We start from the raw sequence: 57,671 nt of genomic DNA on the forward strand, positions 1-57,671 counted from the left end.
CTTAATTGATTTAATGACTGCTTCATCTACTATATGCAGGATTATTTGATTCATCATCGTCTGATGATTTGAACGTATCTGAAATTACAGTTGTTGGTGAAAGTTACTTCATGTATAATGTAAACTTTAAACTCACTCCTGTAGAGGACGTGGTAGTTTAAATTCCATGCTATCATCGGATTTCTATTTCTTAATAATGCTTATTGCTATAATGAGGGTTATATTTATTTTATATCTTGGATATTTTACGTGTATTATTATGATTTTTTCCTATTTCAATAATGAATTATCATATTGTTTAATTTTTATTTATTTTCTTTTAAAGTATTTTAGATTTAATATTTAAGTTTAATTATTATCTTTTACTTGTTGTATTATTTTTCACCTCTAAAAATCAAAAAAAGTAATACTTTTTTTCAAAAGTTTATTAATAACTTCGGATAAAGATATATTCACATAGTTATATTATAAAATAAAGTTAAAAGTTTGACTTGACTTTTACTTCTTGTGGTTGTATCTTCAAGATTTTTTTTATTTTATAGTATAGGTATGTAATACTTTATGAGGAATTTATAATATGTTAAGAAACAAAACAAAAATATTTTTGTTATGTTCAATATTATTGATTGCTATTATTGGAATATCAAGCGTATCTGCAACAGATACAAATGATACAAGCGTTGATACGAGTGCTGATACAAGTATTGACACTCAATCAACAGTCACGACAGATGTTCCAACAACCAGCAATAATAATGTTGATAATTACATGGCAGAAGATGTACAAAGTACATCCAATGTTGATTCGAACGTAAAAACCGAAACGAAAGAATCAACAAAGACAGTTGAAAAAGAAGATAAGAACTTGAAAGAATTACAGTATAATGATAATGGCTGGTCATTTTCATTAAATTATCCTCATGAGATTCAAAGTGGATCTGACATGACAGTTACTTATAATATAGGGCTTGACGAGATAGTACATGCCGAGTTGCAACTATATTTAATGTATACTAATAGTTCAGGTGGACAAACAACCTTGAAGACATATTGGAATGGTTGGGAAGGAGAAGCATGTCCAAATGGACTAACTGAAACTGTGAAGTTTACCAACGTAAATCCAGTATCTGGTGCAAAATCATATTATGTTTACTTAAATTACTATGATGATGAATTAGGTGGATTGGCAACAAATTATAATGAATATCAATTCACATTCAGTGATGTTCCTGAAGTACCAGTTAATGTAACTGTAGATAGTGTAACATTTGCAAAAATTGATGATAGAATATTGACTAACACCAACACTAATGTAACCGTTACTCTAAGTAATAATGGTAGGGATTGTGATAGGGCAAATGTAACCTTAACAGTCGACGGTGTAAGTCAGACGAAAACAGTTACTAGCTTGTCAAATACTCCAAAAAGTCTATCATACAATTACACTTTCGCAACCGAAGGACAAAAGGATGTCAGCGTAATTGTCGATTACTTAAACGGCACATCATTCACAGCCTATACCGGAAGCATAACAGTTACAGCACCTACTGAAGAAGACAGATGCAATCTTACTGTAAACAGTGTATCATATACGAAAAAAAGTAATAAGGTAATAACCGAAGCAAACACTAATGTAACTGTTGTTATCGGTAATGATGGTACATTAGCATGTGACGAAGCTAAGATTATCCTAACGATTGATGGTGAAAGTCAAAACAAGACAATTACAAATCTAGAACCAGCAGCTACCCAAAACTTAGTATATACTTATTACTTCAAAGCTCCTGGAACAAAGACTGTGAGTGTAGTGGTAGATTACCTGAACGGTACGACAGTTGAAGCATATACAGGAAGTGTCAAGGTAGAAGTATATTATACAACCGTAGCTTCAGAGACACTTACAACCAAAGCTACAGGTACTGTAACAGGTGGAGTATACCACAATGCCATACAAAACCCTTCATTTGACAGTAGTTTAAATAGGAAATATCAGTCAGATGTGACCTTTACGTTTGCTGATTCATATTCTAATATAACAACTGCAAGACTATATGCAGTACTCTATGATTCATACCAAGAACATCCTACATATTCATTCAATTTAACAATAGACGGAAACAATGATGGCGAATATGAAACAGTCCTTGAAAACGAACATTATATTGGACTAGAAAGTGAATCAAGCAGTAGCAAAGTATTCAAAATAAACGACAATATAACAAAAGTCTATACTGATTACGTATTATTCTATGACATAACAAATTATGTCAACTCAAACACAATCAATGTAGAACTCAACTCATCATATGGAGCTATAAAATGTATAGGATTAATCGTTCCATATAATCAGTTAAACTCTGGAAAAACAGTTGATTACTGGATTAACTTAGGAACAGTATGGACTGCTACAGAAACTTCAACGACATTTGCAACAAAGAACCATCAGGCAGACAACATCAACCTAACACAATCCATAGCATCAAGTGCAAACCCATCAACCACATTCAACAACAACCAATTAACATACACACAAAGTCCATCAGGATACTTTGGAATCGAATCATGGAACGTAACAGACATATACTCATCTTCATCAAATATGCAATTGAAAAACACCGTAACCGGTCCATCACTCAAGACAATGGCAGCAACACTGGAATTAACAACATACCTACCAACCAACATTACAGTTGACAGCGTTACTTTCACCAAGACACAAGATACAGTACTTGCCTATAATGATACGAACGTAACAGTTATCATAAGCAATAAAGGACCGGAATATCCTGAAGCTACCGTTACCTTAACAATAGGTGATGAAAGCCAGACAAAAACAGTCACTAACATTGGAAGCACGCCACAAAATGTGGTATTTGAAGAATACTTCACCGCTAAAGGCGAAAAAGATGTTAATGTTGTAATTGACTACTTGAACGGCACAACTGTAAACGCATACACAGGTACTGTCAATGTTGTTGCTAGTGGTTATATTGGTAAGTCATTCAGTAACGGTACGAATATGACTGTTCGTCCTACATATGATGGAAACAATACATTAAATGTATTTGGTCACTTCTTCAGTTATAAATCCAATAGTCCAGCAACATTTACCTTTGATGCTGGTGCTAATGGTCTAGTTGATCAGGATAAAGTGGTTGACGTTTTATATTACCAGCCATGGGGAACATGGAGTGGTCAAAATGCTCACGTGGACTTGAACTTAAACGGTAATAATGTCAGTATTCTTTCCAGTTATTCTGATCAGAAAGGATTTGGTTCATGGGATTTCCCATATGGATTAAATGTTTATAACATTACTGGTGTACTTAACTATAATGATGTAAACACTTTCACGGTAACTCCTGTACGTGACAGTGGAACAGCTTACATCTATGGTGGATACATCGTGGCAATCTATGCAAACAACACTAATCGTACAGTTATCAGCATAGCTGAAGATCAAGATGCACTTAGTGCAGGTACCAGTTCCAGTTATGGTGGTACTGCTGCTACGGCAATAACATATGCTAACCACAACGGCATTGATTTGGATGAAGTATCCAGTGCGTATGTGGTTGTTGCAGCAAACAATGCTGCGGGTAGTGATAACAACAGAGTAATAGTCAACACACAGGATTATGGTAATTTAGGTACTTATTATAATTATGATAGTCAGGTTGCCATTGGTACATATGACATTACAGACAACCTTGCAGAAAACAATGTTGTATCAGTAAATTGTATTAGTGATACATCTGTATATGTATTATCATCAATATTGGTAGTAACCTATGAAGCACCTGCACCTGAAGCAGCTGATATTACAGTTGACAGCGTTACTTTCACCATGACTCAGGACACTGTTCTAGCTTACAACGATACAAACGTAACAGTTACTATAAGCAATGATGGAGCTGAATGTGCTGAAGCTAATGTTACATTAACTGTCGGTGATGAAAGCCAGACAAAAACAGTCACCAATATCGGAAGCACACCACAAAATGTGGTATTTGAAGAATATTTCACTTCTAGTGGTGATAAAGATGTCACAGTTGTAATTGACTACTTGAATGGTACGACCGTAACCGCTTATACTGGCAGTGTCAATGTATTTGCTAGTGGTTATATGGGTAAGTCATTCAGTAACGGTACGAATATGACTGTTCGTCCTACATATGATGGAAACAATACTTTAAATGTATTTGGTCACTTCTTCAGTTATAAATCCAATAGTCCAGCAACATTTACCTTTGATGCTGGTGCTAATGGTCTAGTTGATCAGGATAAAGTGGTTGACGTTTTATACTACCAGCCATGGGGAACATGGAACGGACTAAACGCAAGTGTAACTCTTACAATTAACGACAATAATGTACCAATTCTTGCCCAATATGAAGATCAGAAAGGATTCGGTTCATACAACTACCCATACGGATTGAACGTTTATAACATTACAGGTGTACTTAATTATAATGATGTAAACACGTTTACGGTAACTCCGGTTCGTGATAGTGGAACGGCTTACATCTATGGTGGATACATTGTGGCAATATATGCTAACAATACCAACCGTACAGTTATCAGTATTGCCGAGGATGAGGATGCACTTAGTGCCGGATCCAGTTCCAGTTATGGTGGTACTGCTGCTACGGCAATAACATATGCTAACCACAATGGTATCGACTTGGATGAAGTATCCAGTGCGTATGTGGTTGTTGCAGCTAACAATGCTGCTAGTAGTGATAACAACAGAGTAATAATAAATTCACAGGATTATGGTAACTTAGGAACATACTACAACTCAAGTAGCCAAGTCGCCATTGGAACATATGACATAATAGACAACCTTGCAGAAGACAATGTTGTATCAGTAAATTGTATCCAAGACTCATCCGTGTACGTATTATCATCAATATTGGTAGTAACCTATGAAAAACCTACCAATGTCGTAGTAAATGCTGTAGATGTAACTGCATCAAAAGGAGATTTGCTAGTAGAAACAGATAACACCATTACAGTAAGTTTATCCAATGATGGAAAAGCTACTTCAGGAACATTGAATGTTGTTGTTGATGGTGAAAGCACAAACGTTCCACTCGAAGACTTTGCTGGTGAAACTACCATTGACGTGACATATAACCCAAGTTCTACAGGTGAAAAATCAGTAAAAGTAGACTTCGTAAGTGAGGATACGACCCAGACATTATATGAGGGAGTACTTAACGCTTTCTACAACGGTTACAGGGGTAAATCATTCACGAATGGTGAAAACTTCACAACCAAACGTGTATATACTGGTCAAAACACGTTAATACTCGAACAATTCGATTATTACAACTGGAATGTTACTTCAAAAGCAGTATACGATGCATCAAATCTAGAAAGTGATAAAATAGTTGATGTATTATACTACCAGGGATACAACTGGGACAAATACCTTAACTTCACGTTGATGGTAAACGGTGTTGAATCACCTATCATCGCTAACTACAGTGATGCCAAAGGATTCGGTACATACAACTATCCAAGTGGAGTTGTCGTATTCAACATCACGGCTCAATTCCTTGCAGGCCAGTCTAATGAGATTGTTCCAACTGCACTGGAAAACAATTCCAACATCCTCTATGGTGGTATATTAGTAATAATATATGCCAACAATATCGACATGACTACAATCATGATTAATGAGGGATCAGATTTATTAAACCCTGAATCAAGTGGATTAACAACAAATGACTATACTATAGCATATGCCAACTATGAAAACGTTGAATCTGGAGAAGCTGTATTATACACAATATCGGCAGCAGCTGATAAGGCAAACGGCAGCAAAATCATATTCAACGGTGAAGAATATGGATGTCTTGCAGAAAACTATGATTCAATATCAAAACTCAGCATAGTCGAATCAAAAATAACAAACCTTAACGAAGGAGATAACCTCGTAGAACTAGCAAGTGTAAATGATAACCTCTTTACAATGGGTACAATACTTCTTGTGTCAAACCCAATAGAACCAACACTTAAGATAGATACAATCGAATTTAGCTTAGGCGAAACTACAAGTATTCAAGCAGGTATCTACTATGGTGACGTATTGGCATCTAGCATCAACAAGGGTAAAGTCGTATTCAAAGTAAACGGCAAAACACTTAAAGATACAAATGGTAAGGTAATCTATGCAAAAGTAGTTAACGGTCTGGCAATCATAGAAAATTTCACAGTACCTGAATCATGGGATAACAATACTGTAATAGAAGCAACTTACTCAGGATCATCACAGCTTGAATCAATAAAAAGTGAAAAGGTTAACTTGACAATATCTAAGGGTAATGTGCAATTATCAGTAGCTGACGTTACAGCTTCAAACAATCAGACAATAACATTATCGGCAAATGTAACAGTCAATGGTCAAAATGTTGATACTGGAAAAGTTATCTTTAAAATCAATGGTAAAACAGTTAAGGATGAAAACGGTAAGGTAATATATGCAGAAGTGGTAGATGGTGTGGCTAATGTAAATTACACGTTATCCAATTTAAAAGCTAATGAGTATACCATCACTTGTGTATTTACCAGTACTACCTATGAACGTGCAGAACAAAATGCAAAATTAACAGTTGTTAAAACATAAGTATGGATGATTCAATCCATACTATTCTTTTTTTATTAGTTAATCTCTAATTCTTCTTAATATTCAATTTTATTTGTAATCCTATGTTATTTTTCTAATACTAGTATAACTTCTTTAGTTTTTAATGTTTACATATCTATTCAATTGATTTTTATAGTTCAACGATTGCTACTGGGATATCCGTCATTGCAATGATTGTAATTATGACAATATTTCTCAAGAAGCGTAAAAATAATATTGGAGTTTAGGATGTAATGTTTTTAATGGGATGATAAATGCAGATATTTTATATACTTTCCTATATTAATCCTTTTTTTGGCTGTGTTTCAAAATAATAATTAACACTACTATTTACTGTTCATATATCTTTGAGTGTACGGACAGGCATAAATGCATTTTCCACATACTGTATCAGCTTTTCCCAGGTTAATTTCTGATATCTTAAGGGCATATTCCTCGCATTTCTTATCATTATAGAATTCGTTTCTTTTCAATCTATAATTCCATTCGATACCGCTAATTGCACCAGCCTTGCATGCATTTTTGCATTGGTTACAGTTTGCACAATTGGATTCAAGTATTGGATTTCCATATTCCAGTGGAGCATCGGTCATTACGGACGTCAATCGTAGTGCAGATCCATACTCCTTTGTCGTAAGAAGTGCCGATTTTCCAATCCAGCCCAGCCCTGATTTTGTAGCAAAAGTTTTATGGGGCAGTTCAGATGAATTGAATTCACCGAAATCTTTTCCCAATCTTTTCTTGGTCTGTGCATAAGCCTTATATCCTCTTTCAATTAAATACTCCTCACAAAGCATTCCCAATTCATCCAATTTCGTGTTGAGGTTCACTAATTTCAATACATATTCTTCGGTAGGAGCATTTGCCATTCCTCTTAGAATGTCCTGTGGATATGTAATGTAGAATACAACTCCCGATTTTAATTCGGGCATTATCGTAACGTCAGAAATGTCTGCATATCCTACCTTGGTTGCACCGTGATCTGTCAGGTATTTTCTCAAATTCGATGATAAACTCATTATTCATTCAACCTTTTTAAAAAATCATTGTTCGTTCTAGAATAGGGACTTGTAGTGTTCGTATTCGTAACTTATCAGTGTGGGATTTCTAAAGCATTTGATATTTGAAATCAGTATTTTCTTGTTGTCTGGGTCCTCAAATTCCCTCAAGAGGTAATAGTTGTTTTCATTCTTTAAAAGTTCATTTTTAAAATCTGGATTATTCAATGTTTTTATAGCTATCAAATCATTTTCGTCATATTCATTTATCAGTTTAAGCCTATTTAGTAGACATATAAAATATTCTTCATTGAAAATATAGCATAGGATTTTTTCCAATTGTAGATTTCACAGCTTATCAGATATTTTTCCATAACTATTTCGTCCTGCTTTGTATCGTTGTTTAAAGATATGTCTTCTTGTATTAATAATTATATGCTTTATATTACAAATGCATGAAAAACAAATGAAAAAGTAATAATCGGATTGGAAGGACGTGTTTGTATTTTGATACTTTCTTCTATTTAAATTCATTTTATGATTTATTAAAATAGTACTTATGGGTATGTCTGTTATTATTATATGCTTGATTTTTAAGAATTTGCTTAGTTATATCCTATTGAAGTTATTTACAAAGTGTCAATATAGATGTCGTTTACAAATACTCATTTTTTTAATAATTTCCGACACTGCTTTTTACGAATCATGATTAAATTTTTAAAAACATTTAAACATCCAATCTATTTTCACATAAGATCACATATAATCGTTTACTGGATTAAAAAATAGTAATAGGTTAGATGAATTAAAAAATAGTTTCAAACTTCTTTCATAATCAATGGGAAAAGTAAATGTTGGATATTCAAAATAAGTATTGAAAATATATCCAACATCAGCTTCCTTTTTAGTCAAAATATACGGTTTGACTACCTTTACGTTTTTCAAGATAACCGGTTGCGGTTATTGTTTGTCCATCACATGTAACTGTTATAACACATTTATCCGGATATCTGGCCATTGAAGCGGTATCAGGTATATAAACATTACCTTCACCATTGACGGTATAGCTTTTTGCAGGCTCGTTGATTAATGTAACACCATCCCTATAATAATCCATGGACAATGACAACGTCTTTCCGGCATGTTGACTACCAACATTAACGGTTACCTGTTCACCGGTATTTGGATTTCCATCCGCATAGAAAGTGGCCCAATTAATCTTCTCAATTGGATTGGAATTACCACCGGATGCAGAATTCTGATTGGCATCGTTGCCGTTTTGATTTGTATGGCCTAAAATCTTATCAATAATGCCCGGATTATTATAATTGTCATTGTCTGTATTGATGATTATAAAAGTACCCGCTATCAGTAACACGCATATGAAAACTGTAAAACATATGATGATTAAATTATTTTCCCTCATTTGTCAACATTCCTAAAGTTATTATTTAATAACTATGATTTATGTATACTTAAAAGTTTTTGTTAAAAATAAGAAATAATATAATGGATATTGATTAAAAAAAGATAAAAATGAATAGGAACATTTAAATGTTTAAGAACTTCCTTTCAAATGCCCTTATTACCCGTTCTGCCACAAATATTAGCAGACCCACCAATATTATGTAAATCCAGCTGGTAGGATTTATGGCTGTCGTTTTAAATATGGTCTGTAATTGTGGAACATATATTGCACACAACTGCAGGATAAATGACAGGATAACGGATATGTACAGTGTTTTATTGGTTTTGTTGCTGTTACTTTTACAGTTAAATACATTGAACAACTGATAAACAACAAATACACTGAAGGCTATGCTGCTTGCAACCAGATAACTACTTCCATTATTTAATTCATAGATGTACACGCCCAGCGTTCCACACATCATCACAAGACCGATTAATGTTATGTGTATCAGGTTTTCATTACTAAGCAGATTATCTTTTGTAGGGCCGACATTCATGATGTTCTTGTCTGATGGCTCAACACCAAGAGACTGGGCCGGCGGACCATCCATTATAATGTTTATCCATAATAGCTGCACAGGATTAAACGGCAGAGGTATATACAGCAGGGACGAGAATAATATCGTCAATATTGCCGCAATATTTGTTGATAACTGAAACTTAATAAACCGTTTTATATTTGAATATATGGTTCTTCCTTCCTTTATTGCATAGATAATCGTTGAAAAGTCATTGTTTTCCAGTATCATATCGCTGGAGTTTTTTGCCACATCGGTACCGGACCCCATGGATATTCCAATATTCGCATTGGTAAGTGCCGGTGCATCATTGACACCATCACCGGTCATGGCAACGATTTCATCCGATTGCTTGAGTGCCTTGACTATTCTCAGTTTCTGTTCCGGAAATACCCTTGCATAGACATTGTATTTTTGAACGGCTTCAATTAACTGGCTATCCGTCATGTCACTTATCATATCTCCAGTTAAAACATCCTCCGCATTGTCAATGCCTACAAGTTGGGCTATGCTGCTTGCAGTATTTTTATGATCACCCGTAATCATCTTGACTGTTATTCCCGCATTTTTACATGTTGCTATGGATTTTGACACTTCCGGTCGTGGTGGATCCATCATGGCCATCAAACCGGTAAATATCAGCTCTGACTCCAGTAACCTAACATCATCGGGGCATTCATCATCCAACTTTTTATATGCAAAAAGTATAACCCTAAGTGCATTATCGGTATAAACTCCTAGTTTTTCCTTAATATCTTCTTTGTCCTGTTTTTTGAGTTCGGATATTTTACCCTCTTCACTTTTATAGGTGCATAAGTCAATAAGTAACTCCGGAGCCCCCTTAACCAGGATAAATTTCTCGTTATCTATGATGTTGATTGTACTCATCCGTTTTCTGATACTGTCTAATGGATATTCATGAATTCGCTCTGAATTATAATCCTGTGTTGAATTGTTTATTGTGTAATCAAGTATTGCAATGTCTGTGGGATCTCCTATGTGTTCACGAGATTTTTCATCAATCTTTGCATTGTTACACAGGTATCCTATCTTGAAGGTCATGTCACTGTCTTTGATATAGCTTTCAGTAACGGTTTGCTTGTTCATGGTTAAGGTTCCTGTCTTATCGGTACATATGACATTACATGAACCAAGGGTTTCAACTGCCAGCAATTTTCTAACGATAGCCTTGTTTTTTGCCATCTTCTGCATACCCAACGCCAAAGTCAAAGTCAGAACCGCGGGCAGACCCTCCGGTATGGCAGCTACCGCTAAGCTTACTGCTGTCATGAATGTATTTGCGGCAGGTATTCCCTGAATCAATTCAAGTACAAATATCACTACACATATTACTATTCCCAACAGACTTAAGGTTTTACCCAGTTTGTCAATCTTTATCTGCAGTGGAGTATCCTCTTTGTCATCCTGTATTAACGTGGCAATTTTACCAATTTCCGTATCCATTCCAATGGCAGTTACGACACCTTTTGCTCTGCCGCTTGTCACGGATGTATCCATGAATGCAATGTTGTTGTGTGAGTTGTCCGTACATACATCATCATACTTATGTACGGGTAGTGATTCACCGGTTAATGAGGATTCATTTATCTTCAAATCATAACTGTCGATGATTCTTAAATCCGCAGGTATATTGTCTCCTTCCTCTATAAGGATAATATCTCCAATTGTTACGTCTTCTGTATTAATTCTGATTTTCTTGTTGTCTCTTAATGCTATTGTTGTATTTGTTGTCATTGATTTAAGGTTTTCCATTGCATTTTCGGCTTTTCTTTCCTGTCTGTATCCTATTATGGCATTCAATATGACAACGAAGAATATTACCAGTGAATCTATGAGGTCATTTATCAGAAATGCAACTATTCCCGCTATTATCAGCAATATCATAAGTGGCTCAGTGAATTGGGATAGGAATTCCTTGAGTTGGGATTCTTTTTCCTGTTCTATCAGGGTGTTTGATCCATATTCCTTATTTCTGCTAATGGCTTCATTTTGTGATAGACCGTTGATACTAGTTTCTAATGATTGTAAAACCTCTTGTTTAGAAACTTCTTCCCATTTCATCTTTGTACTCCCATGTGTTGACTTTTATTATTATAAAACTAACTGTTATTAATTATTAATATTTTAGTTTGTATAACTTTAAAAATTTAACTATTCTTTTGTCAATTGGATAATATTTTTGTTATATGGTGGTGATTGTCTTTTTCATGTTCTTTTTTATCAAAAATGGCTGTTGGGATATAAACTTTTAATTTAAGAATCAGTTGTGGTTGAATATTATATTTTTGTATAATGGGGTGGTGATTTGGATGTGAATTTTTTTTTAAAAAAAATAAATTGTGGGAAATTAAAGGGGATTTATATTTCAAATCCACCGTCTACTTTGATGATTTGTCCGTCCAGGAATGCTGAGTCATCACTTGCTAAAAATAGTGCTACTGCTGCAATATCTTCAGGTTCTCCGCATCTTTTTACAGGACATTGATCTATCATTTGTTGAAGTGCTGCTGGTCCACCGATACTGTCTACCATTGCGGTGTGTATAAGTCCTGGTGCTATACCGTTACATCTGATTTCAGGTCCTAATTCCCATGCTATGGATTTTGTTAAACCGGCCATTGCATGTTTGGAATCTACATATGCTGCAAATCCGTGGTGAGCACCGAATGATGCTACAGAACATGTGTTTACTATTGTTCCTTTACCTTTTTCTTTCATTACTGGTGCTACTAATTGTGTTAATACTAAACTTGATGTGACGTTTACGTTAAATATTTTGTTCCATTCTTCAATGCTTAAATCCATTAATGGACTCATGCTTAACATACCTGCATTGTTGAATAGTACGTCTACTGTTCCGTATTCTTCCATTGTAACATCGAATATTTTTTTAACGTCATCTAAATTGGACATGTCTGCAATTACATATATTGCTTCATTTCCTTCGGCTTTAATGTCATCAACTACTGCTTTTGCTCTTTCTTCATTTCTACCTGTTACCACTACTTTTGCTCCTTCTTGTGCAAATAGTTTTGCTGATGCTCGTCCCATTCCGGATGTTGCTCCGGTTACAATTGCTACTTTTCCTTCTAATTTTGCCATAATAAATTTCTCCTAATTATCATAATTAATCATGATATTAATAATATAATTTATTGTTTTACTACTATATAAATCTTTTTGAAAATCATGAAATTATTAAAATAATATCAATGTCGCCAGGTTAAGATTTTTTAAATGAAATTCTTTTTTCTCCGTTTTATTATTATTCTCTTTCTTTAAAATGTTGGTTTGTATTGTGTTTGTACGTATCTGTTGGGTGTTATTTTCTTTCTTTCATATTGACGGGGCTTTTTAACTTTGTTTGGTGCGGGTATGCATTTTTTTATTAGGTTGTTGATGAAGTTTTTACTTTTGATGGATCCAATATTGTTTCGAATAAATCTATTTTTAATCTGCTGATAAGGTTGGATTGATTTACTTCGTAGTGATCGTTTTTTCCTTTTTTTCTCATATTTTTGTTAATTATTAGGTTTAAGTATATTTTGGAATAGCAATATATGTTATATAGTAGAAATGTGGCGTATATGTCTTGTTGTATTCCAATTTCTGTTTGTGCTGTGTAGTTTTGTATTTGTAGTCTTTGTTTGAGTGTTTTGTATGTGCATTCTATTCCCCCTCTGGCATTATATATTTCTTTTAATTGTTCTTTACTCATTGTTTCTTGTGGTAAATTTGTTATAAGTGATTCTATTTCACCAGTTTCTAGTTCTATGTTCACGATTCTTAAATTCAATGCATTAACAACTCTCATTTTATTTTTAAAATGATTACTTTTGAATTTTTTTCGTCTTATTTTATCTAAGCCTATCTGAACTATTTCATCATCAAAAGTCATACCTTCACGTTCACAGGTGTATGTGTCTTTTTTTAGTCTAATAACGAAAAAACTATGCATTTCTATTATTCTAACCATTAATTCTATGGAATTATGTCCTCTATCAAATATAAAGATGGATTCTTCAGGAATTATCAGTCTTCTACAGTTTTCAATATTTTTATGAATCAATGTATGTTCGCCTACGCCTCTTCTTCCGATTAAACCATCAATTATGAAATCATTTAGAACATCAACAACTCCTGAGAAAATAACTTGTGGTACTCTATTATAATTTTCTGGAAATCCAAATTCTTTCAAGGTTAACTTTTTATTTGGTAATTCAAAACGAGATCCATCACCAGCAAATAAACGAAATCCATAAAACGTTCTAAAGAACTCATTATTCTTTTGAAAATTTATATAACCAATATTTCTCAGATAATTAATGCTTATTCTTTTAAACACATTATGATTGATATTGATTCTCTGTTCTGAAAAACTCTGTTTACGATAACTGTCAACACCATTTTTAACATAGTTTAAATGAGTATCAATATTATTCTGAATGGTTTTACGTTGATTGAACAATATATGTTTAACATAATCACCAAAACCCCCTATATGAATGTTTTAAATAATATGAAAAATAGTAGTAATTAATTATTAAAAAAAGATAGAAGATGAAGATTAATCATTTCCTTCATCATATACATAATGATTATTTACTTGAATCCATTCTTTTGATATTGGATTGTATTGATATCCATTATACCATAAGGATAGTTCTTCATCAGTCATTTTTCTTTACTGATATTTTAGCAGGTTATTTTTAAAGCATTTAGTTCTTGAATTGTGTAACAACAAGTATCTATCTGAATTTAGCTAATGAATCCTTTTTATATAGTTTTTATCCTTGTGGATATAATTCTCTATTTAGCAGGATTTTTTTTATTTTATTTCCATTCATATTTACCCTTAAAAAGTATTTTTTTCATAGTGTAATATATGGATTTTATAAAACGAACAGTTTATATTCCTATTGTTTACGATAAAATAAGTAGCCAACTTTATTTTGTTTAACAGTATCATACTACCTTGGTTATTGAACATACTCCTTTTAACTGGAAATTAATCAAATATTATCGCTTCAAGCAAAATAAGTCAAAATTCCAGTTCATTGAGGAATTATATCGATTAAACTAAAGTAAAAGAGGGTGTAATTATGATAGGAATGTTCATCTTTAATTGGGGAGTTAAACTGAAAAATGGGAATAATCCCGATGGCAGCAAAGCAATAAAAAATGAGGGTTGGAGGTTAATTTATTATATCTATGGTATAAGTAGTATTTCTTTGACTTTTGTATGCTAGTCTGTCTTGGGTTACTATTTCTATACTGACGTATTTGTTATATTCGGGGATACTAATATCCTTAACATTCAACACACCATTATTTGAATAGCAATACATTTGCTGTGTACCATTTCTAATGCTAATGCCATTTATTTTTATTACACATTTGTTGGGTCCAATTACTACATTGCCCAGATAATCTTTAATAGTTGCCATTAAAGATAGTTTGTGCGTCTTGTTGTTTACTGTTGCATTGTTTATGTTTATGGTAATGGTTGATCTTTCAACCTGGAAGGTGGACGTGTTTCTAATGTCTTCCTGATAGTTCTTGTTATAGAAACCTGCAAGTATCGTATGATTTTTAACTGTCATGGATTTACCGTCAGTCACGCAGGATATTCCTAGGGGTATGGTGTAATTAACCGTGGCTACACCATTAACTAATTTTACCTTAAGCATATTCCCTTCGGAGTCTTTAAGTGTGATGCCGTTGACCTTGAAATACACGAATTCATCAGCATAATCGATTAGATTGTTGGTTTTTCTACCATTTGTCGTATCATACACTTGAGCTTTAAGTATAAGTATCTGTCCCTGTTTGATGGTTTTAACGTTACTTGAAATTACTATCGAAGCATTTCTTCGGAATATCATCATTTTAACTGCACTGCTTACGGAAGAGTTATATGAACCTGATGGGATGTATGATGCCGTTAATCTGTTGGCATTTTTCATCTCTAAACTTGGAGTAATAGTGGCAGTAGCCACTCCATTATCTACTTTTGCCTTTAGTGGAGTGCTGCTACCTGTAAGTTTGCCGTTATCCTTTATTGTAACGCCGTTTATTTTGAAGATTACGCTTCCATATTGTACATTTAGATCATATTCGTCTGTCACTTTTGCAGTTAGTGTTAATTTTTCTCCTATTGTCCCGATGACTGTTTGCAAGGATATGCTTGTATAAATACTCTTATCCTTCAACGTATCCTCAAATATATTGTTTGTGATGCTAACATTATCAGCCTTATTGAATATGGTGTTGGAATAAATAGAGGTATCTTCATTAATATTGTCTTTAATTATTGCAGTTTTTTGGCTTGTTATAGCTTTTCCTGTCCGGTATGCATTATTTTGTATGAATGTGTTTCCCGTTATATTGCTGTTATCTTTATCGTTGTATATTGCCGAACCATAACCGCTATTATTTAGATTGAACATTATATCAAGTGTCTGATTGATAGGGTAATGTGCACTATTATTGAAAAACATTGAATCGGATACTGTCGTCGGTGAATGGAGTGCACCTCCATTCTTGTCGGCAGTGTTATTGGCAAATTTGCAATTACTTATCTTCCCGTAATATGTTGCCCCACCGTAATTTGCAGAATTGTTGGAAAATTTACAGTTATCTATAATAATATCGCCATATATTGCTCCTCCATAGGATGCATGATTATTTATGAAGTTTGATTTTGTCAGGTTTATGTTAATGTTTTCCTTGGATTCTATTGCTCCTCCAACAATCTCGGCACGGTTATTTATGAAAATGTTGTTATTGAATGTGGCATATCCTGTAGTTCCGTGGATGTATATTGCACCTCCATTTGTAGCCTTGTTATTGATGAAGTAATTGTTATCTATTTGTCCATGTTTCTTGTTGCTGGTGAAAAATACTGCTCCTCCGTTTGTAGCTGTATTGTTGTTGAATGTATTGTTATAAAGTAGGGTATCACCATAATTTTCAGCGATAAATATCGCCGCTCCATTTGCGGCCACGTTGTCTTTGAATGTACAATTTTGTATTAAATTAGTATCTCCGGCACTGTATATTGCACCTCCCGTATTGAATAGTCTTCCTGCAGTATTTTTTTCAAATGTGGAATCAAAAATCTGGACAATACCTTCTGAATAAATCATATTATTTGAATTATTAATGAAGGTGCAGTTTTCCACGGTTATACAAGAATAATGTTCTCCATATATGCATCCTCGAGTGCTGGCATTAAAATTAACGAGTGTTAAGTTAACTAAATATACAGAACCTTTTATGTTCATAAATTCCTTTTGATTGTTTCCATAGAGAGTATTGTTATTTCCATTAATGACCAATGTGTTTAAAAAATTACCGGTGTAACTTATAACTTCTGTAGCATTATAATCTCCCTTATTGAGATTAATTGTATAATATTCGTAATTATTGTTCTGGGCTTCCTTAACCCTGTTTACCAATTCATTAAAATTTGAAACGTTGGTGTTGTATGAAGAAGTTTTAATCTTTTTTTCTTCTTTTTGCATTACTTTATCTTCAACTACACTATCCAAATTCTCTGATAAAGAGTGAGTGTCCTTCACCATTTCATTTATGCTATCTGTATTTGAATCATGAGGTAATTCTGTTGCACTTACAATACTCATAAATAGTAGCAATAATGTAACCAAAAGCATTATTATCTTAGTATTCATTCTCTTTTGCCTTCTTGTATTTTTTTTTTAAATGATTAGTTGTTGATGATAATACATATAGATATTTTTTTATTTAAATTTTACTTTTATTTTTACATTATTAGATGTATATTGAATAAATCCATTATACATTTTCTTATCTTGATTCTCTCTTAATATAATTAATTTATGATTGTTTACTAACAATTGAACGATTTAAAAAAAATAATTAAATTTAGGGTATATTATAATACAAATACCAAACAAATATGATAACAGGTGATAACCATGGACGATAAGGATAAAGTAATTGAGGCATTCAGAAATTCGGATGATCCATTAAACGCCAAAAAGGTTAGTGAAATCTCCGGAGTTGACAAAAAAGAAGTAGATAAAATTATGAAAGAACTCAAGAAGGATGAAACGATTATTTCTCCGAAAAGATGTTATTGGACTTTAGCAGAAAAATAACACTCTTTTCTTATCTTGATTTTTTTTATTTTTTCATTTTGTATCTATTTTTTCTAATATCTGACATTGATTAATCTATTTTTAATGTTTTGACCATTTGAATGTGACTGGAAAGTGAGTTTCCAGTAGTCAATGCAATGAGTTATTGAACTTTTTGATATTTAACTTAAATTTTGCCAACACTTTGAACTTAAAAAAAAGTATAAATCGTTAAACAAACAAATTTCTTAAAGTGGAAATTCACATGAAATTATCATTTTTTTCCAAAATTAGTTGGTGGGGTGTATAAATGGGAAAGTTGTCTAAACTGCCGAATATCGGAAGGGTATTGGAGGAGCAATTAAATTATGCCGGGATAACTATTGTTGATAATCTGATTAATCTGGGCAGTAAGGAAGCATGGCTAAAAATTAGAGAATTGGATGAAAGTGCATGTTTAAGTAGATTGATGGCATTGGAAGGAGCCATCCAGAATATTCGATGGCATGACTTATCCGAAGATGATAAAAGAAATCTAAGGGATTTTTACAATATGCAGAAGTAAACTATCTGGTGTTAATAATCAGTTTTTAAAGGCAAGTTTTGAATATATGGCAATAGATTCATGAGAGTCTAAGACTCTTTATTATTGCTCGTTTGAATAGTTTAAGATTGTTGTTTTTGGGTACATATGTTTTTGTATCCTTTTTTGCTTTTGACAGACTTATTTAAATGGATTTATTAATCTGAAATAATAAAAATAAATTAGAAAAAAGAAGTATTTTTATGGCTGGACCGATAGCACCGACAGCGGATATTGAGACCGAAGAGGAACTGGAAGCATTTTTGGAATATAGCAATAGACCTCGTACAAAAGAAGAACTGGAAAAGTTTAAAAGAGCAAGGCAAGTATATGCAAGTACAAAAAATGAGAAATTAGATTTTTAGAATATAACATGGTTTTCAGGATTGTAACGCTTTAACCATCGTAGGTCTATACCGACAAGTATGTATATATTATCGTTTATTCCCAATTCTTTCGTTAAATTGATATCCAAGTCTTCAGAATTATTCACGCAATCATTTTCAATATCTTTTATATCTATTGGAAAACCATCCCTATCGCCATCTAATAGTATTTGTCTTGCAGATTTTTTTTCTTCACTCATAATATCACCAAATCCCAATTATATATAATCATTTAGATATTTCATTCTAATTAGTATATAGTTCAATCCCAGTCCGCCACGTTATGATTGATGTATGTTTTTCTCCATTTCTTGTCCAGTTTTTTAGGGCTAGTCTTGGAAAGCAACGTTGGAAGATTTTCTATCAGCACATTCAGCGGTACCGTAATATGTTCCAGGTTGGAGTACTCCTTCACTATAACGGCTTCAACATCATAGTCATTTTTGTTATATAACTTGCGTATCTTATTCAACGTATTTTCCTCTATCAGTTCATCGCAGTAAAAGAAGATATCTTCAGTATCTATAAGATTCAATTTGGCTATAAACAGTCTGACCACTCCCCTGAAGTAGTTTTCATCATCTTTGAAGTGATGATACACATAGTTCTGATTTCTGATATGGGTAGTGTAGTCGAATTGATCTTCATCTTCAAGGGCTTTTTTTATGTGCAGCTCCAGAAATTCAATGGTAGCCTCCAGAAGGTCGTCTTTATCCTCTATGAACTTTCTGTATTCACAGTAATGATACTCATTTAATGGGAAGTCAAATAACTTGTTATACTCATGGCTCTTAAGGTATTCCACACCCTTTGGCGTAATCAGATAAATCGTATAGTCATAATTCTTAAATGACTCGATGCTGTTGAATTCTATCTCTTCAAGATTGACGTTTTCCTTTATTCTCTCGGTCAGTTCCTTCTTGTTACCGCTTATCTTCAAGTTGTTTTTTCGAAGTATGTCCTCTAAATCCTTTTTCTTAAGATCTTGAACGGTATTTTCCCAGTACTCCGGTATCAGATACTTGGAGATAAAACCCTTGTCCACAAGTTCGTCAAAGATTTTTCCCGTATCGTTTCGTTCATATTCCTTAGCATTTTCACTTATAATATCCTCGATATTGTCTGCATAATAATAAAGATCCTCTAGTGACTGGTAAAGGCACAGTTCATAGGTATCCCATATGGACTTGTGTGATTCATCCAGCCTATAGCATAATTCATCATCATCATCCGATTCATCATCGAAGTTGTCGTCATCATCAAAATCAAACACGTCATTGGGGTCGTTGTAGTTGATTATTGTGTTTCCATCCTGATAATAAAGGATATTTTCCTCGGGATTTAACAGTATATCGGCGGTTTCTTTATCCATTTTACTCATACTCTCCAGAATATCTGACAGAACTTCCTTTGCTTCATCTTCTGTTATGACTTCCTCGTCCTCATCACCTTCATATTCAAGGTTGTACCCACAGATATTTATTGCTATTCCAAAAGATACTTAAACCTAATAATTAACAAAAATATGAGAAAAAAAGGAAAAAACGATCACTACGAAGTAAATCAATCCAACCTTATCAGAGATTAAAAATAGATTTATTCGAAACAATATTGGATCCATCAAAAGTCAAAAACTTCATCAACAACCTAATAAAAAAATGCATACCCGCACCAAACAAAGTTAAAAAGCCCCGTCAATATGAAAGAAAGAAAATAACACCCAACAGATACGTACAAACACAATACAAACCAACATTTTAAAGAAAGAGAATAATAATAAAACGGAGAAAAAAGAATTTCATTTAAAAAATCTTAACCTGACGACATTGAAAATAATATATTGATTCTAATTTTTTATATACATTATTTACTATTATTCGGTTAAAGCATATATTGTTTATTAAAAATGGATTATTGATGAGAAAAATCATTATGAATAAGTAATATTGGGGATAAATTGATTAAGTGCTAATGTTTTATGGAGATTAAGGGGTTGAGAGTTATAACTCTTCAAGAATCTGGAGACTAACCGGTTTTAAGATTTTGAAATTAACATTATTTTTCCAAAACCCTTTAATATAACCCTTTTCCTGTAATTTGTCAAAGTAAGGTTTTAGTTCGTCATGCCATATGTCGATTTCTTTGAATTTTTTATTTGAAATTATTGTTCCAACTTTTTTATCAAGTAAGATACTGCCTAATATTGATTGTGCTATGTTTATTGTCATAATTTTGCCTCCTTTTGAAATTCAATATAAAAAAATTTTTATTTACTTTTGGTTATTATAATTTCCACTTTCTTATATATCAGTCCTAGTATTTAAACTTAACTTATTTTGTCTTAAGAAAAAATTTAAAAAATTTAAAAAAAATAATCATAAGCTTTGATAAACTCAAAGCTCCTGTTTGCTACGTTGATAAGAATAATCTGTTTTTTAAACTATAGTATCCTTGCCTAATCTGGATATGCTCTGAAAACTTTAATATGCAAATTCCATCTTGATTTTTAAAATGAACCTTAAACTAGTTAATACCTTTAAATCTGCATAATACTATCCTATTTTTAAATGAACAATTCTAACCTTTTTATTTTTTGGAGATGATTAAAAAGGAAATTGTACTTATGATTTAAACTAATTTTAATTGAGTGATTTTCTGTATGAATTCGATTTTTTGATTAACCTCTACTTAACCATAACGTTTAATTAATGGAGATGTTTTATTTACAATAATCTAAGATCTAACGAATTTGATATTTATAACATGCAATACTTAACTTAGTCCTACAAACACACCCATGTTGTCCATAAATCCTATTTATTCAAAAGATATTATTTTACTGTACATACATGTGTAAATTCATGAATGCAATGAGGTTTTACATGGGATTTATGGACTTATGGGTCTTAAATGGAATATTGTCCATTCAAATATGTGAATTTATTTGATCATATTCATTTTGGCATATTATTCCATTAAGATTTATTGAATAAAATTTATGACGATACACATTTTTGATTAATCATAAAGTATATATTCAATACATTTGTTTCAACATCAAGCCGATATAATCAAGTTTTTTCATTTTGATTATGACCTGATGTGGAGATGAATTTTTGTGAATTTACATTCACATTTTCTAATATATTATAAGTAGTATATAAATGTTGGCATAAATTATTATTTTTTTAATTTTTAATTATTCCTATTGTCCTATTTATATGTATTGAATAATTTTTGTAATAGTCGATTATTATTTTAAATTAATATAAATAATTTGGAAAAAAATGATAAAAGTCATAAATATTATTCTATGAAGATATACTTAGTTTAAATAATAAGAATCCTTATTTTTTCAATAAAAAAATGAGATTTTTTCAGATAATTATTCTTGAAATCTATGATTTTTTTGAACAACAGGAACTCATGTCATAGTATTATCTCCAATTTTGGGATAAATATTCCATTTTATGTCATAAAATATTCTAGGATATGTGAAATATATTCCTTAAAGAGGCAACAATGCAATTATATTAATTATTTCATTTTTATATTGCTAATTTATCCTCCAAAGATGCCCAATAACAAGTAAAGTGCTATTTTTAGATTTTAATGGAATCTTCAAAAAACATTCTTGGAATATAATTATAGATTAATATAAATAATTATTATGTCATAAATATATTATAAGAAATAATCGAGTGGATAAACATGGAAGAAACAATAGGTGAAAGATTAAAAAATTTACGAAAAAATTATAATTTCACTCAAAAACAGGTAGCAGGATACCTTGGATACAACCAGGGTCAAATAGCTAAAATAGAAAATAATCAACGTAATCTGACAGTATCCTCTTTAGAAAAATTATGTGACTTATACAATTGCTCTGAAGAGTATATCCTGGAAGGAAATTCGGATTATTCAAAACCAACATTTGCTTTCAGAACGGAAGAAAAAAATCTGGATTTAAATACCATAGCAAGAATGAATAAAATCATTAAAAACATAGAATTATTGGCTGACTTAACAAATGAAGATGATTAAAATGGATTTTCCAGATACCTACTTTGAAGTATGTGAAAAGGCAAATGATTGTCGCAGAAGATGGAACATCAATGAAAACGATCCAATAGATATATTTTCAGTGGTTCTAAACAAGGTAAAGAACGTGACCATAATATTCTTAGACATGGAAAATTATATCAGTGGATCATCATATAGGACAAAAGAGCAAAACATAATCTTTATAAACTCAAATCATCCTCTGGGTAGACAAAGATTCACTCTGGCACATGAGCTGTATCACCTTTTATATGAGGACAAGTTTATCAAATGCGATATGACAAGTAATCATGAAATTGAGGAGATGGCCAACCAATTCGCATCATGCTTGTTAATGTCAAACGGGGCATTGCTAAATTATGAACGGGAACATGAAATTAAAAAATGGGATTTAGACAGGATTATTGAGACAGAACAATTCTTCCAAATCAGCCATAAGGCAATGTTGAGACGTTTATTGATGTTGGATAAGATAACTGAAAAAGAATACGACAATTTACTTCCAGGAATTATACAAAATGCCAGAAGCCGTGGTTATAGCAATAAACTATACATTCCCTACATGAATAAGGAAAATTTTGTAATGGGAAACTATATCAAACTTATCAATCAATCTTATGAAAACAATTTAATTTCAGAAGGTAAACGTGATGAATTATTAAAAGATTCCTTTAATGAAGATTTAATTAAATAATACGGATGATTCAAATTGACTAAGGTAGTAATATCACAAATTCAATGTTTAAAGTCATTATTAGATTGTGATTTTATCAATTTTAATTTAAAGGATGAAATTTTAATTACCCGACAACTCTATGATGAATTCATGAATGAGGATAATCATTGGATTATAAAGTTAAATACATTTTTGGATAAAGAATTGGTTAAAATTGTTGACATGATAATATTCACGGATGAATATTATACTTATAGATCAATAATAAAGGGTAAACTCGGAATGATGTATGGCAGATGTGAATCCTCCGCCATATCAATAGCAATACATTCTGATGCAATCCTACTTACAGAAAAGAATGATAAAATCATCAAGAATATCGGGGAATATACTTTAACTTGGATTACATTAACTGATTTTTTAAAATCATTTACATGACCCCCCCCTATTTTTATTTAAACTTTTTTTTATGAATTAGGTTTTTTGAATTAATTTTTGATGATGGGACGTATTATTTTTTAGTCAAATTCCTATCATAATAGAAACATACGTTTCTCTTTTTTTTTTAAGTCACATGATATACATTTTAATAAATAACATGTCTGATTTAACATATCCTTTCATTTAAATGATATATCCAACTAATAATTATAGCAGTTTAACATGACATAGTAATAATTTTCATAGTTAAATAGGATTATTTTATATGGTATTTGTTGACAAAAAAATAATAAATTCTTAGAAAAAAAATGATGTAAAATAAAAAAAATAATAATTTTTCATCTAAAAAAAAAGGTTATTTGTTGATGGAGTTAAAAATTAAAACCATCAATATCAGCATTGGCTAATTTCATATATGAATCATCAGGATTCAAGTTATGATTAACCAGAAGTAATGCAAGCATCTGATCATATGACTCATCCACGGCACTGCTGTGGACCTTTCCATGACTGGATACAACTACAAGAGGCGTGACACTTGCAGTACCGTTTAAGTTTAAGACATCCTCGACAGCACCATCATATGCGACACCGGCAACATAATAAGTCATAGTAGTATCCAATGAAAGCATGGACATATCCTCAGCCAACTTAAAACTGCCATAGGTAGGAACCTGCGAACACATTATGGTAGTCTTACCGGGATTTTTACCAATTTCGGTTTCATGGAAATCCCCCACGGCGGAAGCATTACTACTAATGGCCAATTTGACAACATCATTACTTGCAGTACCGCTCTTATCGGCAACTGTATTTAAGTTAACACCATCAGTTAACTTGGTATTTTGGCTGATAGCCTTCGGAGAGGTAAATGGAATCACATACACCGTACCGTTAATCTTACGGCCATCCAGGTAGTTAATCAGTTTCATGGCTGCAACACTTGGAACTAACTGATCACCATGAACCCCCGCCGATATGACAGTAACCGGTGCCTCTCCCGTACCAATCCTGTATACTGGCGTACAATTATTGGTATATGCACAAATATTTTGTGAAATATTGCTATTGGGGATGTTGGAGGCAAGTTCTGAGTTACTTAATACGTTGGCACTATTGGCGTTTAACTCCATTATTTCAACAGGAGAATTGTCAAAATAAACGACATAAACTAGACCTGCACCAACAGCAATAATGCATGCTATCAGTATCAAACTAATTACCTTCAGCGGCGAAACGGAAGATTTATTCTTTATCGGAGTCATCAGTGGATTACCACAAAATCTACAGTTACGAGCATTATTTTCATTCATCGCTCCACAATAATTACATCTCATAAAGATAGATATTAACTTAATAGTATATAAATTTAAAAAAAAGGAAGCTGTAAAGTTTCATAGGCTTAACTTATCTTTTTCTTTTTAATCAGTCCAATCAACATTTGGTAATATAACTAGCTTAATATTCCATTTCCAGTTTGTACTTTTTTATTATTTCTGGATCTGTATTTCTATAGTAGTTGTCTAATTTGTTGGATGTTTTTTCTATTTTGGAGTCTTTAAGGTATAATAAGTATCTGTCTATGAAATGGATTACGTGTTTTTCCATGAATTGTTGTAATACTTCTGGTATTTCTTCATATTTGTTTATGTATTGTTCAAATTTTTCTTTTGCTAAATTATATCTTTTTTCATGGAATATTTCTGCAAATTCTTTAGCATTTTTTCTATATTTTTTCTATTTCTTTTCTTTAAACTTATTTCTTATTGTATATCGTTTTGGCATATATTGTTCTTATTAAGTGTATTATGTATAATTGTTGTTTTATGTTTAAATCATCAAATATATTTCTATACATTGGATATAAATCAGTTGTTATTGCTATTAGTGGTTTATTATATAATGATTCTTTGATAAATTGTTTTATACTGTTCTGTTTTTGTTTATTAAGCCAGATGATTAAATAATATTAAATCATAAATATAATTATATTATATCAAAGATATTGAAGAGGATAATATGAAGATGAAAGGAGTATTTCTTGAAGAAAAAGCAATCAGCAGAGGAGACATCTCATTGGATGAGCTATCCGAATTGTTGGATCTTACAGTCTATGAAAACACGACTGAAGAAAATAAGTATGAACATATCTCTGAAGCGGAGGTTGTATTTGACAATAAGGTGATAATGGATGAAGAATTATTTGACAAATGTCCCAATATCAAATATGTTGGAGTATGTGCAACAGGATACAACGTCATTGACCTCGAGGCTGCAAGAAAAAGAAATATAACGGTTACAAACGTACCTTCTTATAGCACGGATAGTGTTGTTCAGCTTACATGGGCATTTATACTCGAACAGGTATGCAATCTCGAAGTTCACACAAAAAGTGTTAAAAGTGGTGATTGGACGGAATCAGAAATATTCTGCTATTGGCTAGAACCCATAACGGAGTTAGCCGGAAAGACCCTTGGAATCATAGGCTATGGAAATATCGGCAGAAAGGTAGCCCGAATAGCAAAAAGCTTTGGAATGAACGTTATTGTAAACACGGCACATCCAGAGAAATATGATGATGACGGGATTATTTTTACAGATAAGGATGAACTATTTGCAACCTCAGACATCATCACACTACACTGCCCGTTAACAGAGGATACGAAAGAAATAATCAGAAAAGAAAACATTGACAAGATGAAGGATAATGTGAGACTCATCAATGTATCAAGAGGCGGACTTGTAAACGAGGCAGATCTGGCAGATGCCCTAAACAGTGGCAAAATCTTATCTGCCGGAGTGGATGTTGTCCTTACCGAACCCATGGATAAAAACAATCCACTACTTACTGCCAAGAACATCCTGATAACCCCTCACATGGCATGGGCGAGTGTTGAAGCAAGAAAAAGGCTTGTACATGAAATAACCGAGAACTTCAAGGCATATCTTGATGGCAAAAAGAGGAATGTGGTTAATTAGATCCAAGCAAAGCCTATTTGTATATTTTTTATTGGATTGGGAGTTTATTTATGATTTAATACCAACTAATACTTGCATATTCTCATTCAAACATGAAAATTAATTAAGGATTACTCCAATACTTATTGAAAAACACTCCCAAATGATTCACAGAAGTAATTAAGATATTGAATGTAGAAATGTAAAATTAAAAGATTATAATATATGTTTTGATAAATAGATAACATAGAGGTTATTATTATAAACAATTCATTCAAATATTTTTGTTGCTTTATGCAACCAACAATATCAATAATACCTTTAGTTATCGATTAAAGAAAAAGGTGGGACATATGAAACACATTCACGGTTTTGAAAAACCCCCGAGAGTATCATTTAGAAGAAGTTTAATAATATTTATTGGAAACGTGATTGGAATATACCTGATTAGTTTTTTTGAATTAGGAGTTACCGTACAAGCTTTTGATGATATTATATTATTCGTATTATTTATGAGTATTATTAATGCATTATTGTGGCCAATATTAACAAGAATTTTAATGCCATTTCTTGTATTGACATTTGGAATTGGAACGTTGATTTTAAATGGATTGCTATTGGAGAATATAGGACCGTTTTTCGGCATAGAAGTTCAGGGACCTGCAATAATCTTAGCACCCCTAGCTATGGCCTTTGTAACTACACTTTTATCTACATTATTGACTATTGAAGATGAGGGATCATATTATAGATCTGTTTATAGGGATGCTGAAAAGAAAAGAAAAGATGAAATTAAAGATTATCCTGGATTGATTATCGTTGAAATTGACGGCCTTGCTTATGATGTGTTGATTGAAGCGGTCAATAAAGGCATTATGCCTACAGTTAAATCCATGATGGACACTACCCATAATATTAGAATGTGGGAAACGGATTTGTCTTCACAGACAGGGGCAAGTCAGGCGGGAATCTTACATGGAAACAATGAGGACATCACTGCATTCAGATGGATTGAAAAGGAAAATGACAATCAAATGATGCAATGTTCAGGAGTAAGTAAGGTTAAAGTATTAGAATCAAGAATTTCAGATGGTAATGGATTATTGGTAGACAATGGTGCAAGCAGATCAAATTTATTCTCAGGAGATACTGATAATGTCATATTTACATTTAGTAAAATATTAAACATTAGAAAATTATACAATAAGGCATGGTTTTCAGTATTCTCAAACCCAAGTAACTTTGCACGTATAATTTCATTGTTTTTAGCCGAAATGTTGCTGGAAATAATATCACAAATAAAACACAGAATAAAAAATATTCAGCCAAGAATTAAACGTGGAATCGCATATATTCCTATAAGGGCTGCAACCAATGTATTTATGAGAGAAATCAACACGTCAACATTGATTGGTGATATGATGGTTGGAGACATTGACGTTGCATATTCCACTTACCTGGGTTATGATGAAATAGCACATCATTCAGGGGTTCGTGATGAAGATTCATGGTTTGCACTTGAGGGAATGGATAAGCAGATTAAACGTTTAATTAATACAAACAAATACACTCCGAGACAATATCAGTTTGTCATTCAATCCGATCATGGACAAACGAACGGGGCAACATTCAAGCAAAGATATGGAGAATCATTTGAAGACTTTGTAAAATCATTGCTTCCGGCCGACATGAAGATGTTTGCAAAGATGACATCAAACGAGGACCATTATGCAGAATCGTTCCTTCCATTTTCAAAAAAGAATGATGACCTGATTGACAAGAGCGAACAGAAAGAACTGGGGGATTCAGAAGTCATTGTTCTTGCATCGGGAAATCTTGCAATGATATATTTAACCCAGTGGAGTCATAGATTAACCTATGAAGAGATACAGAAATTCTTCCCTGAATTGATTCCGGGAATTGTCAACAATGAATATATAGGATTCATAGTTGTAAAATCATCCGAAAAAGGAGATATGGTTATTGGTAAAAATGGTACATATTATTTAGATTCTGATGAAATCACTGGAGAAAATCCACTGGAAGGATTTGGTAAAAACATTGCACATCACATTAAAAGAAATGTTTCATTTAAATATACACCGGATATTTTAGTAAACAGCTTTTATGATAAACAAAAAGATGAAGTTTGTGCATTTGAAGAACTTGTCGGAAGTCATGGTGGAGCTGGAGGAAGCCAGTCAAAACCATTCATATTATATCCTTCAGACTGGGATGTAGGTGAAGGAGAAATAGTTGGAGCCGAAAGCATTTACCGAATATTGAAAGATAATTTAAAGAAATTAAAAGAAGAAAAAAATGAGGATTAAATCTATAAAATTCTCATTAAACTATTTTTATTATAAATCTACTAATTTTATCTGTTAAAAAGATGATAATGTAGGTGAGTTATTCACCTACTATTTTATATCATATTCGATTTTGTTAATTGGTTTTCACGTCTATTCTTTTATGTTTAATAGAGGAGTGCTTTTTTTCATATTCATATCAGTTGTTTTGATGTTTGTGAATTCGTTTTCTGTTATAATGGCTGATTTTATTGTTTTATTATTCTTGTTTTTGGGTATTGTTAATGTTATGTTTTTTCTTGCTCCGGTGTATGAGCCTCTTTGTTCTGTCACTACTGTTATTGTGTATGAGTCACGTTTGTAGTTATATTCAGGTAGTGTTATGTTGATTTTTCCATCATTTATCATGTAATACTGTGAATCTCCAGTAGTGTTTTTTATGGTTAATCCGTTTAATTTTGCTAATGCCATTGTTGTTCCAGGTATTGGATGATTTGTCTGGTCAAGTAACTGTCCCGTTACTTGTACCTGGTTATTATTTAGTATTGGCGTGTCCAGTTGTATTATTGTAGTTGTTCGTGTAATATTGAATGTCGTGTTATTCTGGCTTCTTGTGTATGTGTTGTTTACCAGTAATGCCGTTATAGTATGGGTTCTGGCTGATAAATATAATCCTACCGTGTAGTTGTAAATGGCCTTGTTGTCTTTTATTTCTACCATTATCGTTTGACCGTTTTTATCTTTTAAGGTTAATCCATTTATTTTGAAGATTACATATCCGTTTACCCGTCTTGTCTGGTCCTGTTTATCAGTTACTGTCACGTTGAATGTTATGTTTTCTCCGACTTTCTTGTTGCTGGTACTTGTCAGGGTTAGTTTAGCCTCTCTTTGTTTAAGATCCAATGATGTCGGATTGCTGCGACTACCAATATATTGTCCGTTTCCTTCATATACTGCTGTTATATTATGTGTTTTTGCCTGATAGGTGTATGGGATGAAATATGATATTTCAGCTGTTCCATTTTTTACTCTTGTAATTATTGTTTTACCGTTTGAATCTTTTAGTGTCATGTTATTTAACTTGAATACGACTTTTCCACCATTTAACAAGTTACCTTTTGTGTCAGTTATTGTTGCTTTGAGAGTGATGTTTTCTCCAAGGTAGCTTGTCTGTCTAATGGTGGTAATGATAGATTCTGCCTTAGATACTGTGAATGTCGTATTTTTGGTCTTTGTATTGTAATTTTTATTATTTAATGTTATATTTGCATAGTAATCTCCCGTATTTAAAGTAAATGTCTTGTTTCCAATACCATTATTTACTGTGATGTTGTATATTGTTCCATTTACATCTAGTTGGTAGATACCATCAATATCAGCGGTAACTTCTATCAGTGTATCCTCGCCATATGTTACGTTGGTTGCTGTTACACTTGCATTGTTTGCTGCTGGGTTTACTTTGAATTCATCTGATGTGTTTACGCTTTCAATGTTATTGTCTCCATTATATACTATAGTCACGGGATATGTTCCAACATTCAGGTTGTCTAAAGTTAAGAATCCACGTGTTTTTGTTTTTATGACAGGTGCTGCTTGATCAGATAATTGCATAGTTGTTTGGGTTAGGTTGATTGTTTCGGTTTTATTGTTTACGGTTATGTTTACTGAGCCTGTGACATCACTAGTGATTACTATGAGTGCCGTGTCTCCGTAATCAATATCCTGAACAACCAAGGAAAGATTAGGAACTAATTTGGCAACAGTTACATTGGTTGAGCTTGTATTGGATTTATGGTTTCTATCACCAGGGAACGTTACATTAATAGTATAATTTCCCACATCGAAGATGCCTGCATTAAATTCATAAAAGCCATCAGTAACATTGATTAGGCTTGAATAGTCACTAATTGTTAGATTATATTCTCCGTCCACATCAGAATATACTATACCCAGAATCTCTTCAGGATAAACACTTTTTGCAGCTACAACTATCATGTTGCTATCGGCTTTATAAACTTCAAAGCTTGTGTTGTTTGATGTTGTATTGTAATTTTTATCATTAAATGATATATTTGCATAGTATATTCCTGAATCTAGCATGAGGGACTTGTTTCCAATACCATTATTTACAGTGATATTGTATAATGTTCCATTTACATCCAATTGATAGATTCCATCAACATCTGCTGTAACTTGAACTAGTGTATCCTCGCCATATGTCACGTTGGTTGCTGTGACGCTTGCATTGTTTGCTTTTGGGTTGACTTTGAAGTTTGTAGAGTCCATGGATTCTATAAAGTTATAATCTCCTGAATAGTTTCCAATAATCACATAACTTCCAGCATCCAATACAGGTAGTGTGAGATTATCACCTACATCCAATTCTCCAAGGAATGTACCGTCATTGAGGTAGTATTTAATTGTACCTGTAGCACCCTCTGAAAGTGTATGGGTGACAGTTGCTGTTTTACCGTAAGTGACTGTGTCTGGATTGACGTCAAGTTCAAATGAAGTACCAACTGGATTGACTGTGAATGTTGTCCTGTTGAATGCTTGTTTGTAGTTTTCATCTCCTCTAAATGATATGGTTGCTTCATATCTACCTGCATCCAGAGTGGGATGTTCATAGAAGGCTAAGTTGTCCCGAACTGTTACACAAGTCAAGTCACCAGCAATTGTCAGGTTATAATCACCATCCACACTTGCATAAACTATGGATTCAATCTCATAAGGATAAACTTCATCGAATACGACTACGACCAGATCAATGTCTGCCTTATATACCATGAAAGTTGCATTATGGGTTACGGTATTGTAATTACTATCGTAAAAAATCTTATTGCCGTAATAAGAACCCACATTGGCATAAAACTTGCCTGCATTCAATTGAACTGATTTATTACCGACACCATTTGAAACAGGAATATTATATGTTGTTCCATTTATTTTAACATCACAACTTCCGTCAACATCAGCTTTGACTATGATGTTGGATAATTCGCCATAGCTTACATTTTCTACTTCCACTACTACATTATTCACGGCCTTATCCACATGGAATGAAGCTTCATTACAGTTTATGCTATAATCCAGACTGGAAGTATAGGTTTGATAGTTACCTGCATTAAATTTAACCTCTTTTACACAGACTCCTTTATTAACTTCCATTGTATATGTTTTAGCACCAATGATCATATAATATGTTCCATCTGCATCAGCTGTTAATGTGATTGTTGTAGGATTTCCATAGGTCACATTATCTGCCGTGACGTTGACTGATATTTCCTTAGATGATACTTTAAAGCGTGCAAGTGCATAGCTTGACTTGGTGGTTGTATTTGCATGATTATCGATTCTTATAATATAATGACCGGGTTTTATATTCTCAACTGTCAGAGTTGATTCAGCATCGGTAATTATTCCTTCTTTTACGATAATCTCGGGATTGTCTTCATCTAGGATTACATATGTTGCATTGTCAGTCATATTAGTTATCCGGTAGCTTACCTTCAATTCACCAGGATATGTAGTGTTATCACAGGACAAGATTTTAACTTCACTCGGATTTCTATCATTTGTCTCAAGCTTTAATGTTATAACCTGTTCGTCAAGTTTAAACTTAAGTGTAGGATTGTCATTTCGTATTAAGACATCAGCACTCATATTATTTCCATCCGCCTTGACGTTGGAATAAGTTACATCATCAATATTTGCTGCATAAAAATCTCCTGTTGAATGCAATAAATCTCCATTTAAATACAAAACATGGTTAATAATGTAGAAGTAAACATCCACCTTATATGTCTCACCTATGTTAAGACGTTTAGTTTCATTGACTTTCATACCTATTTTCAAATGATTTTCCGGAGTATGGTCTTCATCATCTGCAGATTCATGGTATTCAACGAGCCTGTCCTTAAAATCAGGATCATTTTCTCCAAACCAGCACTGTTCAATTGAGTCATAGTAACCGCTATTGAATACATCCTGACCGCCTCCACAGTGATAATAACTGCTGTGATAGTCTGTCCTGTTTGCATGATTATAGACAAATGTACAGTATTTTAAATTCAAATTGGCATGTTTTGAATCAAGATATATTGCTCCTCCTCTCTTATAACATTTATTTTCCTCGAATCTGCAGGATGTGAAATCAACATCACACTCATTGTTGATGTAAACTGCTCCTCCATCACCTGAATTAGCCTTGTTTTTAAGAAATACGGAGTATTTAACCGATTTTGTCATAATACCTGTAAATACTGCTCCACCCTTACCTGCGATATTGTTTATGAATGTACATTCATATAAGCCTAGTGGAGCACTTTTGGAATCGATATATATTCCTCCTCCTCTATCCTTGGCAAGGTTGTCTTCAAAGCTTGAGGATTCAAACTCAGGAGTACACTTATTGTTAATGTATATAGCTCCTCCATCACCTGAAGTACAGTTATTCTTATTGAATATGGAGTTTAACACCTTATCATTTAGGGTATTTGTATATACTGCACCACCATAATCCTTGGCAGTATTTGCTGTGAAGTTAGTGTAAATTATTTTTATGTTAGTATCGGCATATACAGCTCCGCCACGATTGTATGCATAATTATTTGAAAAGTCACAACCCGTCACTGTGATAAATTCATTTGCACGAACTGCACCTCCAAAGCTTTTTGCAGAGGTTTTACCTGTAGCTGCATTATTATTGAATATGGAATTTGAAAGGTCAACACTTTTGTCACCATAAACTGCACCACCGTCGACATTTGCTTCATTATCTGTAAAAGTACTGCCTTTTATGTCAATGTATCCATCAGCATAAATTGCACCTCCATGGTTATATGCAAAGTTATCTTCAAAGGTGGAATCACGAATAAAAGTACCTATGCCTTTTGAACGAATCGCACCGCCGTAGCTTTTTGCAGATGTATCCTTTGTAGCCTTATTTTTCTTGAATGTTGATTCGGTAATATTGACGTATCCTTCAGAATAGATTGCACCACCATCAACCTCTGCTTCATTATTATTGAATGTACACTCTGATATTTTCAGCTCCGCTTCATCTGAACTTGTCTGATAATAAATTGCTCCACCATACTCGGCTGTATTTTTCTCGAATATGCATGAGATGAATATTGGATCATATTTGCTGTCAATATAAACTGCACCACCGTAATCAAGGACATTATTATTTGTAAAATTTGTATTATTAACAACTAAATTACCTGATTCGCAATAAATTGCTCCACCATCACCGTAACCGCCACGTGCTTTATTATTTTCAAAAACCGAATTAAGGATGGTAAAGTTTCCTCCAATCTTACCACAACATATTGCACCACCGAAATATCCATCTCCGGCTGTATTTTCAATAAATGTTGAATTATTGACAAATAAATTGTTCTCACAATATACTGCACCACCAGATTTGGGTGCATTATTCTTGTAGAAGTAAGAATTAGTTATATTTAATTCTCCTAGAGTATATATTGCACCACCCGGACCACCAGTATCACCATATAACTTCTCTGCACTATTTTTAACAAATTCACAGTTTATTATGGTTAACGAACTGGATCTATAAGTATTTGCTATGGCTCCACCACCATCTGATAAACCATTTCCAAATATAATATCTTTAAGAGTTACTGATATGTCCTTTGATGCTATATTAAATATTGGTCCACCATCGCCATCTATACTATAACCATGACCATTTATGGTTATGTTTTTTGAGATATCAGCATAGCCTGAATAATCCCTATCTAAATCCAACTGACCATCAGCTTCATCAATTAATCTTTGTAAATCATCAGATGAAGCCTTTACTGTCTTAGTTTTATTACTGTTAGCCACAATATCATGACTGTTCATCTTTGATGATGAAACATTCTTTGATGTATCAGTACTTGTTTGAATAGTCTTATCTTCACTTGCGGACTTTCTACTGTTCCTGCTTGATTCTATGTTATCATTACTGTCAGTTTGTGTAATTTGGTCTGTATGTGATATTGTGGATGTTTTTTCCACTATTTTTGTTGCTTCATTATCTGTGCTGCCAGCTGAGTCATCTTGTAGTTGTGCAGAACTGACTACGCCCATTAAGAGTATTACCAGCACTAGAAAAAGCAATATTTGTTTTATCTTTTTCATTCACATCACTTCTTTTTTTCATGTGTATTTACAGTATCTAAGTTTTGTAAACACTTTAAATCTAAAGAATTTACTTCTTTATATGATTAATAATTTCTAACACTATATATTTATATATACCTCTATTTTTTTCAAATTCATCTAGGATGGACTTATTTTCTTTTAAGATTATATGTTATATACTTGAATAAGTTTATTAGAAATCCTAAAATTAATTTATGTTATATTATGATAGAATACATGTTGGTGTTGAATCAGGGTATTTAAAATCAATAACAAGGAATCATAACTGCTTCTTTTATAAATTAAAAATATTCTATTATTATTTCTTCAATTATATGACCTTTCATATTAATATTTTCAATAAAATTAGAATATATTATTTTAATCTTATTTTTATATAAAAAATAGTTTATATTTGAAAAAATAAATATATTATATATGAAATACATTTTCAAACTTATAGAAAAATATTACTTTTTTATAATAATAGGGTGTCCGCCAAAATTAATTTTACACTGGAAATGGTACAACTTCAAATTTTTTAAATTCAATTATTTTTATAATTACCTTATTTTTAAGAGTTATACCTATATGTGAAGATATACTTTTAATTATTTTTCATATAAATATTTATTTTATTCTTATTATTGTTAATAATCCCTAATTATTTAGTTAAGTTTATATAGTAGGTTATACATAATTATTATTATAAAATGAATTAAATGGATTGTTTATTTATGGTTATGAAAAATATGGATAAGAAACAAGCTAAACTAATTATTAGAACTAATGATTACAATGTTCCAAGTGATCATATTTCTCGTTTTGTTGTTGATTTTATCGAAGATGCTTATGAAAAATTAGACATTAAAGTAAATGAAAATAATAAAGGTAGACCTTCTTATAACCTTTGTTCAATGATTAAATTACTTGTTTGGGCTAAATTAGAACATATGGATAGTGCGAAAATTATTGAAGAGATGGCAAAATACCATGATATATTTAAGTTTGTTTGTGATGGAATTACTCCTTCAGAGCGAACAATACAAAGATATCGGGATGAATACGGAGAATATTATGAGTTATTTCTACAAATGACACTGAAAAAAGCATCAGAAGAAAAATATACAGAATTTAATCACGTGGCTATCGATGGAACTGTGAAAAAAGCATGTAATTCTAACCACAATACAATCTCAGAAAAAGAAACCCAACTATTACTTCAATACTACAAAGGAGTTCAAATTGATGAAGATAAACTTGAAAAACTTCATAAACCTGCTAAAAAATTATATGAAAATCCAAATTTAAGTAACGAAGAAAAATTAGAAATATTATACGACATAGAAACAGAATTTACACTCACTGGACAAGATAAAATACCAATGAACGATAAACAAGCACGTAAAATGAAAGGAAAAAAAGGAAACTTCTTAATAGCTTATAATATACAATCAGCAGTTGATTATGAAACAAAATTAATTTGTGCAATAAATGTCACACAAAGTCCAACAGACCATTACCAACTACCAGCAATAGCAGATAAAGCAATAAAAAATATAGAAAAAATACCAGAACATATGAGCGCAGATACAATCTATTTAAATCCCACAAGCTTATCTTACTTTAAAAATAAGAATATTGATGGATTAATACCAACAAGAAAACAATCCAAAGAAATAATAGGAAAATTAAACAAAAATCCATTTCATAAAGATCATTTCGAATATATCGGAGAAAAAGATGTATTTAAATGTCCATCAGGACAATATTTAACATTTTACAATCAATACACAATACCAGACAAAGACCCAGAAAAACCAGCAAAAATAAAACGATTATACAACAATTACACAGCATGCAAAAACTGCAAATATCAAAAAGACTGCATATCACAAAAACAAACACACAGAACCATCACAGAAAACGGTAACAGATTACAAATAGAAATGTACTTTAAAATGGAAAAAGAAGAATATCAAGAAGAATATAGTAAAAGACCATGTGTTGAAGGACCATTCGGAACATTCAAAGAATTTTATCATATAGAACAAGAAGTTGTAATAGGAAAAACAAAAACAGAAGAAAGAATCTACTTAGATGCATTAGCATATAACATAAAAAGATTATACAACTTAAAATACAATAAAAACAATCAAAAAGAAGATATAATGAATTTTTGCGAAAATATATCCGTTACACACCAATTAGCACTTGATGTAAATATATTTTAAAAAAAATCAAAAAATCATTTTTGGCGAACACCCAAAAAGGGATAAAAGAGGGGTTTAAGTTATTGTGATGTTTTTAGTGTATGTTTGTGTTTGGTTGTTTGAGTCCGTGAATTCCACCTTGAGTTCGTGTTTGCCGAGGAATTTGTCTATGATTTCAAGGAGTACTGTTGATAGGTCGTCGCCTACCGTGCCGTTATAGACAAGTTCACCGTCTATGTATAATAGCAGGTGTCCGTTTGTTAATGTTTGACCAAATATCTCGTTTAATTTGCCCAGTGTTATTGTATCACTGAGTGTTATCACCTTGTTGGCAGCGTAAACCAAATGGCTTGTAGGAAGGATTGATCGTGTTGTTTTGGTGTTTTTTATTGTTGTTTTTTGGTTTCTTGTGTTTTGGTTATATTCTTGATGTTTTACATCTTCTGATGGGGTTTGGTCTTCGTCGCTTGCTCCTTCCGGTATGTTTTCGATTATTGTTAATGTTTTTTCGTCTTTTGTCCAGGTACTTGTGGATGCTATATATACTGCAGTTAGTGTATGATTTCCAAGTGATAAATCTTTTGGAATTTCGTATGGTAAGGATGCCCAGTTATCCTTTACAGGAGCATATAATACTAATCCGTCTTCATCTACCAGTGGTTTGCCGTCTATTTCAAAGTATACTTTACCATACTTGATTGTTCTATTCTTATAGTCTACGTATGCATCAAATGTCACTCCTTTTCCGTTTACCATTTCAACATTTGATGTTGTCACATTTATCATGTCATTTTCCGAGTAAACGCTGAATGTTACATTGTCTGATACATCATCCTGTGACTCATCGGCATAGTTGATATCTGCCATGTATTTTCCTGGTTCTAGGTCATCTAGTGCTATGAACACCTGGCCATTGTCATCAGGATAGTAGTTGCTTGTGGTTATGTTTGTGGTTATTGTTCCATGGTTTATTGGGTTTTCTTTGTAATCTTTTACTGTAACAATCAGGTGTGTTGGTGTTGTTTGGGTAGATATGTTTACGTTTGTTTGTTTAATGATGTTTAATGTGAATTCTGTTGAACTAGGAGTAACATAATCATTACTGTATGTTATGTTTATTGTGTATGAGTCGTCCAGATTATCATATATATTTTCCAGTGTATTGACTATGCTTTCTGTTGATACTTCATATCCATCCGTTATATCGGTGAGACTTAACAGTTGCCTGTATTCAGAATCATCTTTTACGGTTATGATTGCTGTTCCTTTTTTACCGCTAGGATCTATGATGTTAAGTGTTATGGTATCTGGTATTCCTTCCGGGTAATCATAGGAATTTTCAGGTGTGGTTATTTTGGATTCAGCAGTTATTACTTTGAATGTGACATTTTTTGATTTTTGATTACATGTTGTTATATAAACTGTGTAGTCTCCCGGTGTTAATTCGGATAAGGTGTAGTTTTCGTACTTGGTTGTAGCATATTCTCTGCCATTGACATAAATTGTTATATCTTCAAGTTCTTCAAGGATATCTTTGTCATAAAATTGAGGGTTTTTTAAGCCAATTGTGAAGTTTAAAACAACATCTTCAAATGGAGTGAATGTGTTCTTATTATCCTTAATCCTCAAAGTTATGTTTTTAAGTGAAATGTCATTATATTTATATACATTACCCTCAACTCGTCCTCCAAGAGCTCCGGTTAGGAAAATTGTTTCCATGTCATCTACAGTATTGTTAATAAACGTGTTGCCGGTAAGATTACGGTATCCTGATGAGTATATTGCACCGGCACGATCGGCATGATTGTTTGTGAAATTTGAATCAACAATATTAAAATCGTATTGGAGATTTCTTATTGCTCCTCCATACCAGCCTGCTGTGTTATTTGATAGAGTAGATTCTGTGATATTTAAGTTAAATAAGTTATTTATTGCTCCTCCATCACGATGTGCTGTATTTCCTGTTAATGTGGATTTTGTGATTGTTAATGTTCCTGTGTTTTCTATTACTCCTCCATATTCAGCAGTATTGTTTGCCAGTGTGGATTGTGTAATTGTTAGTATTCCCTTATTTTTTATTGCTCCTCCATCGTCTGATTTAGCGTTTATTATTGTGATGTTCTTAAGAATCATTGAAGAACGACTGTTAATATTGAATACCTGTAGTTGATTTCCATCTATTGTCTGTCCGTTACCGTCAATGGTAAGTACTATGTTGCGATTAGTCCAGTTAATTGTATTGGTATTGGTGTAATTTCCATTATCTAATTTGATATTCACGTTTTTTGTCTGGTTTTCTGCATATTGTACTGCTTCTGTGAGTTCTTGCCAGTTAGTTATTGGTTTTACTGTGAATTTAACAGTGTTTGATTTATGTCGACATGAATTAAAGTAAACTTCATAGTCTCCCGGTGTTAGGTTTGATAAGGTGTAGTGATTGTAATGTGTTGTAAACTTTTTTTCACCGTTAATATATAATGTTATGTCATTAAGATTTGATGGGACATACTTATCATAATAATCGGGATGTTCCAACTCAATGTAATATTTTAATTCTACACTTTCGCCGTAATAGTATGTATTTTTATCATCTTCAAGACTTAAAATCACTTTTTTAAGTGAAATGTCTGTTGAGTTGTATACATTGTTATACAATTGATTCGTTTTTTCAGATATTTCAATTGTTTCATGGGTTATAGGGGCACGATTATCTGTAAATTTATTGCCTTCAAGAGTTAAATTTCCTTTAGCATATATTGCACCACCCATAATTGCTTTATTGTTTGTAAAAATTGAATTGTACACCATGATCTTTTTGTTGGAACCCTGGATTGCTCCTCCAGACCATGTTGCATTGTTGTTTGTAAATGTGGATCTCTTGATTTTTAACTCATCATATGAATCTATTGCTCCTCCCGCGAATGCACCGTTATTTGTTAGTGTAGAATCTGTCACTTCTACATATCCATTATGGTTAGCTATTGCTCCTCCACTACAACCGTTACTATTATAATTTCCAGTGTTGTTTGTAAATGTACAGGTTGTAATTATTACTCTTCCATCGTTGCCGTTGTGTATTGCTCCTCCAGAAACTGCACGATTATCAGCAAAAGTGGATTCTTTGACTTCCAATAAGCCCCTATTATATATTGCTCCTCCACAACCTGTTTTATTATCGGCAGTATTGTTTGTAAATGTGGATTGTGTGATTGTTAATAATCCCCTGTTGTATATAGCTGCCCCATCCTTAGATGCAGCGTTCTTTATTGTGATGTCATGAATAGCTACTTCACCTTTTTGAACAATGAATACTTGCTGTTTATTTCCATCTATTGTTTGTCCGTTACCTTCAATTATAATAGTTACACTATTATTAAATATAATTGGATCATTAGTTTTGTAGGTACCATTTCTCAGATTGATAGTTACAATCGTTAGGCCCTGTGCATTTTTTACTGCTGAGCGTAGTTCTTCCCAATTGGTTACAATTGCATCTGTTTTAAGATTAGATTTTGTATTTTTAGCTATTGTTTTAGTCGTATTTTCACCTAATTTATTATCAGATGATTTACTTGCTTGTATATCTTTATCTACTATATTCTCTTGCATATTATTAGCAGTACCTGATACTTTATATGTATCCTGTGTTACTGCTTCTTTTGTTATGCTATCTGCATCAGTTACATCATCTGATACTTCAGTTGCACTGGCTACTCCTACCAGCAGGATAAGCAGTGTAACAAATAGCAATAAATATTTTATTTTTTTCATTTTTTTATACACATCTTTCTAATTTATATGTTCTATAATGATTTATATATAGTTTTTTACCAAAAGTATATACCATTTTATGAACATATATATTTCTATGAAAACTGAAAATAAAAAAGTCAAAAATCATTTATCATTAAATGAAATGAATGACTTATTAAAAGAGTATAGAGACTCCTATGAAATATACAGACATTTATTATTAATTAGAATGGTTTACAAAGGCGAAACCATATCTAAAGCTTCTGATAATTTAAATATATCTCGTAAAACCGGTGAAAGATGGATAAAAGACTATAATGAATCAGGTTTTGATGGATTAACTTCAAAATATTCTAATTGTGGAAGAAAATCATTATTGTCTAATGAACAAAAACAATTTTTATATGATAAAATTACAGGAAATGAAGAAAATTATGACTTAAAAAGAGTAAAAAAATTAATTAAAGATGAATTTGATATAGAATACAGTGATAAACAAGTTTGGGTCATAACAAGAGAAAAATTAAACCTTAATTATGGAAAACCAATGTTAAAATATTCAACAAGACCAAAAAATGCAGAAGAAAAACTTAAAAAAAACAAAGTTCATTAATGCAAAAACAGACAAAATCGCAATATTAGACGAAACAAGATCACAAAATGTACCAAATACATCAAGAGTATTATATAAACCAGGAACAAAAAATATTATAATTAAACCTCCTGTAAAATTTGGAATAAACATTGTAGGCTTTCAAGGAATTAATTGTAATTCATACATGGAAGAAAATACAAAAAATAATGCATATACATTTTTAAAAACACTTTGTAACTTTAGAGCACTGAATACAAACAACAAACAAGTTATAAAACAAATTAAACAAGCAATAACAAACCCTAATTTAAAAATAGAAAATATACAATCAATTTTACATCAAAACCAGTTATCAACTAAGGATTTAATAAATAAAATAAATGATGAATTATATAATGAAAATTCAAAACAAAAATCAATAGAAAAAATACAAAAGATCTGTAAAAAAGAGGATATACACAACACCCGAAAAATTGCTAATTTACAACGAGAAATAATAGTAAATAACTTACAAAACACTGAAATAAAGGATTTATTGTCTAAAGAAAAACCTATTTACCTAATACTTGACAATGCAAAAATACATCATGCAAAAATTATAGAAAAGGTATGTGACATATTAAACCTCAAATTAATCTTTTTAGAACCCTATTGTCCTGATTTAAATCCTATAGAAGATGTATGGAGAACAATAAAAAGAAAAATATATAATTCCAATTATAAAACATTGGATGAATTGATTGACATATTTAAAAGGTTATTTTATGAAATAGTGGATAATACGACATTCTATGAAAACTGGCTTTCAGAGTATTTTATGGTATAAACTTTAGGTAAGAAACTATAATAAAAATAAATATCATAAGAATTCATTATTATAATAAAATCACTAATAAACAATATACTATATGTTTTGTTTATTGTCTAATAAATAGTTATAATCATTATATTCTTATATATTTTTATTTCATATTCTTTTTAAAAAATATGTTAAAATTATTTTAAAAATAATAGGATATTACTATGTTCAATTATTTTTTTTTTTTTTTTATTTGTGTTTTTAAGCTAGAATGTACTTTTAGTAAAAAAAATAGGGGTGTGGTGATTAGGTTATTGTAACGTTTTCTGTATAAGTGTTTGTTTTACCATCAGCGTCTGTGAATTCCACTTTTATTTCATGTTTGCCTAGGAATTTTTCTATGATTTCTAGGAGGACTGTTGACAAGTCATCACCTACCGTGCCGTTATAGACGAGTTGTCCGTCTATGTATAATAGCAGGTGTCCGTTGGTGAATGTTTGGTCAAATATATCGTTTAATTTGCCGAGGGTAATTGTATCGCTGAGCGTTATCATCTTGTTGGCAGTGTAAACCAAATGACTTGTAGGAATGGTTGATTGTATTGTTTTTGCATGTTTTGTTATTGATTTGTGAGGTCTTGTTTCCTGCTTGTGTGTTTCCTCTTTTTCATCTTCAGATGGAGTTTTATTTTCATCACCTGCTCCTTCTGGTATGTTTTTGATTATTGTTAATGTTTTATCGTCTTTATTCCAGGCAGTAACGTATTTTTTGTATACTGCAGTTAGTGTATGATTTCCAAGTCCTATGTCTGTTGGCATGTCGTATGGCAGATCTGCCCGGCTATCTTTTACAGGAACATAGAGTACGGATCCGTTTTCATCCAATATTGGTTTGTCATCTATTATAAAGTATACTTCTCCATAGTTAACTGTCTTGTTTTTTTCGTATACTAATGCAGTGAAGGTTACTCCTCTTTCCCGTACCATCTCTACATCCCATGTTGTCACGTTTATTTTCTCGTTTGGAACAAAAATGTCGAATGTAACATTGGTGGATGATTTAATATCTGATGTATCATCAGTATAACTAATATTTACACATTTTTCTCCACCTTTTAAGTTGCTTAGTGATAGGAATACCTGACCATTTTCATCAGGATAGTAATTGTCTGTTGTTAGGTTTGTTGTTATTGTTCCTTCTGTTACTGGATTTCCTTCATAATCCTTTGCTGTGATGATTAGATGTGTTGGTGTTACTTCCGTGGTTAAATTCACATATCCGTCGATTACTGTTAATGTTTTATCATCTCTATTCCAGGCAGTAACATATTTTACGTATACTGCACTTAGCGTATGATTTCCAATTGACATATTACTTGGTATTTTGTATGGTAATTCTGACCAGCTATCTTTTACAGGAACATAGAGTACTGATCCGTTTTCAGCTAGTATTGGTTTGTCATCTATTATAAAGTATGTTTCTCCATCGTTGACTGTCTTGTTTTTATGGTATATTAATGCACTGAGGTTCACTCCTCTGGCCTGTTCTATCGCTATATCCCATGTTGTCATGTTTATTTTCTCGCTTGGAACAAAAATGTCGAATGTGGCATTGGTGGATGATTTTATACGTGATGTATCATCAGTATAACTAATATTTACAGATTTTGGACCTCCTTTCATGGTTAGTGGTATGAATACATGGCCGTTTTCATCAGGATAGTAATTGGCTGTTGTTAGGTTTGTTGTTATTGTTCCATCTGTTACTGGATTTCCTTTATAATCCTTTGCTGTGATGATTAGGTGTGTTGGTGTTACTTCCGTGGTTAAACTTACAGAGGCTACTTTGAATGAAACGGTATTGGATTCATGGTTACAGGTTTTAATATAAACCGTGTATTCTCCAGGTTGTAGGTTGGACAATGGGTAGTCTTCATACTTGGTTGTAACGTTTTCTATGCCATTGATGTAGATTGTTATGTCATCAAGTCTTTCCAGAATATCCTTGTCATAGTAATTTGGATGTTCTAAGGCAATACTATAGTTTAACACCACATCTTCACCTTTATTGAATAGTGTTTGACCATCCTTAATGCTTAAATTTAATCTTTTAAGTGAAATATCCGTGGATTCATAAACATCGGCATTAAAACGTCCAATATCTTCTTCAAGCAAATAAATTGTTTCTCCATTGTCGGCAGTGTTATTGGTAAATATGCTGCCTGTAAGATTTACATATCCTGGTGATCGTATTGCTCCACCCTCGTTTGCATGATTGTTTGTGAAATTTGTATTTACAAGATTAAAATACCTGTATATTTTGTTTATTATTGCTCCTCCACCTCTTGCAATGTTGTTTGATAGTGTGGAGTTGCTGATGCTTAGTGTTCCATGGTTGTATATTGCTCCTCCATCATGGGTTACGGTGTTATTGTTTAATGTGGATTGTGTGATTGTCAATATTCCAGTGATACTGGATATTGCTCCACCCGACAGTGCATCATTGTTGTTTAGTTTCGAGTTTATGATTTTTACTGTTCCGTAGCTTTCTATTGCTCCTCCGTAGATTTTTGCTTGATTGTTGTTTAGTGTGGAGTCTGTGATTGTTAGTGTTTCCCTATTGTATATTGCTCCTCCATCATCATTATCTGCTTTATTGTTTGTTAGTGTGGATTGTGTGATGCTTAATGTTTTATTGTTAAATATTGCTCCTCCATCTCTTGCAGTGTTGTTTGTTAGTTTGGAGTCTGTAATGTTTAATATTCCATTATTAATTATTGCTCCTCCAAAAAGGGTTGCAGTATTGTTTGTTAGTGTGGATTGTGTGATTGTTAATGTTCCCTGGTTTTCTATTGCTGCTCCATTGTATGATTTTGCATCCCGTATTGTGATGTTCTTAAGAACAAGTGAAGCACCCTTATTAATACTGAATACCTGTAGTTGGTTTCCATCTATTGTCTGTCCATTACCCTCAATGGTAAGTACTATCTTCTTATTATTCCATGTGATTGTACCTGTATTTGTATAGTTTCCATCCCATAGTGTGAGGGTTATGTTTATCTTTTGGCCTTTCGCATCATTTACTGCATCACTAAGTTGTTGCCAATTAGTTATAGGAGTTACCGTGAAATTTACAGTATTTGATTCTTGGTTACATGTTTTATAATAAACACTGTATTCTCCCGGTTTTAAGTTGTATAATGTGTAGTTCTTGTACGTGGTTGTAACATTTTCTATACCATTGATGTAGAGTGTTATGTCATCAAGTCTTTCCAGGATATCAGCATCATAATAGTTTGGATGTTCTAAGGCAATGCTATAGTTTAACACTATTACTTCCCCTGGATTGAATATGCTTTGATTATTTTTAATGCTTAAATCATAGGTTTTAAGGGAAATATCCGTGGATTCATAAACATTATTATCAAAACATCCAGTCTGGTTGTATAGGTCAATTGTTTCCTTGTTGTCGGCGGTATTGTTGATGAATTTGTTACCCGTAAGGTTGGTATTTCCGTAGGAGAATATTGCACCACCATTATTTGCATGATTGTTTATGAAGGTTGAATCAGCAACAGTAAGTTTGGCTTGGTCATTGCTTATTGCTCCTCCATAGTCTGATTTAGCATTTGTTATTGTGATGTTCTTAAGAACAAATGAAGCACCATCAGTTATCTTGAATACTTGTAGTTGATTTCCATCTATTGTTTGATTCCATCCATCGATAGTTAGTTCTATGTCGGGATTACTCCAGGTAATAGTGCCTGTATTCGTATAGTTTCCTTCTCCCAGATAGAGTGTTACATCTTCTGTTTTGTCTTCTGCATCTTTTACTGCTTCACGTAATTGTTGCCAGTTGGTTATAAGAGATTTCACAGTGAAATTTACAGTGTTTGATTTTTGATTACATATTTCATAATAGACCGTGTATTCTCCAGGTTTTGATAGGGATAATGGGTAGTTTTCATTCGTGCTTGCAGTAGCATATTCTGCATCATTAACATAGATTGTTATTTCGTCAAGTTGTTCCATGACATCTTTATCATAATTTCGTGGACTTTTCAAAGCAAAACTATAGTTTAACACTACATCTTCACCCAAATTGAATATTGTCTGATTGTCCTTAATAGCTAATTTCATGTTTTTAAGTGCAATATCTGTGGATTCATATGTATTATTTTCAACATGTCCCTCCCAGTATCTGTATAGGTCAATTGTTTCCTTGTTGTCAGCGGTATTGTTGATAAATGCGTTACCTGTAAGATTAGCATTTCCGTAGGAGAATACTGCACCACCAGTTTTAGCATGATTGTTTATGAAAGTTGAACCAGCAACAGTAAATTTGTCTCGGTCACTGATTATTGCTCCTCCATATTGGGCTGCGGTGTTGTTTGCCAGTGTACAGTTGTTTATGTTTAGTATTCCAATGTTTTTTATTGCTCCTCCATCATAGGTTGCAGTGTTTTTTTGTAGTACTGAATCAGTGATTGTTAATGTTCCCTCATTGAATATTGCTCCATCATCTGATCTGGCATCGTCTATTATGATGTTCTTAAGATTCATGGAAGCAGTACTTCCAATATGGAATACTAGTTGTCGGTTTCCATCCAGTAACTGTCCGTTTCCATCAATGCTAAGGGTTATTTTAGGATTTGTCCAGTTGATTGTGCCCGTATTTGTATAGTATCCTTTACCTAACTTGAGGGTCACATCTTTTGTCTGGTTTTCTGCATAATGTACTGCCGCATTGAGTTCTTCCCAGTTAGTTATAGGGTTCACTGTGAAATTGACAGTGTTTGAAGTGCCTTTACAGGTGTTATAATAAACTGAGTAGTTTCCCGGTTTTAGGTTTGATAAGGTGTAGTTCTTGTACGTGGTTGTAGCAGTTTTTTTGCCATTTACATATATTGTTATGTCGTCAAGTCTTTTCAGTATATCCTTATCATAATAATTTTTATGATTTAATGCAAGGGTGAGGTTTAACACCACATCTTCACCGTAATAGTATGTGTTCTTATTATCTTTAGTTTTTAAGTTTATGGTCTTAAATGAAATGGAGGTTGATTTGTATACATTGTTATCAAAAATTCCATTTGTATATCCATATAAATCAATTGTTTCTTGGTTTTGGGTGGCAGTATTTTCAGTAAATCTATTATCAGTTAGATTAATATATCCACGGGCAAATACTGCACCACCCTCCTGGGCACGATTGCTTGTAAAATTCGAACCAATAACCTTAGACTTTTCGGTCGAGCTGTATATTGCTCCTCCCTGGTATTTTGCTCTGTTGTTTGCCAGTGTGGAGTTGGTGATTGTAAATCTTCCATAGCTGTCTATTGCTCCTCCTGTATGTGCAATGCCTTTTGTGAATGTGGATTGTGTGATTGTTAATGTTCCCCAATTTTTTATTGCTCCTCCGGCACCATATGAAACCTCATCTACTGCACTGTTTCCTGTGAATGTGGATTGTGTGATATCTATTTTTCCACTGTTATTATTGTATATTGCTCCTCCAAGAGATGCACGGTTGTCTGTGAAAGTGGATTGTGTGATGTTCAGTATTCCATTATTGAATATTGCTCCTCCAAACCCTACCAGAGTACTTGTTTCGCTTTTTGTTATTGTGGATTTTGTGATTGTTAATGTTCCCTGGTTGATTATTGTTCCTCCTAACTGTGATTCACCATTTTTTATTGTTATGTTATTAAGAACAAGTGAAGCACCCTTCTCAATAATGAATACCTGTTGATTATTTCCATCTATTGTTTGTCCATTACCATCAATTATAAGTTTTGTATCCTTTTTGTCCCATGTGATTGTACCATCAGTTTTATAGGTACCATTTCCTAATGTGATTGTTATATCTTTATTTGTATCTTTTACCGCTGTCTGAAGTTCTTTCCAATTGGTTACAGCTGTAGCTGTTTTTAAATTACCATTTGTAGTTTTATCTATTGTCTTCGTTGAATTTTCATCCATATTATTGGATGCATCATTTGATTTTATATTTTCATTTATTTTATGGGCTTGAATGCTATTAGCATTATCTGATACCTTATAGGTATCCTGTATTGCTGCTTTTTCAGTAATACTACCCGTACTAGTGGTATCCTCTGATACGTCACTTGCACAGGCTACTCCAACAAGCAGTATTAATATTGCCGTAAAAAGCAGTACATGTTTAATTTTTATCATATTTATTCACATTTTTGTTATATTATAGTCCATTTTGACTATTACTATTCATAAATCCATGTTCTAATATTATCATCAGACCATTTTATCTAAATATTTTACAAATAGATAATGTTTATATTTATCAGTTATTTAATAAATACTTTGCAATATTATTTTTTTATAATATTTTTTTAATAAGGCTTCTTAAAATTATTATAGACACATCATCATTATTTAATTGTATATAAACAGATACAAGTTAATCCAGATGTAATAAGAGATAATTAAAACAGCCAGTATATAAGTTAATTTGATTAAATTAAAAAAAAGAGGATTGAGAGGGGTTTAATTTATTGTAACGTTTTTAGTGTATGTTTGTGTTTGATTATTGGAGTCCGTGAATTCCACTTTCAGTTCGTGTTCACCAAGGAACTTTTCAATGATTTCTAGGATTACAGTTGCCAGGTCGTCACCTACTGTGCCGTTATAGACTAGTTGTCCGTCTATGTATAACAGTAAGTGTCCGTTGACAAATTTTTGGCCAAACATTTCATTTAGTTGGCCGAGTGTTATAACAGTATCTGCTGGTATCACAATGTTGCCTACAATTATTTGATGGATTGCAGGGATGTTTGATTGTATTGTATTTGTTACTGTTTTATGAGCTCTTGTGTCTTTTGTGTATGTATCTTGTTTTTCATCTTCTTGTGGATTTTGATTTTCGTCACTTGCTCCTTCTGGTATGTTTTCGATTATTGTTAAGGTTTTTTCATCTTTTGTCCAGATACTTGTGGATGCTATGTATACAGCGGTTAATGTATGATTTCCAAGTGATAAATCTTTTGGAATTTCGTATGGTAGGGATGCCCAGTTATCATTGATTGGTGCATATAATACCAATCCGTCTTCATCTACCAGGGGTTTTCCGTCTATTTCAAAGTATACTTTACCAAATTTGATTGTTCTATTTTTATAGTCTACGTATGCATCGAATGTCACTCCTTTTCCATTTACCATTTCAACATTTGAGGTTGTCACATTTATCATATCGCTTTCCTGGTAAACACTGAATGTTTCATTGGCCGATACATCATCATGTAATCCATCATTATAGTTGATATTTGCCATGTATTTTCCTGGTTCTAGGTCATTTAGTGCTATGAACACCTGGCCATTGTCATCCGGATAGTAGTTGCTTTCGGTTATGTTTGTAGTTATTGTTCCATAGTTTATTGGAGTTTCTTTGTCATCTTTTACTGTGACAATCAGGTGTGTTGGCGTTGTTTGAGTGGATAAGTTAACATTTGCTTGTTTAATGATGTTTAGTGCGAATTCTGTTGAACTAGAAAAAATACAATCATTACTATAGGTTATTTTTATCGTGTATGAGCCATCTAGAGTATCATATATATTTTTTAGTGCATTTACTATGCTTTCTGTTGGTATTTCGTATCCATCTGTTATATTGGTAAGGTTTAACAGTTGCTTGTATTTTGAAGCATCTTTTACGGTTATCAATGCCGTTCCTTCTTGACCGCTAGGATCTATGATGTTAAGTGTTATGTTATTTTGTATTACTTCAGGGTAATCATATGAATTTTCAGGTGTAGTTATTTGTGATTCGCCAATTACTTTGAATGTTACCTTGTTTGATTTTTGATTACATAATTCATAGTAAACATTGTATTTTCCAGGTTTTGACGGAGTTAATGTGTAGTTTTTCTGGTTGTCAGTAGTTGCATATACTTCATCATTAACATAGATTGTTATATCATCAAGTTTATCCAGGATATCAGCATCATAATTTTCGGGATTTTTCAAAGCAAAGCTATAATTTAATGCTACGTCTTCACCTAAATCGAATGTTTTCATATCATCCTTAATACTTAACAACATCTTTCTAAATGCAATCTCAGTTGATATATATGTGTTATTTTCTTCATGTCCATTAGTGTATCCGTTTAGGTCAATTGTTTCATTGTTGTCGGCTGTGTTGTTGGTAAATGTGTTACCTGTAAGATTAGTCTTTCCATTGGAAAATATTGCACCGCCACGTTCAGCTGTATTGTTTGTGATGTTTGAGCCTGTAACAGTAAAAAGTGTTTGGTAGTTTTTTATTGCCCCACCATAATGGGATGCCGTATTGTATGATAGTGTGGAGTCTATGATTGTAAATGGTCCATAGTTTTGTATTGCTCCCCCATCCTCTGCAGTGTTTCCTGTTAATACGGATTGGTTAACTGTTAATGTTCCAAGGTTTTCTATTGCTCCACCGTAATCAGCAGTATTGTTTGCTAGTGTAGATTGTATGACTGTTAGTTTTCCCTTGTTTTGTATTGCTCCTCCAACCGTTGATTTAGCACCTATTATTGTTATGTTCTTAAGAATCATTGAAGAACGACCATTAATATTAAATACCTGTAATTGATTTCCATATATCCACTGTCCATTACCATCAATTGTAAGAGTCATATTAGGATTAATCCACTCAATTGTACCAGTATTTATGTATAATCCGTTTTGTAATGTTAGGGTTATATCTTTTATCTGATTTTTTGCCACATTTACTGCATTACACAAATCTTGCCAATTAGTTATGTTATGTACTGTGAACTTGATTGTGTTTGATTTCTGATTATATGCTTTATAATAAACCGAGTAGTTTCCCTGTTTTAGATTTGATAATGTGTAGTTTTCGTATCTGGTTGTAGCATATTCCTTATCATTAAGGTATATTGTTATGTCATCAACTCTTTCCAGGATATCACTGTCATAATAGTGTGGATGTTCTACGGCAATGCTGAAGTTTAATACTATTTCATCTTCTGAACTGAAAAAGTTTTCATTGTCATTAATGCTTAACTTATTGGTTTTAAGTGCTATACTGGTGGATTTATAAACATTATCTTTAAAATATCCGCCAAAATTTTCAGATAAGTAATCTATTGTTTCTTTATTGTCGGCAGTGTTATTGGTAAATATATTTTTAGTAAGATTGAGACATCCTGGTGAATATATTGCACCACCTCTTTTTGCATGATTGTTAGTGAAATTAGAATTAACGATTGTGTAATTTCGAATCAAACTATGCGTTATTGCTCCTCCGTCATATGTTGCTGTGTTGTTTGCTAATGTAGAACCTGTGATTGTTAGCCTTCCATCGTCATTTATTGCTCCCCCATATTTTGCGGAGTTGTTTGCTAATGTAGAGTTTGTGATTATCGTTTTTTCATAATTGTCTATTGCTCCACCATATGTTGCTGTGTTGTTTACTAGTGTGGAATTGATTATTGTTAGTGTTCCATATCTGTTTCTTATTGCTCCCCCATAGTTATTTGCGGAGTTGTTTGCTAGTGTGGAGTTGATGATAGTCAATTTCTCATGATTTATTATTGCTCCCCCATCATATGAACTACCATTTGTTATTATGATATTTTTAAGAACCAGTGAAGTAGAACCATTAACACTGAATAATTGTTTCTTGTTTCCATTTATTGTTTGTCCGTTACCGTCAATTGTAAGACTGGAATTACTTTTGTACACTGTGATTGTACCAGTATTTATGTATGTTCCTTCCCCTAGGATGAGGGTTAAGTTCTCATTTTTCTTCATATTATTTACTGCTGTTTGTAGTTCTTTCCAATTGTTTATAGTTGTAGCGGTTTTTACATTTGTATTTGAATCTTTTTCTATCGTTTTAGTCGTATTTTCATCTACTTTATTATCGGATGATTTGCTGGTTTGTATATTTTCATTTATTTTATCATCTTGAATGCTATTAGCATTATCTGATAATTTATGTATATCATGTATTGCTGCTTCTTCTGCAATACTGCCTGTACTAGCGGTATCCTCTGATACGTCACTTGCACAGGCTACTCCAACAAGCAGTATTAATATTGCAGTGAAAAGCAGTACCTGTTTAATTTTTACCATATTTATTCACATCTTTGTTATATTATAATCCATTTTGACTATTACTATTCATTAGTCAATGTTCCAATATTATCATCAGCCCATTTTACCTAATAATCTATTAAATAGATATTGTTTATAGTTATCAATTATTTAATAAATACTTTGTAATATTATTTTTTTATAATATTTTTTTAATAATTATTATTAAAAGTATTATCCAACACGTCATCATTATTTAATGACATATAAATAGATATAAGTTAATCCATATGTAATAATAGATAATTAAAACAATCATTATGTTATTTTGATTATTTTAATTGTCGGATAAGTTAGAGAGGTTGCTCTCTCCTCCTCTCCTCAGAACCGTACGTGTCACTTTCATAACATACGGCTCAAGCATATTAGTTATCTGAAGAAACTAAATCTAATTAGGAAGTTATTTTATATTCCATATAAGCATTGGTAATTATTTTTAAATTTAAATCTTTCAAAGTACTCATTGAATTCACTTTTATACGGGGTTGCTTTATATTTAATGCACCACGCATACTTAATATGAATCCAACTCATACGTTTAAGTTGATTACCTGTTTCAGGATTAGTAAACAAATACTTATCTTTTATCGTTTTATCCCTACATGGTTTAAAGTGTTTACCTTTAATCCACTTATGATACTTCTTAGGATATAATCTCTTAAGAAGACGATTAATACGATGTATAATAAACCAATCCATCTTTTCAAAGGTTCTTTTTGCAGCTGTCATTCTCCAATAATAAGCAGTACCAATTATAAGATTATTTAAGGAGTCAATGAAACTTTCTATGTCTCCCCCATAAGCTTTTATAAAGATACGCCGTGCTTTATCTTTGAATGAAATAATACTACTCTTTGACGGTTTTGTAAGAACCACTTTTCTATTTCTACTGAAATATGATTTAATATTGATTCCTAGAAAATCAAAACCATTATCAATATGAGTAATTCTAGTTTTATCTTCAGCTAATGTTAAGCCCCTCTTTTTCAAGTAAGAATTTAACAGTTTCGGCACTTTATACGCGTCTTCTTTTGTTCTACAAAGTATTACAAAATCATCAGCATAACGCACCGTAACATACTTAGACTTATTACTGTATGTATACGAGCCATCTTTTCTGCGGATACGAGTGTATTTAATATCTAATGCTTCCTCCATTCCATGCAATGCAATGTTAGCAAGAAGCGGAGATATAATACCCCCTTGAGGTGTACCACTATCAGACTTATAAAATACATTATCGTCTAAGTATCCTGCTTTTAACCAGAGACTAATGGTTTTAGAGGCTGGAAAATACCGTACTTGTTCCATGATATAATCATGGTCAAGAGTATCAAAACAAGATTTAAAATCACCTTCAAATATCCAAGGACGATTAAATCCACGTACATGACTATATATCTTTGCTATAGCATCACTAGCACCTCTACAAGGCCTGAAACCATAACTATTGGCTTCAAAATGATGCTCCCAAATAGGTTCCAAGGCAATTTTACATACCATTTGGAACACACGATCACGTATGGTTGGAATACCCAAAGGTCTTAATTTACCATTCTTTTTAGGAATATAAATCCTACGAACAGGCCGAGGCCTATGTAGATTAATTTTACAATCCTTAAGCTGGTAAAATAGTTTCATACGCTCAGCATTTGTCATGACAATTTCAGAGTCAACTCCTGCCGTACGTTTACCACTATTTATTTGAGTAACTACTTTTATAGCCCACAATAGTGTTCTTTTATCATTTAAAAGTAGTCTACAATGACTTCGAACTCTTCGATAGTCACCAGATTCTTCAGCACGAATTATCCGCTGTTGTATCTTATATATGCTTCGACTTACATAGTTCCATTTAATATTGGACCATTCACTGTCGAGTTTGTCCAATTCCGTGGACTGACACAAATTAATATTTGCACAGTTTTCTTCATCTGAAATTTGACTCATAAATTAATCACATCTAGGATACAAATTCGTTTTAATTCATGTTATACACCTGTTAAAGTCAGCATATCCACAAGAGTTTATTATTTGTTAAATTCCCCTTTATCTTAACGATAATGTGGCATTAGCTTCCTTAACATCCTTTACCCAGTAAGGTCTTAGAATTCCCTCACAGAAACCCCTACCAGTAATGTATTACTGGACTTTACTGGGCTTACCAAGTTTATCTTTTGTTAGACTACGACACAACTTAGGCCCTCCCATTACACCGACAGACATATGGGTTGTAATCTATAGACGTCCTTTTTAACTTCGTTTGACCTGCCTGCAACTACAACACATCCTTTAATCATCCTAACGTGTTGATTTACTTTACGATGCTTATAAGAGTTCATTTATCATTAGCCAATATTGGTCTTTCTCTCGCCCTCCACTTCATGGATGCTAGAAGTAAGATTAGGCTTTACCTATCATGCAACCCACCCCACTGTTACCAATGACGCAGTTTCAAGGGAGAATAACCCATACAACAGGATTAAAAGTATCCGTTAATTAGATACTATACTAACACACACTCAAAACAAAGTTTCGAGTGAGAACAAATTAAAGACAATCGCTTGTCGCACAAAAAAATAGAAAAAAGAGAATTTATGCCAACACTCTATAATAGTGGACTTTGATTTGCAAAAAGCAGTATTATAATGATAATAATGCTTCCTGGAAATGATGTTATTTGCAGATAATAATTAAAACCGTCTTTAGCATGAATATCTTTTGGTAGATATTTATTAACGTAATCAGGAAAAATGATTACCAGATGTATATAAATTAGCCAAAAAATCCAACAATATTCGGAGTAGGGAATCTTTAATACGAAATAGAAAATCATCAACATAACATTTATAAGATTATATATTAGATTTAAGTATGAACAGATATATGGATATCTAAACATATACTGATTATCCTTTTTTTCATCAATGTATTTAAAGAATCTTATTCTATATATTATTCCAATTAAAAAGTATATATAATAAATTCCAAACATAAATGATGCAGTTGACAGGTGGTTTTCTCCTATAAATAATTGTATAAACATACCTGAACTAACTAACATTAATGGTGTAAACAATGAAAGCAAAAGTGTTAGATAATCATTGTCTTTTGTTTTTCCTTGTTTTAAAAAGATATGAATATTTGTTTTTTTAACAAAATATTCGCTACTTATTAAATGGTATATTGTGCTAAATAAGATAGTCTCAGTTATAATCATTACAATCCATAGTAATAATATATTCATCATTAAAACCATTCCATTATATTTCTTGATCCATTTATATATGGCAGTATATATTCTCTCGCTTCTTGTGTTTTAATCTGATTTTCAACAAAAGTTAACAGTTCTTCTTGAAGTTTATCGTAAATATTTATCATAACTTTAGTAGCATATTCTATTTTTCCGGGTTTATCTAAAACTTTTGTGGCTTTTGCTAATTTAAATGAATTAATAACATGTTTTGAAATGGCAGTTTGTGGTAAATAAGATAAAGTTAAACTAAGAACTGTATTAAATAATCGTGTAATATTTGTTGTATCTGCTAACCAACCATTAGCATCAATAATTAATCCTGTTCCAACAATAAACATAATACATCCTGTAATTACTCCAGCATCTCCATCAATTATACTACTACCAAATAGTCCTCGACTTCCATCAATGGCTAAACTTCCCATTTCATCTTCAATGATAGCTTCAGAACTATCAATATCATATCCCAATAGATTTTTTGTTTTATCTGTATAACCAAAACACAATCCATCTTCAAAGCATACATATACCGTTGATTTTAGCATATTTTTTCCATAGTTTCTATAATTTTCTGAATCATCCATTTTATCTGTAATTGATCCAATATATTCAAAACCATTAACTAACATGACCGACCAAATAATTGAGTGATTAAGATCATATGTAATGGATATATTGTTAGTTCTATTAGAAATTATAGAAATAATTTTTGTTATATTATTAAATGAATATTTGATATTTGAATCTATATTCAGTATTCCAAATAATTCCTCTATTGCAGTTGAAGCACAATTATATCTTATATTATCCAAGCTGAATTTTGCATGTTCATAACTATGTAATGATAATTCCATATTAAATAATTTTAAATTTGAAGTATCATCTATACTCATGCCTAATAATGGATCTGTAAAATGAATGTAATTCATTCTATCATTTTCAATTCCTGCCATGCATAAAACTTCATTTGTCAAGATACATGTTGAATTTAATTTTTTAGATATATACTCAGCATTTTTATGAGTTAATGTTATAGTGGTCATTGCTTCTAGAATTGTTCTATATTGTGGAGTAATTATTGAAATTGATAAATTCTCATATAACTCCTCTATATTTGATATTGATTGGTTTAATGTGGATATTGTTATTATTTCATTTGTAATTAAAAATGTTTGTAGTATATCATATTGTCCACATCCATCGACATCTCTAGGTTTAAAAGTCAATGTTTCATTTTTAATAATTATATTTGAATTAGTTTTAAATGTAGTTTCTATAGACCCGTTAGAACATAGTTTTTTCTTTAAATCAATAAAACACTGTAAGGTATAATTTGAGTATAAATATATTCTTTCATATTTTCTTACCAATGATTTGTATACTAAATTAACATAATCCATTTCACCATATACTTTTTCATAAAATGTTATGTCAAGAGTATCTGATTTATGTATAACTATACCTTCTTGATTAACTATGTTCAAATCACTATGTGATACAGTTTCATTTTTAAAACTAAAAAATACATAATTATTCAAATTAGGATTATACATATGATATGT

General features: G+C 32.2%; 31 protein-coding genes (1 of these 31 only partly in view). 12 read left to right on the forward strand and 19 right to left on the reverse strand.

Features of this window, described 5'->3' with window-relative positions; genetic code table 11:
• Positions 1-577: 577 nt before the first annotated feature.
• On the forward strand, positions 578-6,634 hold the full coding sequence (locus AW729_RS00225) for a DUF3344 domain-containing protein (RefSeq protein WP_112123180.1): 6,057 nt from the start codon (positions 578-580) through the stop codon (positions 6,632-6,634).
• A 347-nt stretch (positions 6,635-6,981) separates the two neighbouring features.
• On the opposite strand, the gene AW729_RS00230 is transcribed toward AW729_RS00225, so the two are convergent.
• The 7 genes from AW729_RS00230 to AW729_RS00265 form a co-directional block, all read right to left on the reverse strand.
• Positions 6,982-7,674 carry a 4Fe-4S double cluster binding domain-containing protein gene (locus AW729_RS00230; protein ID WP_112123181.1) on the reverse strand — a complete coding sequence of 231 codons (693 nt, stop codon included), beginning with the start codon at positions 7,672-7,674 and terminating at the stop codon, positions 6,982-6,984.
• Positions 7,675-7,710: 36 nt separating this feature from the next.
• Positions 7,711-7,992, reverse strand: coding sequence for a hypothetical protein (locus AW729_RS00235; RefSeq protein WP_112123182.1), 282 nt, complete (start codon positions 7,990-7,992; stop codon positions 7,711-7,713).
• A gap of 565 nt (positions 7,993-8,557) precedes the next feature.
• The gene (locus tag AW729_RS00240; RefSeq protein ID WP_112123183.1) at positions 8,558-9,079 is read right to left on the reverse strand and encodes a hypothetical protein; all 522 of its coding nucleotides are present in this window, start codon (positions 9,077-9,079) and stop codon (positions 8,558-8,560) included.
• A 124-nt stretch (positions 9,080-9,203) separates the two neighbouring features.
• A complete protein-coding gene (locus tag AW729_RS00245; protein WP_112123184.1) occupies positions 9,204-11,723 on the reverse strand; it encodes a calcium-translocating P-type ATPase, PMCA-type in 2,520 nt (839 codons plus the stop codon).
• A 297-nt stretch (positions 11,724-12,020) separates the two neighbouring features.
• Positions 12,021-12,764, reverse strand: a complete 744-nt coding sequence (locus tag AW729_RS00255; protein WP_112123186.1) for an SDR family NAD(P)-dependent oxidoreductase — start codon at positions 12,762-12,764, stop codon at positions 12,021-12,023.
• 286 nt (positions 12,765-13,050) lie between these two features.
• On the reverse strand, positions 13,051-14,130 hold the full coding sequence (locus tag AW729_RS00260) for an IS4 family transposase (protein WP_162685679.1): 1,080 nt from the start codon (positions 14,128-14,130) through the stop codon (positions 13,051-13,053).
• A gap of 727 nt (positions 14,131-14,857) precedes the next feature.
• The gene (locus AW729_RS00265) at positions 14,858-17,356 is read right to left on the reverse strand and encodes a right-handed parallel beta-helix repeat-containing protein (protein WP_112123188.1); all 2,499 of its coding nucleotides are present in this window, start codon (positions 17,354-17,356) and stop codon (positions 14,858-14,860) included.
• 267 nt (positions 17,357-17,623) lie between these two features.
• On the opposite strand from AW729_RS00265, the gene AW729_RS00270 reads away from it, so the two are divergent.
• The 3 genes from AW729_RS00270 (at position 17,624) to AW729_RS11075 (ending at position 18,733) form a co-directional block, all read left to right on the forward strand.
• Positions 17,624-17,806, forward strand: a complete 183-nt coding sequence (locus AW729_RS00270; RefSeq protein ID WP_112123189.1) for a MarR family transcriptional regulator — start codon at positions 17,624-17,626, stop codon at positions 17,804-17,806.
• 289 nt (positions 17,807-18,095) lie between these two features.
• Complete coding sequence (locus AW729_RS00275; RefSeq protein ID WP_112123190.1) at positions 18,096-18,350, forward strand: TfoX/Sxy family protein; 255 nt, start codon at positions 18,096-18,098, stop codon at positions 18,348-18,350.
• Between the two features lie 221 nt (positions 18,351-18,571).
• Entirely contained in the window at positions 18,572-18,733 is a 162-nt protein-coding gene (locus AW729_RS11075; RefSeq protein WP_162685680.1) for a hypothetical protein, read from the forward strand.
• On the opposite strand, the gene AW729_RS00280 is transcribed toward AW729_RS11075, so the two are convergent.
• The 3 genes from AW729_RS00280 to AW729_RS00290 all read right to left on the reverse strand — a co-directional run bounded on the left by AW729_RS00280 (position 18,730) and on the right by AW729_RS00290 (position 20,982).
• Complete coding sequence (locus tag AW729_RS00280; protein WP_112123191.1) at positions 18,730-18,954, reverse strand: hypothetical protein; 225 nt, start codon at positions 18,952-18,954, stop codon at positions 18,730-18,732. The two genes, AW729_RS11075 and AW729_RS00280, sit on opposite strands and share 4 nt — an antisense overlap.
• 62 nt (positions 18,955-19,016) lie before the next feature.
• A complete protein-coding gene (locus AW729_RS00285) occupies positions 19,017-20,126 on the reverse strand; it encodes an SAP domain-containing protein (protein ID WP_162685681.1) in 1,110 nt (369 codons plus the stop codon).
• Between the two features lie 628 nt (positions 20,127-20,754).
• On the reverse strand, positions 20,755-20,982 hold the full coding sequence (locus AW729_RS00290; RefSeq protein ID WP_112123193.1) for a hypothetical protein: 228 nt from the start codon (positions 20,980-20,982) through the stop codon (positions 20,755-20,757).
• Between the two features lie 1,483 nt (positions 20,983-22,465).
• Between AW729_RS00290 and AW729_RS00295 the strand changes: the two genes are divergently transcribed.
• The 3 genes from AW729_RS00295 to AW729_RS00305 are packed head-to-tail and all read left to right on the forward strand — an operon-like array spanning position 22,466 to position 23,930.
• Complete coding sequence (locus AW729_RS00295; RefSeq protein WP_112123194.1) at positions 22,466-22,798, forward strand: helix-turn-helix domain-containing protein; 333 nt, start codon at positions 22,466-22,468, stop codon at positions 22,796-22,798.
• A gap of 1 nt (position 22,799) precedes the next feature.
• Positions 22,800-23,510, forward strand: a complete 711-nt coding sequence (locus tag AW729_RS00300) for an ImmA/IrrE family metallo-endopeptidase (RefSeq protein ID WP_162685682.1) — start codon at positions 22,800-22,802, stop codon at positions 23,508-23,510.
• A gap of 15 nt (positions 23,511-23,525) precedes the next feature.
• Positions 23,526-23,930, forward strand: coding sequence for a hypothetical protein (locus tag AW729_RS00305; protein WP_112123196.1), 405 nt, complete (start codon positions 23,526-23,528; stop codon positions 23,928-23,930).
• 374 nt (positions 23,931-24,304) lie between these two features.
• Here the strand turns inward: AW729_RS00305 and AW729_RS00310 are convergent, their stop codons facing one another.
• Both AW729_RS00310 and AW729_RS11080 read right to left on the reverse strand, forming a co-directional pair.
• Complete coding sequence (locus tag AW729_RS00310) at positions 24,305-25,246, reverse strand: succinylglutamate desuccinylase/aspartoacylase family protein (RefSeq protein WP_162685683.1); 942 nt, start codon at positions 25,244-25,246, stop codon at positions 24,305-24,307.
• A gap of 145 nt (positions 25,247-25,391) precedes the next feature.
• Positions 25,392-25,541, reverse strand: coding sequence for a hypothetical protein (locus AW729_RS11080; RefSeq protein ID WP_162685684.1), 150 nt, complete (start codon positions 25,539-25,541; stop codon positions 25,392-25,394).
• Between the two features lie 411 nt (positions 25,542-25,952).
• Here AW729_RS11080 and AW729_RS00315 point away from each other — a divergent pair, with 411 nt between their 5' ends.
• On the forward strand, positions 25,953-26,912 hold the full coding sequence (locus AW729_RS00315) for a D-2-hydroxyacid dehydrogenase (protein WP_204355182.1): 960 nt from the start codon (positions 25,953-25,955) through the stop codon (positions 26,910-26,912).
• 332 nt (positions 26,913-27,244) lie between these two features.
• Positions 27,245-29,221: a phage holin family protein gene (locus tag AW729_RS00320; protein ID WP_112123198.1), complete on the forward strand. Its 1,977-nt coding sequence runs from the start codon at positions 27,245-27,247 to the stop codon at positions 29,219-29,221.
• A 132-nt stretch (positions 29,222-29,353) separates the two neighbouring features.
• Here the strand turns inward: AW729_RS00320 and AW729_RS00325 are convergent, their stop codons facing one another.
• Positions 29,354-35,353 (reverse strand): Ig-like domain-containing protein, encoded by a 6,000-nt coding sequence (locus tag AW729_RS00325; RefSeq protein ID WP_112123199.1) that lies wholly within the window; start codon positions 35,351-35,353, stop codon positions 29,354-29,356.
• A 740-nt stretch (positions 35,354-36,093) separates the two neighbouring features.
• Between AW729_RS00325 and AW729_RS00330 the strand changes: the two genes are divergently transcribed.
• Positions 36,094-37,590: a transposase gene (locus AW729_RS00330; protein WP_112123200.1), complete on the forward strand. Its 1,497-nt coding sequence runs from the start codon at positions 36,094-36,096 to the stop codon at positions 37,588-37,590.
• Between the two features lie 54 nt (positions 37,591-37,644).
• Here the strand turns inward: AW729_RS00330 and AW729_RS00335 are convergent, their stop codons facing one another.
• A complete protein-coding gene (locus AW729_RS00335; RefSeq protein WP_112123201.1) occupies positions 37,645-41,340 on the reverse strand; it encodes a right-handed parallel beta-helix repeat-containing protein in 3,696 nt (1,231 codons plus the stop codon).
• Positions 41,341-41,437: 97 nt separating this feature from the next.
• Here AW729_RS00335 and AW729_RS00340 point away from each other — a divergent pair, with 97 nt between their 5' ends.
• Together AW729_RS00340 and AW729_RS00345 are read left to right on the forward strand one after the other, a co-directional pair.
• Positions 41,438-41,935: a helix-turn-helix domain-containing protein gene (locus AW729_RS00340; protein WP_236951207.1), complete on the forward strand. Its 498-nt coding sequence runs from the start codon at positions 41,438-41,440 to the stop codon at positions 41,933-41,935.
• Positions 41,898-42,743, forward strand: coding sequence for a transposase (locus AW729_RS00345; protein ID WP_236951206.1), 846 nt, complete (start codon positions 41,898-41,900; stop codon positions 42,741-42,743). The genes AW729_RS00340 and AW729_RS00345 overlap by 38 nt, the downstream gene beginning before the upstream one ends.
• Before the next feature lie 279 nt (positions 42,744-43,022).
• Here the strand turns inward: AW729_RS00345 and AW729_RS00350 are convergent, their stop codons facing one another.
• From AW729_RS00350 to AW729_RS00370, 5 genes are all read right to left on the reverse strand, one after another.
• The gene (locus tag AW729_RS00350) at positions 43,023-48,914 is read right to left on the reverse strand and encodes a hypothetical protein (RefSeq protein ID WP_112123203.1); all 5,892 of its coding nucleotides are present in this window, start codon (positions 48,912-48,914) and stop codon (positions 43,023-43,025) included.
• Between the two features lie 327 nt (positions 48,915-49,241).
• Positions 49,242-52,832, reverse strand: a complete 3,591-nt coding sequence (locus tag AW729_RS00355) for a hypothetical protein (RefSeq protein WP_112123204.1) — start codon at positions 52,830-52,832, stop codon at positions 49,242-49,244.
• Positions 52,833-53,258: 426 nt separating this feature from the next.
• Entirely contained in the window at positions 53,259-54,761 is a 1,503-nt protein-coding gene (ltrA, locus tag AW729_RS00360; RefSeq protein ID WP_162685685.1) for a group II intron reverse transcriptase/maturase, read from the reverse strand.
• A gap of 302 nt (positions 54,762-55,063) precedes the next feature.
• Positions 55,064-55,195: a hypothetical protein gene (locus AW729_RS11575; RefSeq protein ID WP_257791392.1), complete on the reverse strand. Its 132-nt coding sequence runs from the start codon at positions 55,193-55,195 to the stop codon at positions 55,064-55,066.
• 907 nt (positions 55,196-56,102) lie between these two features.
• Positions 56,103-57,671, reverse strand: partial view of a chitobiase/beta-hexosaminidase C-terminal domain-containing protein gene (locus AW729_RS00370; protein ID WP_112123207.1) — the final stretch only. 1,608 nt of this gene lie beyond the right edge of the window; the window shows 1,569 of its 3,177 coding nt (coding positions 1,609-3,177); its start codon lies beyond the right edge, outside the window; the stop codon is at positions 56,103-56,105.

Source organism: Methanosphaera sp. BMS (assembly GCF_003268005.1).
Taxonomy (GTDB): domain Archaea; phylum Methanobacteriota; class Methanobacteria; order Methanobacteriales; family Methanobacteriaceae; genus Methanosphaera.

Bases quoted from the DNA above. Each gene is read 5' to 3' on its own strand.
- AW729_RS00225 (WP_112123180.1), top strand. From the start codon at position 578: ATGTTAAGAAACAAAACAAAAATATTTTTGTTATGTTCAATATTATTG.
- AW729_RS00230 (WP_112123181.1), bottom strand. From the start codon at position 7,674: ATGAGTTTATCATCGAATTTGAGAAAATACCTGACAGATCACGGTGCA.
- AW729_RS00240 (WP_112123183.1), bottom strand. From the start codon at position 9,079: ATGAGGGAAAATAATTTAATCATCATATGTTTTACAGTTTTCATATGC.
- AW729_RS00245 (WP_112123184.1), bottom strand. From the start codon at position 11,723: ATGAAATGGGAAGAAGTTTCTAAACAAGAGGTTTTACAATCATTAGAA.
- AW729_RS00255 (WP_112123186.1), bottom strand. From the start codon at position 12,764: ATGGCAAAATTAGAAGGAAAAGTAGCAATTGTAACCGGAGCAACATCC.
- AW729_RS00265 (WP_112123188.1), bottom strand. From the start codon at position 17,356: ATGAATACTAAGATAATAATGCTTTTGGTTACATTATTGCTACTATTT.
- AW729_RS00270 (WP_112123189.1), top strand. From the start codon at position 17,624: ATGGACGATAAGGATAAAGTAATTGAGGCATTCAGAAATTCGGATGAT.
- AW729_RS00275 (WP_112123190.1), top strand. From the start codon at position 18,096: ATGGGAAAGTTGTCTAAACTGCCGAATATCGGAAGGGTATTGGAGGAG.
- AW729_RS11075 (WP_162685680.1), top strand. From the start codon at position 18,572: ATGGCTGGACCGATAGCACCGACAGCGGATATTGAGACCGAAGAGGAA.
- AW729_RS00280 (WP_112123191.1), bottom strand. From the start codon at position 18,954: ATGAGTGAAGAAAAAAAATCTGCAAGACAAATACTATTAGATGGCGAT.
- AW729_RS00285 (WP_162685681.1), bottom strand. From the start codon at position 20,126: ATGGATAAAGAAACCGCCGATATACTGTTAAATCCCGAGGAAAATATC.
- AW729_RS00290 (WP_112123193.1), bottom strand. From the start codon at position 20,982: ATGACAATAAACATAGCACAATCAATATTAGGCAGTATCTTACTTGAT.
- AW729_RS00295 (WP_112123194.1), top strand. From the start codon at position 22,466: ATGGAAGAAACAATAGGTGAAAGATTAAAAAATTTACGAAAAAATTAT.
- AW729_RS00300 (WP_162685682.1), top strand. From the start codon at position 22,800: ATGGATTTTCCAGATACCTACTTTGAAGTATGTGAAAAGGCAAATGAT.
- AW729_RS00310 (WP_162685683.1), bottom strand. From the start codon at position 25,246: ATGAATGAAAATAATGCTCGTAACTGTAGATTTTGTGGTAATCCACTG.
- AW729_RS11080 (WP_162685684.1), bottom strand. From the start codon at position 25,541: ATGGAAAAACACGTAATCCATTTCATAGACAGATACTTATTATACCTT.
- AW729_RS00315 (WP_204355182.1), top strand. From the start codon at position 25,953: ATGAAGATGAAAGGAGTATTTCTTGAAGAAAAAGCAATCAGCAGAGGA.
- AW729_RS00320 (WP_112123198.1), top strand. From the start codon at position 27,245: ATGAAACACATTCACGGTTTTGAAAAACCCCCGAGAGTATCATTTAGA.
- AW729_RS00325 (WP_112123199.1), bottom strand. From the start codon at position 35,353: ATGAAAAAGATAAAACAAATATTGCTTTTTCTAGTGCTGGTAATACTC.
- AW729_RS00330 (WP_112123200.1), top strand. From the start codon at position 36,094: ATGGTTATGAAAAATATGGATAAGAAACAAGCTAAACTAATTATTAGA.
- AW729_RS00335 (WP_112123201.1), bottom strand. From the start codon at position 41,340: ATGAAAAAAATAAAATATTTATTGCTATTTGTTACACTGCTTATCCTG.
- AW729_RS00340 (WP_236951207.1), top strand. From the start codon at position 41,438: ATGAAAACTGAAAATAAAAAAGTCAAAAATCATTTATCATTAAATGAA.
- AW729_RS00345 (WP_236951206.1), top strand. From the start codon at position 41,898: ATGCAGAAGAAAAACTTAAAAAAAACAAAGTTCATTAATGCAAAAACA.
- AW729_RS00350 (WP_112123203.1), bottom strand. From the start codon at position 48,914: ATGATAAAAATTAAACATGTACTGCTTTTTACGGCAATATTAATACTG.
- AW729_RS00355 (WP_112123204.1), bottom strand. From the start codon at position 52,832: ATGGTAAAAATTAAACAGGTACTGCTTTTCACTGCAATATTAATACTG.
- AW729_RS11575 (WP_257791392.1), bottom strand. From the start codon at position 55,195: ATGAACTCTTATAAGCATCGTAAAGTAAATCAACACGTTAGGATGATT.